The following is a 55,789-nucleotide window of genomic DNA, read 5'->3' as shown; positions in this document are numbered from 1 at the left end:
GGCCCCCCGCCCTTCCGTCTTCCTGATGCGTCGGTGTGACGGGGGGAAGGTAGGAAGACGACGGGTGCGGGGGCGTCACACCGGGGAGCCGCTTCGGGAGTGCTACCGGGGTAGGGGGTGGGTGACCGCGCTGGTGGGCGCCGGCGGGACGCGGAGGTTCAGCCCGGTCGGCGCGTGGATGAGGACGCGCCTTGGTCGTGTTGTCCGTACGGGGCGGAGTCGGATGGTGTCGTCCAGTGGGGCGTACGGGCGGATGAAGGCGCAGTCCTCGCCCCGGAGCGGGGTGTGGCGGTCGATGATGTGCTGCGGGGTGGGGGTGGTCCACGGCAGCGCCCAGGGATTGACCGGGAGCGGTACGGGCGGGAACCGGCCGCTGTGCCGCCCCTGAGCCGGAAACAGTGATTCGAGCACCCGTAACAGGGCGCGCTGGATAGCCTGTCGCATACGTTGCTCAGCTCCTGGCGGGGGCTGTGTCGGCGAGCCCCGGTGGCCCGTTGTGGCGGTCCACCGGGGCGCTCCTGTGTACGGGGTGTCAGAAACCGGGTGCGCGGCGGTGGAGGCCGGCGATGAGTGCGTCGCTGAGGGGGTCGGCGAAGGCGTAGCTGCATTTGCCGGGGTGCCCGTGGAAGAGGGTGCACGCCTCGTCGCCGTAGCCGCTCATACCGCCCTGGCCGGGGCAGTCGGGCCGGATGAAGACGGCGTCTGCGTCGTGGCCGTCGATCCATATGGCCCACATTTCGCCGTGCCGGGCGTCGTCGAGCTGCCAGACGAGGTCGAAGTGAAAGCCGGGCGGGTGCGCTTCGAGCCTGCACCGGAGATGGCTCACGGCGTCGGCGAGGTCGCCGTTCCCGATGGCCCGCATGTCTCCGTGCAGGCCGGACGGGACCTGCGCGAAGGCCCCGCAGATCCGGGGCCCGTTCATGCCTCGGATTCCCGGGCGGCGACGGGCCGGTCGTCGTGCGCGGGATGTCGACGCAGCAGTACGCGACAGTCGACGGCGGTCGTCTCGTCGTTGACGCGAGTGGCCGCGTCCAGCTTGTCGTGGAGCCGTCGGCACGGCAGGCACTCGGCCTGTCCGGTGGGGGTGGGGTGGTCGGTCATCGGTCGCCGTCCCTCTTTGCGGGTCGATCCGTTGCGTTCGGTGACCAGATGAACACAAGGGTGGTTAGTCTCGGGCTACTTGAACGAGGTCATTCGCGTTCATGTGCCAACTATTGGCAAGCCTGCTGGACCAGAGCGGGAGGTCAGAAGAGTGGATGACAACACAGCGTCGGATGTCATGAGTCCGCTTGAGGCGTTCGGGGTTGACGTTCGGGAGCTTCGTCAGGGTCGCAACATGACGATGAAGGGCCTGGGCGCCGCGATCGGCTACTCGGAGAGCTACGTAAGCAAGGTCGAAACAGCGGTCGTGGTGCCGAGCGCCCGGTTCGCAGAGGGGTGTGATCGGGCCTTTGGAACGGGGACTCTGATCGCCCGCCAATACCGGCTAGCCGTGAACGGCGAGCATCCGTCGTGGTTCGTGCCGTACATCCAGCTGGAGCGCTGCGCGAACAAGATTCTCGACTACTCCACGCTGTTCGTCATGGGGATGCTCCAGACGAAGGAGTACGCTCGCGCCGTCTTCCGATCCGGAACGCGCAAAGAAACGGCCGAAGTCGTCGAAGCCAAGGTTTTGGCTCGCATACGGCGTCACGAATTGCTGGAGCGGGACACCCCTGCGCCACCGCTGCTGTGGGTCGTGCTCCATGAGGCATGCCTTCGCGTGAATGTGGGAGGGCCTGACGTCATGAGGCGGCAGCTTGAACACCTCGTACGCGAGGCCGAGTCACCGCAGGTCACCATCCAACTCTTGCCCTTCGGCGTCGGACCTCCGGCTACGGGCAACGCATTCACTTTACTGTTCACCGAGGGCCGACCTACGGTGCTGCATACGGAAGGGCCGCAGGGTGGACGGCCGTATGAGGCCGAAAAGATCGTTGCCAACGGCATTGCTGCCTACGATCGACTGAGGGCTGACGCCTTGGGCTTGGAAGCTTCGATTGCCCGTATCAAGGACATCTCCAAGGAGTACACATCGTGAGCGAAGGCTTTGACCCGAGGTCTGCCGACTGGATCAAATCCTCCTACAGCGGACCTGAGGGCGGGCAGTGCATAGAGTGGTCGCCGGCTGTCGCGGCGACTACTGGGGTTGTGCCCGTCCGGGACAGCAAGAACCCGGGCGGACCGCTGCTGACGCTCTCCTCCGCCGCTTTCGCGGGCCTGGTGGAGTTCGCTAAGGAAACGGACGCCTAGCAGTAGCAAGTCCCCTTGCAGAGGAGCGTGCGGTATGAGCAGCAACTGGCCGAGCACCATCTCCGACGACTGGGGCAAGAGCACGTACAGCGGACCGAGCGGAGGCCAGTGCGTCGAGTGGGCCCCCGCGTACGCGTCAGCGCACGGTGTCGTCCCCGTCCGGGACAGTAAGAACCCGGCCGGACCGATACTGACGCTTACCCCCACCGCCTTCGCGGGCCTCGTTGACTTCGCCAGGCGCGCGGACATCTAGCGGCGGCGGACACCCACATCGCGCGAAGCCACAACGCGCGAAGCTCCGCCCGGTATCGCGGGCGGAGCTCTTCGCGTTGGTACCGGGGTGGAGGCTCCCCCAGGGGTTCTCCCCCGCCCTCTACCCCGGCCGCTTGCGGTGCTCCCCCTACGGGTGGGGAGCCGAGAACGATCCTGCCCGGGAGCGGTGGCCGAAGGTATCCCATCTTTCTGGGAGGCCGGCGATTCTGGCCGTATGGTATGCGGATGGCTTCGTTCCGTGACGGCGAGCGGAAGCTCGTGGCGGCCATCGGCGATCTCGGCCTGGCCGATCTTCCGCTGGACAAGTTCTTCGAGCAACTCAACGGCTTGGTGAAGCCGGTGCTCGGATTCGACGCCGGATGCTGGCACGGCGCCGACCCGGTCACGGGCTTTCTGACCTCCACCGTCGCGGAAGGGCTGCATCCTTCCGGTTTCGAGCACGCCGCCCGGCTTGAGATGTGGTCCGACGACTCGACCCGGCTCGCCACCATCCGGCAGTCGGGGCGGCTCGCGGACACCGTCCACCACGCCACTCAGGGCCGTCCCGAACGCAGCGTCCGCTACCGGGAACTGCTCACGCAGTACGACTTCTCGGACGAACTGCGGATGAACTTCGATGTGAACGGCGGACGTTGGGGCGCGGCGGCGTTTATGCGCGGGGACGATCGAGGGCCCTACAACGCGCGCGAGCTGCGGCTCGCCGAACGGGTCGCGCGGGCCGTCGCCGTGGCTCTCTGCCGCTACAGCCTGCCCGCGCCCATCGATCCGGCGGAGGCGACGGTGATTCCCGCGGTCGTCGTGCTCGGGCCGTCCGGTCGGCTGGCCGCCGCCGACTTCGGGGCGCAGGCGCTGCTGGCGGAGTTCGCCGGGGACATCCGGCGCCCGGAGGGGGTGCCGACGGCCGTGGTCGTCGTCTCGCAGCGGGCCCGCGCCAACGCCGCGTCCGGCCACCCGGAGGCGCCCGCGTCCGCGAGGCTGCGCCGCCCCAACGGCCAGTGGCTGGCGCTGCACGCCTCACTGCTCGACGGCCGGGCGGACGGCAGCGTCGCCGTGGTCGCCCAGCCCGCCTCGCCCACCGAGGTCATCCCCCTGACACTGCTGGCGCACCGGCTCTCACCGAGGGAGCAGGAAGTGGCCCTCCAGGCGGTGCGGGGACTGAGCACCCGGGAGATCGCGCAGGCGCTCTTCCTGACCCCGGCGACCGTGCAGGACCATCTGAAATCGGTCTTCGACAAGACGGGAGTCCGCAGCCGCCGCGAACTCGTCGCCCTCCTGATGGCACCCCACGCGGCGACCGCCGCCCACGCACCGGGCTGACCCGCGCGTCACTCGGGGGAGTGGCCGGGTACGGGGGCGACCTGCGACAACGGTGCCCGGTTCGGCGCGGGTCCCTTGTGCCCGTACCGCCCGACTCCTACCGTCCGCGCCATGGAACTTCTCGACCAGCTCTCAGAGATGACGAACACGCCCGTGGCCGACGCGGCCGGGTCCCTCGACGGCATCCTCACGCGGGTGCGGGGGACCGGGATTCCCGCTGCGTTCACCGAAGGGGACAAGCCCGTCGCCGTCGTCATGTCGTGGGACGTCTTCGAACAGCTTGAGGCTGCCGCCGCAGGGTTGCGCCGGGCCGAACACCGCTTCCAGGGGTGCCGTTTCGGCCCGGTCAAACCGCCCGAGGGCGTCGACTGCGGCTGCCGCACGGCGGAGGAGATGGACGCAAAGCCGGTTCAGAGAGGGACTAAGCCCCGGGTCTCGCCGACAGTTGAGGGAGGGCTGACCGGGTGTCCATCAGCAATCAACCTTCGATAGATGTGGCCACCTCATTCTGGAGTTTCGTGAACCGCCGCGACTTCCTGACCGGATCCGGCTTCGCCACATCCGCGTTCACCACCCCCGTGCCCCGCTGGCTGGTCGCCCCCGCCGACGAGGTCGCCGACCATCCGGGCGGCGTCCAGGTCGGCCGGGCCGACCTGGACGAGCTGCGGGACGCGGCCGACGACGCCCGCCGCTGGGACTCCAAGTACGGCGGCGGGAGCTGGAAGGCCGACTCCGTCACTGTCTGCCGCCAGGAGAGGGCCGCTCCGTTGCTGCGAGGCTCCTTCACCGATGCGGTCGGCCGTGACCTGTTCTCCGTGACCTCCGAGCTGTCCCGGCTGGCGGGGTGGACCGCGTTCGACGTCGGCCGGCACGACGTCGCCCAACGGCACTTCATCCAGGCGCTCCGTCTCGCCCGGGCCGGCGGGTGCCCTCCGGGGTGTTCACCCGATCCGTAGGGATGCGGCTGGCGATCGTGGGGACCGCCCATCTCCAGGCCCGAGACCTCGATCACGGGCTCGACTTCGGCAACCGGTCCGTCGACATCCTCGCCCGCGTCCAGTCCTCCCGGGCCAAGGACTACGTCCGTGAGTTCAACGCAGCCCTGACCCCCTGGCGGCGAGAACCGGCCGTCCGTGACTTCATCCACCGCACCCGCACCGAACTGGGCGTCTGACGAAGACCTGGAGACCCGACGAGCAGGTCACTGACCCGGCCGCACGACCCCCGACTCGTACGCGAAGATCACCGCCTGGGCCCGGTCCCGCAGACCCAGCTTCGCCAGCACGCGTCCGATGTGGGTCTTCACCGTCTGTTCGGCAAGGACCAGATGGGCGGCGATCTCCTGGTTGGAGAGGCCCTTCGCGACCAGCTCCAGGACCTCAGTCTCCCGTGGGGTCAGGCCCTTGAGCCGGAGGGAGGGGTCCTTGCGGGGGGCCGGGCGCTGGGCGGCGAAGTCGGCGATCAGGCGGCGGGTGACGGAGGGGGCGAGGAGGGCCTCGCCGGCCGCGACGACTCGTACCGCCCCGATCAGGTCGGCGGGTGGCGCGTCCTTCAGCAGGAAGCCCGAGGCGCCCGCGCGGAGCGCCTCGTACACATAGTCGTCCACGTCGAAGGTGGTCAGCATCAGGACCTTCGGGACGTGGATCACGCCCACCGGGGGGTGCAGGATCTCCCGCGCCGCCGCCAGGCCGTCCATCTCGGGCATCCGGACGTCCATCAGGACCACGTCCGGGTGGGTGGAGCGGGCGACGGCCACGCCCGCGCGGCCGTCCGGTGCCTCGCCCACCACGTCGATGTCCGCCTGCGCCGACAGCAGCGCGGCGAAACCGGCCCGCACCATGGCCTGGTCATCGACGATGATCACGCGGGTGGTCACTGGGCGTCCTCCGAGGTCACGGGCGTCACCAGCGGCAGACGCGCGGCCACCCGGAAACCGCCGTCCGGCAGCGGACCGGTGTCCAGCGTGCCTCCGGTCAACCGTACGCGCTCCCGCATGCCGATCAGGCCGTGGCCGGTGCCACCGTGCTCCAGCGGCGAATCCGGGGCGTCGGCCGGGCCGTTGACGATCAGTACCGTCAGATCCGTACCGTCCGAGTTCACGGCGACCCGGGTGACGGCCCCCGGCGCGTGCCGGACCACGTTCGACAGCGCCTCCTGGACGATCCGGTACGCGGAGAGGTCCACCGCGGACGGTACCGAATCCGGTGCCACCGACAGGGCCAGCTCGGCCGGCACTCCGGCCCGTACGGTCGCCTCGACCAGTTGTTGCAGCCGGGAGAGTCCGGGCTGTGGGGCGAGTTCGCCCTCCGTGTTCTCGCTCCGCAGGACCGTCAGCAGCCGTCGCATCTCGGTCAGCGACTCGCGCGCGCCGGAGGCGATGGCGGCGAACTCCTCGCGGGCGGCGTCCGTGAGGCCCTCGATCCGGTAGGGCGCCGAGTCGGCCTGGACGGTGATCACCGACATGTGGTGGGCGACGACGTCGTGCAGCTCGCGGGCGATACGCGCGCGCTCCTCCAGCAGGGTGCGCTGGGCCCGTTCCGCTTCGCTGATGGTCTCCTGCGCCGCCAGCCTCCGCTGGGCGTCGCCCCGCTCCCGCAGCGCACCGGTTACCACCAGCATCACACCGCTCAGCACGAACAGGAGTACCCCGGTGCCGTCGCTGTGCTCCTGCGAGACCAGCTCGAAGGCGAACCCCGCCGCGCCCGTCGCCAGCCAGACGGCCACCAGTGTGCGGCGCGGTTCGCGCAGGCCGAGGCAGCCCATCAGGGCGAGATACCCGACGATGACCGGCGGGGTCCACGGCCAGGGCCGGCCATCGACGCCGTCCGCGCCCAGCAGGGCGAAGGCGCCCAGGACGTCGGCGGCGGCCACGATCCACCACGCCTGGAGCGGCCGGGTCACGGCGAGCAGCAGCGGCGCGGTCTGCGCGGTGCCCAGGGCGCCGGCGAGCGCGCCGTTCAGCCGGTAGTCCCCGACGAGCAGGGTGATGGTCGTCGGCAGCAGGGCGAGTGTGCAGGCCAGGACGACGACGTACGGCAGCCGTCGCACCCAGGGTTTCTCGGCCGTGGCGAGGAGGGGGGTGGTGGAGTCCGACGGGGTACGGAGGTCGTCCGCGAGGAGGCGCAGATGCTTCCGGGCGGTGCGCAGCAGGCGGACCGGTGTGCCGGACGGGGGCGGGGGGTGCGGTGACGTAGACATGGCGTGGTCAGGGTAGGCAGGGCGAGGGCGTACGGGCGTCATACTCCGGGGCCGGGCGCGAAGTGATACCCCGGTATGACGTCCCGGTGGAGAAGGGGCGGGGGCTTCTTCGGCGGCTGACCTCAGGTCCAGTCCGGACGGGCTCCGTGGGCCGACAAGATCGCCCGGACGGGGCCTGGGTGAGCGTTGACCCAGGTCAGATGCGGTGAGCCGAGTGAGCGCAGAGGTACGGTCGGCTGGCACCGCACGGCAGCGAGGGGTTTCGCACGATGACCAGCCAGACCGACGACACCGACCGAGAGCTTGTCGAAGCCGCGGCGGAGGTGGCCCGTACCCGGACCGATGGTGAGGACCAAACGGTGGCCGCCGCGGCCAGGGCCCGGGACGGCCGGATCGTCACCGGCGTGAATGTCTACCACTTCACGGGAGGCCCCTGCGCCGAACTTGTGGTCCTCGGCGCGGCAGCCGCCCAGGGGGTCCGTGACCTGGAAACGATCGTCGCGGTGGGCGATCGGGACCGGGGCGTCATCCCTCCGTGTGGCCGGTGCCGTCAGGTCCTGCTGGACCACTACCCCTCGCTCAGGGTCATCGTCGGCCAAGGTGACCGGACCCGGGTCGTAGCCGTCGCCGACCTGCTGCCGGAGAGCTACATCTGGGCCGACCAGCAGACCGACACCGGCTGACCTTCACCGCCGTTGCCTCCGGCGCGCGTGAGTCACTGATCGAGACGCGACGGGTGGTGCTCCTGGTCGTTGGGGGCCGTCGTTCACCGGACCGGGGCCGGTGAACGACGACCCCTGGGCCGGACGACAGCCCCGGACCCCGGACCCGCTCACAGCTCCGCCAGCAGCTCCGCCTTCTTGGAGCTGAACTCGTCGTCGGTGACCAGCCCCGCCTGGTGCAGGTCCCCGAGGTGGCGTATCCGCTCCGCGATGTCGGCCGGGTCGCGCCGGGCCGTCCGCAGCGCCATCGCCGGGGCCGACCGTGATTTCTGGACCGACTCCAGCACCGCCGCCGCGAACGGCAGTGACTCGTGCACCGGGCCGTTCCGGGCCCCGAAGACCACCGTCGCCGGGTCCTTGTCGACCGGTGTGAGGAGGGCCGGATCCGGGTCGAGCTGGGGTATGCCCACCAGCGGGTCGCGCAGTTCGTCGGTCCGCCGCAGCAGCCGTAGATAGCCTTCGGGGCCGTCCGGCGTCCGCCATTCGACCCCGGTCAGCTCGTCCACGGCGAAGCTCTGGTCGCCCGCCTTCCACTTCGCGGACGACGCGCCCGTCCAGGACCAGCGGAAGTCGACGTGCTTACCGTCGAAGGACGCTTTTCCGTCATACGCCTTGAACGCCATCGGAGCGCTGGGCGCCGCCACGGTGTACCGCTCGGCGGGCTCGTCGTCCGTGGGCAGCAGCGCGCGCAACTTGTCGGCGCAGCCCTCGGCGAGCGCGCCCTTGTCGGCCGGGAGCACCAGCCGGTACGGATCGTTGCTCTCTTTCAACTGTCCAGCCGCGGCCTCGATCAATGGATCCGCGCCTGGTCGAGGTGCCGCACGCAGCACCACCGTCCCCCGCTTGCCCGGGGAGACCGTCACCGATACGAACGCCGAGTGGGGGATGCGGCGTTCGCTGAGCGCCTGAAAGAGCTTCGGTGCGCGGTGTCCCCGTTGAAAGCGGATGAGCACGGAGTCGGACTCGAACTCCCAGGAAGCGTGAATTCCGGCCAGTACATCACCCATACGCATCATCGTAGGGGGCGGGCGCCCGCGCGTCGCCCCCTCCGTGAGAACCGCTCTCAACGAAGTTCTACGCGCGTCAGGCCGCGGCTTCGCCGGAAATATCACGGTGGCACGTGTCGTCGCGATCCGCGCAGCGGATCCGGTCGTACGCCCCGACGCCTATCGCGGCGAAGTTGCCGACCGTTTCGGTGCCTGGCTCGAAATAGCCGCTGTGGCCGATAGCGCCCGCCGTGGACATCACCCGCGCCCCGAACGCGGGTGCCACCGGGTCCTCGCCGTGGCCCAGCCCGCCGACCTCCAGATGCGGTACGCCACCGATCCAGTCGTCTCCGTCCCGTACCGCCCATACCCGGGCACGGGCCCCCAGTTCGGTCACATGTCCGGCGCGCATCCCGGGGCTCCCGGCGACCGCGATATCGATCACCCGGTCCGGGAGCCGACGTGCGGCGACTCCACACACCACCGACCCGTAACTGTGGCAGAACAGGGCGATCCTCGACTTCCCGGGCAGCGCCTCGGTGAGCGCGGCCAGCCGCACCGACCCGCCCACGGCGCGCCGCCCCGTCGCCGAGTCCATCCCGACGCCGATGGGCGCGGTGTAGTCGGCCCAGGCGATGACGGCGGTACGGGTACGGGGGGACGCGGCCCGCTCGGCGGCGTACAGCGACTGGGCCATGCCGACCGGTGCCGTGTACTTGCGGGCGGTCCGCTGGAAGGTGAGCAGATGGGTGTCGACGCCGGGGACGATGACCGAGACGCGCTCGGCGCGGTCGAGATCGCCGAAGACCTCGGCGACCCGGCCCGCGCCGGCCGGGTTGAAGGCCAGCACTTGGCGCTCCGGGCTCATCAGCGCCTCGTACCGGTGTATCCGGCGGACGGCCTGGCGCCTGCCGTCCGCGCTGAGTCGCGCGGTGGCGACCCGGCGCAGCTCCATCCTCAGCGAACGGGCGATGGCCAGCCGGTTGGCGCGGTAGCGCAGGCGGGCGGGGGCGCCGTTGAGGTTCCCGACCACCAGCGGGAACCTTTCCGCGAGCCGGATGCGCTGGTGCGCGCCGAGCGAGGCGAAGAAGGCGGTCAGCCGCTGGGGCGGGGTGTCGACCCCGGGGAGCGGGCGACCGCCGATGCGGGTCTGCCGCCAGTTCGACACCTCGGCGTCGAAGAGGTCGCGCGCACCGGAGTGCTGGCGGACGGCCGTCCAGCCCGTGGTGGCCAGCAGGAGGAACACGACCACGAGCGCGAGCAGGGCGCGCCGGACGGTGACGGTGGGGGAGGGGTCGAAGGAAGTCACTGCGGGACACAGTAGAAGACCTGCGCGGGGGCTCGGGGGAGCCGTGAGGCAGATCACGTGTTCAGGGGCGTCGTGCGGGGCAAGGGCGCCGCGAAGTCCAGCCCCCTGGGCTAAAGCCGAGCCGTTCAATTCCGCAGCAGGAGATCATCGGACAAGCCGAGACGGCGGCCGAGTTCCTGTCGGCCGACGGCGGTGACGGTCACGGCGCGCGTGGTGCCGATGGGAGTGATCCAGCCCGCGTCGAAGGCGTGGCGGCAGAGGGCGGCCCCGACGGCGCCGGCCAGGTGCGGGCGGCGTTCGGTCCAGTCCAGGCACGACCGCACCGACGGTCGGCGCGTGCCGGTGGGGACGGTGACGCCCAGCTCTTCGAGCCAGGTCGCCCCGGCGCTGGTGAGGCTGAGGCCACGTTCGAGGTCCAGCAGCCGTCGCTCGGTCATCGCGTCGGTGATGGCGACCCCGACGCTCCCGGCGAGGTGGTCGTAGCAGGTGCGGGCGTGGGCGAGGGCCTGTCGGCGGCCGGCCGCCGACAGGGAACGGGGTGCCGGGGCGCGGTCGGGTGCCATCGCGGCGAGGTTCTCGATCAACTCGGCGATATGCGGACCGGCCAGGCGTACGTAGCGGTGGCGGCCCTGCCGTTCTTCGGCGAGCAGGTTTCCGCGCACCAGCGCGTGCAGGTGCTCGGTTGCGGTCGAGCGCGCCACCCCCGCATGGCGCGCCAGCTCCGTTGCCGTCCAGGCCCGGCCGTCAAGCAGGGCCAGGCAGAAGCCCGCCCGGGTGCCATCGGCCAGCAGTCTTGCCACGGAGGCCAGATCGGGGCCGGTCTCATGCGCGCGCCGGGTGTCCATGCGGTCCATTGTCACGTGGCCCATTGTCACGCGGGACACTTCGGCCCCCGCCGAAACGACCCGCTCCTAGGCTGCCCGCCATGCACACACCACCTCCCAGCACCTTGTCCGCGGAGTCCGTCGTCACGCACCTGGAGATCGCGACTCATCTGGAGGCCGAGACTCGTCGTGAGATCGAACCTCACGTCGAGATCGAGCCGAGCATCCTGTACTTCGGGACGCCGGTGGTCCTCCTGTCGACGGAGAACCAGGACGGCTCGTTCAACCTCGCCCCGATGTCGTCCGCATGGGCGCTCGGACGGACGGTCGTGCTCGGGCTGGGCCGCGATGGGCAGACGGCGCACAACCTCGGCAGCCGACCCGATCTGGTGATCAGCCTGCCGGCGCCCGACCAGTGGCCGGCGGTGGAGCGGCTGGCGCCACTGACCGGCCGGAATCCCGTGCCCGCGACCAAGGCCAGGGGCTGCCGCTTCGAGCCGGACAAGTTCGCCGCGGCCGGCCTGACCGGCGAACCGTCCCATCTGGTCCGGCCGCCTCGCGTCGCCGAATGCCCGATCCAGTTGGAGGCCCGCGCGGAGCAGGTGCGGCCGGACGCCTCCGGAGGGTTCGTGATCGTCGAGGCCGTCGTACGCAAGGTCCACGCCGACTCCTCCATCGTGGTTCCCGGCACCGACCACATCGACCCGGCAGCCTGGAGCCCTCTGATTTACAACTTCCGCCACTACTTCGGGCTCGGCCCGGAGCGCGGCCATTCCTACCGCACTCAGACACCCCGGGGCTCCGGGGCCCCTGTCGCGGAGCACCGGGCCCAACGGGATCCGAAGCGAGGGCCCTAACTGTTCAGCAGGCCGAGCCCGGGCCGGGGCTCGCTGTCCAGCAGGCCGAGTAGATAGCTCCCGTAGCCGCTCTTGAGCAGGGGACGGCCGAGTTCGCGCAGCCGGTCGTCATCGATGTACCCGCACCGCCAGGCGACCTCCTCCACGCAGCCGACCTTCAGCCCCTGCCGCTCCTCGATCACCCGTACGTATTCCGACGCCTGCACCAGGGCGGCGAAGGTCCCGGTGTCCAGCCAGGCGGTACCCCGGTCGAGCACGGTCACCGCCAGCTCGCCCCGGCGCAGGTACTCCTCGTTGACCGCCGTGATCTCCAATTCGCCGCGTTCGCTCGGGCGCAGCCGGGCAGCTATGTCCACGACCCGGTTGTCATAGAAATACAGACCGGCCGCCGCATAGCGGGATTTTGGCTTCTCCGGTTTCTCCTCGATGGAGAGCACCGAGCCGTGCTCGTCCAGTTCGACGACTCCGTAGGCCGTGGGGTCGGCCACCGGATAGGCGAATATCCGGCCCCCGGCCGGGGAGTTGTGCGCACGCAGTCTGATTCCCAGAGCGCCGCCGTGGAAGATGTTGTCCCCGAGGATCAGGGCCACCGGTCCTTCGTCGATGAATTCGGCGCCGAGCAGGAATGCCTGGGCGATCCCGTCGGGCCGCTCCTGGACTTCGTACTCCAATCGGATGCCGAGCTGGGAACCATCGCCCAGTAACTGTTGGAAATGTCGCTGGTCGTCTCGGGTGGTGATGACCAGGATTTCCCGTATCCCCGCCATCATCAGTGTGGACAACGGGTAATAGATCATGGGTTTGTCGAAGACCGGGATGAGTTGTTTGGAGACCGCCTGGGTGACCGGCCACAGCCGGGAACCGGTCCCGCCGGCCAGAATGATTCCTCGCATGGATCACCGGGGACCGATGGGTGTGCGGACCGTCGGATCGGATCCCCGCCTCCTTTCCCTTCGACTCGCTGGTCGTGCTCTGCTCGCTCGTCTCTCTCCGCTCGCTCGGCCTTCGCGACGCGGCGGCGGCTCGTGGTGCGATGGCGGCAAGCGACGCGGCGGCGGCTCGTGATGCGGGCGCCCCCGGCCGGTTCGCACCGCCGCGGGCGCCCCCGGCTGGTTCACGGTGACATCGAGGTGTGCCGGGTCGGTTCACGGTGACATCGAGGTGTGCCGGGTCGCGGCCAGGGTGCCCGCCAGCCCCTCCGCCAGGCCGATCGCCGGGGACCAGCCGAGCGCGGCCCCGGCCGCGGACACGTCCAGCCAGGTGTCCGTACGGTCGAAGCTGCGGGCCGGCTCGCGCCGTACCTCGACGGGTCCGCCGACGGCCCGTTCGAGATGGCGGTGCAGCTCGTCCAGCGAGGTCGGCGCGCCAGAGCCGATGTTCAGGGTGGTCGGCCCCGGCGTGGCGCGCAGCCGGTCGGCGTGGGCGCGCACCGCCAGCAGGGCCGCCGTGGCGTCGTCTATGTGCACATAGTCGCGGCGGGACGCGCCGATCATGGTGAGCGTCTCCCGCGCGTGCACGGCCCGGATCCAGTGCGGGATCACCCCGTACCCCGCGCTCGCGGTCTGACCGGGACCGTAGACGTTCGCGAACCGCAGGATCACCGGCGTCGTCCAGTCGGCGGCGGCCAGCGCGTGCTCCTGGGCGAGCTTCGCCGCTCCGTACGCGGCGACCGGCCGGGTCGGGGAGTCCTCCCGATAGGGCGGCGCCGCGTCCGGGTCGTAGACGGTGCCGCCCGAACTCGCGAGCACGACCAGCGGCCGGTGCCCGGTCTCCCGCAGCCCCCACAGCAGCAGGTTGAGGTTCCAGTGGTCCTCCTCGACCAGCTCCGGATTCCGCTCAGCCAGCGCCGGTGTGACACTCCCCGCCACATAGAAGATCGTGTCCGATTTGGCGACTGCCGGATGAACCCTGCCCGCGTGCGCGAAGGGCTTCCGCCGGGTGAAGACATGGGGCCGGGCGCCGACCGACCGCAGTGCTCTGTGCAGATTGCGCCCGATGAATCCCGAGCCTCCGATAACGGTGACGGTCGAGGCCGCGCGACGGAAGGTGGCACCGGATAATTTCATGTCCATGGAGTGGGGATCTCCGTTCTCTGGCGGCGTGTTCGGGTCCTCACCGCCCTGTCCGGGGAATGCATTTCGGCATGGCGGTGCCGTGACTCCGAGAATTCAATTTCGGGGCCTGGGTGATTCCTTTACTTCTTCTGCGGCGGGTTGACAGTAACTCGGCCGCGCACTATGAATTGTGTAATCCCCCCTTCCTCTGTTACCGCCGTACGGGCGGGACTTGTCTTTTTTGAAGGAGAGTTGCCATGAGGGGCGCCATTATCGGTTTCGGTACCATCGCCGCGGGGCACATGGTCGGCTACTCGCGGATCGAGGACTTAACGATCGCGGCAGTGGTCGATGTGTCCAAAGAACGACGGCAGTTCGTGGCGGACACCTACGGATTGCCCACGTACAGCGACTTCGCCAAGCTGGTCGCCAACGAGGACCTCGACTTCATCGACATCTGCACCCCGCCGAGCAGCCACGAGGAGTACTCCGCGCTGGGCCTCGGACACGATCTGCACGTCCTGTGCGAGAAGCCGGTGTTCCTGCCGGCCGAGGACGGCTACGAGCGCCAGCTCGCCACCATCCGGGAGGCGGACCGGGTCTACTACCCGTGCCACGTCTACAAGTTCGCGCCGGTGTTGGCGTCGATGAAGGAGCGCATCCAGGCGCCGGACTTCGGCAAGGTGCTCGGCGCGAACTTCCGTACGCTCCGCACCGGACACGCCAAGGGCGTCCCGGAGTGGCGGCCGCACTGGCGGCGCGAGCCCGAGCTGTCCCGGGGTGGCATCCTGCGCGACCACGGACCGCACAGCGTCTATCTGGCCATGAACCTGACGGGCTGTGTGCCCGAGTCGGTGTCGTGTCTGACGGGGCGGTTGCGGGGCGGCGGCGAGTACGCCGACAGTGAGGACACCGCCCTGGTCCGGATGCGCTGCGCCGATGACGTGGAGATAGCGATGACCCTGTCGTGGTCCTCCGGTCATCGCAGCACCGGGTATTCGATCATGGGGGGCTCCGGTTCCGTGGTCGTGAACGGCGACGACCTCACCTACATGGCGGGCGGCGCCGTGGTCCGTACCTCCATCGAGTCCGGCTTCGACGATCCGTCCCACCAGGAGTGGTTCCACCGGATGCTGCTCGACTTCATGGGGGTCGTCGCCGAGCCGGCGCGGCAGACGGAGCTGATCCGGGAGGCGCTGATCACCTCCTTCGTGATCGACGGGGCGTACGCCTCGGCCGCCGACGACGGGCGCTGGGTCGACTGCCGGGTCCCCGAGTCCCTGCTGGCTCCGGGGGCCTGACGGCCGAGCCGATGGGGACCCGGTGAGCGGGAGCCCCCGGCCCGCGGCCGTGTACGCGGTCGCGGGCCGGGCGCCCGGCCGGTCCACACCCACGCGGCCCGGCCGGTCCACACCCACGTGGCCCGGCTGCGCCGAGACACCCGCTCACCGGCTGCGAGCGTCGGGTTCCCTACCGGTCGGGCTCCCCACCAGTCAGGCCCCCCACCGTTCAGGCTCAGGCGGCGCCGCCCGCGCACCGGCCGCACGCACCGGCCGTCCGTGCGCGTCAGGCCGTCCGTGCCGACGCCCGCGCACCGGCCGCACGCATCGGCGTCCGGGCGGCGCCGGTGTCAGCCCCCGGCCGCCGCCCCCGCCCCCTTACCCGCGAACATCGCGCGTACATGGTGCTCCAGCTCCCGGTTCAGCTCGATGCCGAGCCACCTCCGCCCCAGCCGCTCGGCGGCGAAGCAGGTCGCCCCCGTACCGGCGAACGGATCGAGGACCAGCCCGCCCGGACGCGTCAGGAGATCCACGAACAGCTCCGGGACGGCGGTGGGCCAGCGGTCGGCATAGGGGTGCAGTGACGTTTCGGCGATGGCCTTCTCGTACGCCTGGTCATAGACGCCCGAGGTGTCGAACTCCAGCAGATTGCCCCGTACGAAGTCACGCCGTGCCGGATGACGCAACGCCTCCACGTCGTAGTGCACCTGGTGGGACTTGCCCATCACCCAGATCGGCGTGATCGAGTCCGCCGCCCGCGCCGGCCCCCCGGGCTCCGGGACCAGCAACTGCGGGTTGAAGTAGTAGTAGTCCTGGATGAGCCGCCAGCCCGAGGCCGCCAGCGCGCGCACCGCGGCGGCGTGCTGCACCGCCTTCCCCGGCGCGTCCGACAGCCAGATGCCGCCGAGTTCGAAGGCGACGACGCCGTTCGGCACCAGCACCCGGTGGAACTGCTCGAAGAAGGGCTGTATCCAGCCCAGGAACGCCTCACCCACCCGGTCGTCGTCGGCGATCAGTCCGCCGCCCTCGAACGGCGGCGAGCAGACCACCGCGTCCACACTGCCGTCCGGGATCCTCGCCATCAGTTCCAGACTGTTGCCCCAGTGGAAGGAGCCGTGCTCCGCCGCCAGCGCGCACTGGTTCTCCGCCGTCGTCAACCCGGTCACCGGGCCCACCTCTTTTCTGTCGTCGTGGCAGTCGTGGCAGTCGTGGTGGTTGTGGTGGTACGGCTCCGGATCACTCCGAGGCCCAGGTGATCGCCGTGCGCTCCGCCGGGTCGACGGTCTCCAGACTGTTCGAGTAGCCGCCCAGGTAGTAACGGAGCGTCGCCCGGCCGGTGCAGGCCAGCCGCTCCTTCCGCTCCAGCAGCCGGTAGTACAGCTTGTCGTCCTCGCTCACCAGGTCCTCCGCGTCGCTCGCCGAGAACCGTTCCTCGAACGGCACGTCGAGGAGCAGCTCCCGGGAGAGCAGCCACGCGCTGGTGTCGACCGGCACGTCGAAGACGTCCGGCCGGTCGTGGATGACGTTGGAACCGGGCACGACGATCCCCTTGGCCGCGTACTCCTCGTACGCCCGCTCCGCCTCGGCGGTGCTGTTCGCCCACGGCCAGCGGGGTTCCAGGTACGGGGTGCCGTCCGTGTTCAGCAGGCCGACCTCGCTGTAGGCGGCCCGTACGCCCTGTTCGCGAGCGCACCGCAGCAGACTGGCGAGGTGGTCCACCGCCCACTCGTTGTCGTCGTCCAGGTAGGCGATCCAGGAGCCGGTGGCGTGCCGCACACCGAGATTCCGCAGCCGCGACGACCGTCCCGGGCCCGATGTCTCGTGCGGCTCGCGCGGCACGTACCGCACCTCGCAGTCGGGGAAGTCGTCGGCGACCTCCGCCAGCGCGGACCGGGTCGTCGGGCTGTCGTCGATGAGCACCAGATGGTTGACCGGGACCCCGGCCTCCTGCGCGCGCACGCTGCGCATGGCCCGCTGGACCAGCACCGGCCGGTAGCGGGTGAGGGTGACGACGGTGACGCTCTCGGGTGGTTGTTCCGGCCGTGCTGCCATCAGGCACCTCCCAGAGGCACGGAGACCGACCGTTCGACACAGCCGTCGTCCGTGGTGATGTCGTCCTTGCAGATCTCCAGGTACTCGAAGTCGACCAGCTCCTCGGTGGGTTCCGTCGGCCGCCAGTCCGCGCGCGGCAACTCCTCGTGCGGATGGAGCTTGCCGACGCTGCCCAGGCAGTTCTGGCAGGCGCGCAGGGGCGTCGTACTGGTGAGGAACCCGTACAGCCGGTCCAGGAACTCCGGCCCCGCCTCGACCTCCAGCCCGTCGACCCGGTGGTCCCAGCCGCCGTTCTGGAGCTTCTGCGGCATGAACAGACTCTGCGGGCAGCGGTAGAGCAGCCCGTCGAAGACGGTGTGTGAGTTCCAGTAGTGGGCGAGTTTGCAGGTGTCGAAGACCTCCTGCGTCAGCGGCGCCGAATCGGTGCCCACCTCCGAGTAGACCGAGCGGAAGTGACCGTAGAAGTTGACCAGCAGCGAGACGCCGTGCTCGGCGGCGAGATCGCGGTAGTGGTCGACCTGTTCCGGTGTGAGCATCCGGCTCGGATAGATCGACAGCTCCAGTGAGTCCACCGACTCCCAGAAGCGCTCGGTCATCCGGTCGAGGAGGGTGCCGTTGGTGGCGACGAGGATGGTGTCGGCGACCCCGCTCGTCCGTACCGCGTCGATCAGACCGACCACATCGGGGTGGAGCAGCGGTTCGCCGCCCATGATCTTGGCGTAGGACGCGTGGTAGTTCTCGGCCAGTACGGTCAGGATGTCGTGCATCTCGGCCGGGTCGGCGTTCTCGCGGCGGAAGAGCGGCGAGAGGTGCGCACAGGACTTGCAGCGCATATTGCACTGGAGACTGGCGTTGACCTCGATGCCCTCCGGATTGTGCACCTTGCCGTCCACCAGGCTGACACTCATCGCGGGTCACCCTCCGCACTCCTGAGGTGGTCCAGATGGGCCACCACCTTGTCGACGGCCTCGGCGATCGCCGCCACGTCGTCCCCGGTGCCGAGCAGCGCGTGGTGCAGGAACGCGAAGCAGGTGTGGAAGGCGGCCGTCGCCTCCGGCAGCTCGAACCGGGTCGGATCGAAGGACTGCCGGTCGGGGGCGGACCGGGGGAGCCGGGGCGACTTCAGCGGGGTGTAGAGCGGATTGGCGTTCAGCGGGGTGTCCAGCGTCTCGAAGAAGACGTTCAGCTCGGCGGTCATGGCGTCCACCACCCGCTGGATCGGCAGCCCGCCGAGCAGCTCCCGGTCCAGCCGGATGATGTAGTCGTAGTAGGTGCGCCGGGTGAGCCCGGCCGGGGCGGGCACCGTCGAGACGCCGGGGATCGCGGCGAGCAGCGCGGTCAGGGCGGAGGCGTTGCGCTCCCGTACCTCGCTCTGCTGGTCCAGGAACTCCAACTGGCTGAGGGCCACCGCCGCGTGGAACTCGGACATCGAGTGGTTGTGGCCCTCGACCGTGCCGACGTCCTCCAGCTCCAACTGACCGGCGACCGGGCGGTCGGTGTAGCGCCTGCCGTTGGCGCGGTACTGCTGGAGCTGGTCGTACAGCTCCGCGGAGGAGGTGATCGCGATCCCGCCCTCCCCGCAGGTGAGGACCTTGGTCTGCTGGAGGCTGAAGACACCGATGGTGCCGAAGGTGCCGACCTTGCGGCCGTTCCACTCGGCGCCGTGGGCCTGCGAGCAGTCCTCGATGATGGGGATGCCGGTGCTCTCCGAGAGCTGGACGAACGCGTCGACGTCCGCGCTGGAGCAGTAGGCGTGCACGACGAGGATCGCCTTGGTCCGCTCGGTCACGGCGGCCTTCGCCGCGTCGGCGGAGATGCTTAGGGTCTCGGGGTCGACGTCCACCAGGATCGGAGTGGCACCGAGCCCGGCCGCGGCCGAGGCACAGGCCACCCAGGTCAGGCCGGGGACGATCACTTCCGTGCCCGGCCCGACACCGAGTGCCTCCATGGCGACGGTGAGCGCGGCCGAGCCGTTGGTGACGGGCACCCCGTAGGGCACCGAGTGGTAGGCGGCGAAGGCGTCGGAGAACCGGCGCTCGAAACTCGCCGTACCGGTGTACGCGCCGCTGACCGCCCAGCGGCCCGAGGTGGCTGCCTGGCGGAGCATGGTCAGGGTGGACTCGGGGGCCTGGGGCCAGAGGGGCCACTCGGCGTCGTGGACCGGCGAGCCGCCGAGAAGCGCGAGGGGGGAACGCGGTACCGCTGTCATGGCTGTCCCTTGGTGGTCGGATGATCGGTGCGGAGTGGTGCGTGTGCTGCGGTGCGGAGTGGTGCGGTGTCGTGCGTATGGTCGGGTGTCGGGTGTCGGGTGCCGGGTGCGTGCGGACATGCCGGGGCCGGGTGTGCGGCGGTACGGGGGGTACGGGTGTTGCCCACGGTCATGCAGGGGTACGGGGGGCTTACGGAGGCGCGGGGCTAAAGAGGCACGCGGCCGCCGGGCGACCCGGGCGCGCGATCGGGTCGGCGACCCGGGCGCGCGGTCCGGCTGCTCAGTCCGGGTCCGCCGCCGGGGTCGCCGCGAGCTGCTCCCGTCGTACGGCTTCGATCTCGCGCAGCAGTTCATCGGCGCGGGACGGGTCCCGGAGGAAGGACACGAACGCCGTCATCCCGACGTTCGACAGCTCCCACGACGTGTCGAGGTCGTAGAACTGCTCCAGCCGGTCGGCGCCCCGCAGGATCTCCATCCCCTTCGCCACGTGCCGGCCGCCCCGGTCCACATCCACATCGGTCCGGGTGGGCAGGGTGGCCAGATGCTCGATCGTCAACTGCTGGACCTCGTGCGAGCCGAGATACGCGAGGAAGGCGGTGGCGTCCTCCGGCGACGCGCTGTTCCCGGCGACGAAGTAGCCGTCGACCGGAGTGTCCTCGCCGATGGGCAGCGACGGGTCGATGATCGGGAAGCGGAAGAAGTCGATGTCCGGCTCGCCCGGCGGGGTGTACTCGTCGGTGGCGTAGGCGCCGACGAGCGTCATGCCCGCCTCGCCGCGCAGGACCGCCGCGACCGCCTCCTCCTCGTCGTACTCGGCGGGCTCACCGAGGAAGTAACCCCCTTCCACCAGCGGGCGCCAGAAGTCGAAGACCCGGCGCACGCGCTCGTCCGTGTACGGGACGCGCAGCTCCATCAGTTCGCGGTGGAAGTCCGGGCCGTTGATGCGCATGTTCAGATAGTCGAACCAGGCGGCGGCGGCACAGCGGAAGCGGGCGCCGAGCGAGAACGGCGCGATCCCCGCGTTCCGGAGCGTCCCGCACGCGGCCATCAGCTCGTCCCACGTCCCGATCGGCGTGGTGATGCCCAGGGATTCGAAGACCGAGGGGCGGTAGTACACGCCCCACCAGTAGTGCGAGGTCGGCAGGAAACAGGAGGGGCCCATCCCACCCTCCATGCTCCGGAACCTCGGTAGAAACGTTTCGCCGAAACGTTCCGCCTTCCACATCGCGGAGATGTCCAGCATCAGTCCCTGGTCGACCAGGGAACGCATCCGGTTCCCGGCGAACCAGGTCATCACGTCCGGGGGGCTGGGGTCGGTGTGGCAGGTCCCCAACCGGTCCCGTAACTCCTCATGGTCGAGGACCGACAGGGTGACCGGGGTCCCGGGGTGCCGCTCGTTCCAGCCGGCGACGATGCGGTCCGCGAGGTCCCGCATCAGGGGTGAGGTGTGATCGGTCAGAAAGGTCAGCGCCATGCTGGACTCCTTCGCGTCTTCACTGTCTTCGCGCGTCTTTGCGTCAGGGCGGGGGCGTAACGGGACTCGGTTCCTTCGGCGGCTCCGGTAACCCGGCAGCTCCGGTGGCCCGGTCCCTCCGGTGGCTCCGGGGTCAGGACGGGACCGGGGCGGCGGCGAGCACCCGCCGGAAGACATCGACCGCCGCGGCGGCCTCCACCTCGAAGTCGGCGAACTCGTCCTCGATGGTCAGCCCTCCGGCGTGCCCGGCCGCGAGCAGACCCGCCACGAACTCCGTCTGGTCCGCCACCCGGAAATCACCGCTGCCCCGGGGGGCCGACGATGTGTGGGCGTGTCCGACGACCGCCCCGGCCGCCGCCACCTCGGCGGCGATGGACAGGCCCTCGCTCATGATGTGGAAACAGTCCGCGGCGATCCGGACGTCCACCGTGTCGACGACCCCGTCGATCACCCCCCGCGCCTCGGCGCAGGAGTTGACGAAGTTCGTCTCCGTGGCGTTCAGCGGTTCGAGCGCGAGCACCATGCCCCGCTCCGCGCAGACGGTGCCCGCCGCCACGAGGAAGGCACGGAACTGCCGGAGCGCCTCGTCGCGGGAGAAGCCCGGTGGGATGTGCCGGGCCTGGCCACTGCCGAGGACGACGGTGCGCACCCCGACCGCGCCGCCGCGGTCGCACATGTCCCGGAACACCTCCAGCGCCGCGGTCTGATCCGCGTCAGGGCCCACCACCCGCTGCTTGTACCGCCTCGGCAGCGGAGACGTCATGGCCTTGATCGGCAGCCCCGCAGCGCGCAACCTGGCCTGGAGCGCGGGGAGTTCGGCCGGTTCGACGCAGAGCAGATCCCCCTTCAGCTCCAGATAGTCCAGCGGCAGTCCGCTGGCGCGCTCGGCCTCGGGGGCACTGCGCACCACACACCCCAGTTCCATGCTCGGTCCTCCTCGATGGTCCGGTGTTATACGGGACGGTCCGGCCGGTTCGGATCTCGTACGGGACGGTCCGGCCTTCATGGCCGGGTGATGGAGTCGGACATCGCCCGGAAGGTCGCCTCGAAGGCGTCAAGGCCCTCTTCGAGGTGGTGTTCGGGGATGCTCAGCGGGGGGTAGATCCGTATCCGGCTGTCGTACGCCATCGCCAGGACGCCCCGGGCCATCAGCTCCCGGAAGATCCCCCGGGTGACGTCCTTGGGCAGCGGGCGCTTCGAGCCCGGCTCCACCAGTTCCACGCCGACCATCAGGCCGACGTTCCCCGCGTTGCCCACGAAGGGGAACTCCTCGACCCAGGAGGCCAGTCGACGGGAGACCGACTCGCCGAGCCGACGCGACCGCTCGGGTAGCTCCTCGTCCAACAGGATGCGCAGTGTCGACAGTGCGGCGGCACTGGCCAGTGGATTGCCGCCGAAGGTCGACGCGGCGGCGCTGGGGGCGCCGAAGGGGGTGCCCTCCACCAGGTCCGCCCTGCTCACGATCGCGCTGGCGGGTAGGCCCGAGGCCATGGCCTTGCCGAGCACGACGACATCAGGCGCCGTTTCGGGGTCCTGTTCGAAGGCGAAGAGGGAGCCGGTCCGGCCGAAGCCGGTGATCACCTCGTCCAGGATCAGCAAGGCGCCGTGCCGGTCGGCGAGTTGGCGCAGGGCCCGCAGATAGCCCCGGGGCGGGATGATGTTGCCGTTGGTGCCCTGGACCGGTTCCACGATGATCGCGGCGATATCGCCGACCGACCCGTTCTCGATGGACTGCTCGGCGAAGCCGACACAGTGGTGGTCGCAGGTGGGATGCTCCAGTTGGAGCGGGCACCGGTAGCAGTAGGCGTACGGCACCTGGTGCGATCCCGGGGGGAACGGACCGGAACGATGCTTCCGCGGCCCGCCGTGGAGGCTCAGCGCTCCCTGTGTCTTGCCGTGGAACCCACCCCAGAAGCTGACGATCTCATGCTTCCCGGTGGCGGCGCGGGCGAGCTTCACCGCTGCCTCGACGGCCTCGCTGCCGGTGGAGAACATATGGATCCTGCCGAGCCGCTCGGGCAGCCGGGACGACAGCAGCTCGTAGTACCGGGACCGTACGTCGGTGTAGAAGGTCCCGACGGCGAACGATCCCAACTGATCGTTGACGTCCGCCAGGAATCTGGGGTGGGAGTGGCCGATGTTGCAGACACCCACGCCCGTGAAGAAGTCGAGGTACCGCTTGCCGTCCTTGTCCCAGACCTCCGCGTTCAGCGCGCGGTCCACGACGATACCCGCCAGATCTGTCATGGACTGGCCGCCGGGTAACCGGTGCTGTTTCTCCCGTTCGACAATGTGCGCTGTGGATGTGGGCATGACTGTGAGACTCACGATGTCTTTGGCCTTTCTGCCGCGATTGCGTCCGCTTTGATGTAGATCCGGTTCATGCTGGATTCATGTATGAGTCATTCCGGAGTCAGGTCTGAACCACGTCTGAACTCACGCCTGAGCCCATGCCTGAATCCACGCCTGAGCCCATGCCTGAATCCACGCATGAGCCCATGCCTGAACCAGGTCCGATCCATCGCGAACGTCAGTCGGCGCCGTCGCGCCCTCGGCCCAACCGGTTACCCGGGATTCAATGGAATTCTCTGGGGATTTCCCTGGAAGTCCCTCAGCGGTGCTTCCCCGCCTCCCCACCGAGCGCGGTGGGATCGAAGGCCGCCAGAATCCGCTGGAGTACGGCGATGTCGGTACGCGCGTCACGAACATCGGTCAGCGGCTCGGTACCGTTGATGACGCAGTCGTGGAAGGCGCACAGCTCCTCGCGGAATGCCTCGTCGTACGAGACCTGGACCCGCTTGTCCACCAATGCACCGTTCTCCATGCTCTGTACGACGATCGGTGTCGGCCAGTGCTTGAGGAAAGGGGAGGGGAACTGGATGCGCACCCGATCGGTCGGGGACAGTACCGCGATCTCCTCGAAGTAGTCGCGGACATCGGCGAGGTAGGTCCAGGTGTAGGTGGTGCGCAGGTTCCCCGGATGCCGAAGAACAGTCGTCACCGACGGAAACTTCGAGTCAGGCGGCCAGATGTCGGTGAACAGCACGTCCTCCGGCTCGCCCACCAGGGCCCGCAGGGCGTTGATGTCGTGGACCATGCTGCCGAGGAAGACATCGAAGTAGACGAAGCGCAGGGCGTCCGAGATACCGCCGACCGCCTCGTCCAGCAACTCCTCCTGGGCGCGGTGGAGCCGTCGCGCCACGTCCTCGGGCACGTCGTCGAAGCGCCGCACCCCGTGGAAGTCGATGTACTGGTCCTCGCTGGGGTGCAGGGTGTTGATCTGGATGTAGCGGGCGTCACGCATGGCGCCGACGAGGCCCTGGCCGTAGCGGTAGCCGGGGTCGAAGCGCTTCATGTACGCGACCATCAGGCGCACGCCGGCCGCCCGCACGGCGGCCTCGATCTCGTCCGCCTCCCGGAGCGTGAAGCAGAGCGGCTTCTCCACCAGGATGTGCTTGCCCGCCTGCGCCGCTGCGATGACCTGCGGCGCATGACTGCCGCCACTGAGGACGAGCACGGCGTCCACATCGGTTTCGAGCAGGGCCCGATAGTCGGTGAAACGGCGCTCGGGCGGGACGCCGTACTGCTCGCCGAGGTGCTCCAGCAGTCCCGGTGAGAGATCGCTCAGCGCGGTCAGCTCGAACCGGTCGGGCAGGCTTCGGACGTACGGCAGATGCATGATCTGGGCGACGGTGCCACAGCCGATGACACCCAGGCGGAGGCGTTCTGTCTGTAAGGAGCGTTCTGAATCCGACACGGCACCAACTTCGAGTCTGGGGGGAGTGGGGGGAGTGGAGAGGAGCGGGGCCGGTCCCATCGGGCGGCACCACTCCACGGCAGGCGTCAGGGCGGCACCACACCACGGCACGACCTGACCGGACATGCCCGGACTACGACACGACCGTGGGGCTCCGTAAGCGGCACGACGTCATGACGCACCAGGCCCATGACGCACCAGGCCATGACTCACCGGGCCATGACTCACGGCTCACGGCTCACGGCGTGACGGCTCACCGCGTCACGGCTCACCGCGTCATGGGTTCCGCGCGCGCCGAACCGAACCGGCGTTCCGTGATTCCCGGGTGGGACCTCCGAGAAATGCGCCCAGCACGAAATCGACCACCGTGCTGGGCAGCGCAATTGTCCGGTGGGCGTTCCGTGATTGCGTCCGGGTCGGGCGAGAGGTTCTAACGCCTGACGTTTCCGCTTCGGGGCGCCGTAGCCGTGATGGGGAGAGCTGATCCATGCCCCGGTGCTACGGTGTGGACGCCGGCATGACGAAGATGGATATCGTGAGGATAGACATCTTGAAGAAAGGCGCCATGGGGTTGGGCACCATGAAGGAAATGGTCCTGATGGTGATCATGGCAGTCAGTTCTCAAGAGTTCTCGTTTGCGATGCAAGAGGTCTCCTTCAAGCGCGGTAGCCATCCGACTTGTTGAATCCTGCTGCTCATTGGCCCGGACGCGAACCTCAATGGGTCGGGCGCGCACCGAACGGGTACCCCGGTTACCAAGAAACACTCGGTCCAACTCGCGTACCGGGGACCACTCGGTGATACCTTCGCAGAGGTGGGTGTACACCGCAAGAGGGGGTGCAATGACCTTGGCACATGCCGAAGCGGCCAGTGAAGCGGGTAGCGCCGAATTGCTCGAACTCGCCATCAGGGCGGCCCGTATGGCCGGTGACCTGCTGTTGCGCGGGCTGACCGAAGGGCCGCTGTCGGTGCAGACCAAGTCCGCTCCCACGGATCTGGTGACCGATCTTGACCGGAGGAGCGAGGCCCTGATTGTCGAGTTATTGACGGACCGTCGGCCGGACGACGGCGTGCTGGGCGAGGAGGGCGGTGAACGGCCCGGCACCTCCGGGGTGCGGTGGGTGATCGACCCGCTCGACGGCACCGGCAACTACGTCAGCGGGAACCCGGGGTTCGTCGTCTCCATCGCCGCCGAGGTGGACGGCGCCGCCACCGTGGGCGTGGTGCACGACCCCTCGCGCCAGGAGACGTTCAGCGCCGTACGCGGCCGGGGAGCCCGCCGGGACGGCCGTACCCTGGCGCCGGACCGCGCCGCCACACTCCAACAGGCCCTGGTTTCCACGGGCTTCAGCAGTGACCTCGACCTGCGGAGCCGACAGGCCGACCTGGCGACACGGGTCGTGGGCCGGGTCCGGGACCTCCGCAACAGCGGTTCCGCCGCGCTCGACCTCTGTTGGGTGGCGGCCGGCCGGCTGGACGCGTACTACGAGGCCGGCCTCTATCGCTGGGACCATGCGGCCGGAGCGCTGATCGCGGCCGAGGCGGGCGCCTGGGTCGGCGGGCTCGACGACGGACCGGCCGATATCGGCACGGCAGCCGGCCGGGACGATGGCGGGACGATCGTCGCGTGTCCCCCCGCACTGGCGGCGGAGCTGCGCGAGCTCCTCACCGAGGGCGGGGCGTGACCGCGCTGCCGGACGGCCCGCCCGCATCCGGTCCCGAGGCGGCCCGGCGCCGTGGCTTCCGGCTGCTCCTCGGCTCGCATCTGCTCAATGAGACCGGAGCGGCGGCCACCCTGGTCGTCCTCCCGCTCACCGCCGTGCTCACCCTGGACGCGTCGGCCTGGCAGACCGCCCTCGTCCAGACCTTCCACTTCGCCGCCTATCTGGTGCTGGGTCTGCCGGCCGGAGCGCTGGTCGAGCGGATGCGACCGCGCCGGGTCATGATCGGCGCGGATCTGGTCCGCTGCGTCGCGCTGGCCTCGCTGCCGATCGCCTGGTCGGCCGATCTGCTGTCGCTGCCACTGATCTACGCGGTGGCGCTGCTGCTCGGCTGCGCCCAGTTGTTCGGTGACATCGCCGACCACAGCTACCTTCCGCATCTGATGAGCGACGACCGACTGGTCCGGGGCAACAGCAGTCTGCAAATGATCCGTTCGGGCGCCGAGCTGGGCGGACCCGGCCTCGGCGGGCTCTGCGTGCAGTGGCTGGGCGCCCAACTCGCCCTGGCGGGGAACGCCGTGGCCTCGGCGGCCTCCGCGCTGCTGCTGTGGCGGATCACGGTGCCCGAGCCCCGCCCGCCCGCGCCCACCGGCAATCTGGCCGGTCAGATCTGGCAGGGCGTCCGCTTTCTGCGCGGCCACCCGGTGCTCCGGATGCTCGCGCTCTCGGCGAGCCTGAACAACCTGGTCTTCTCGGCCATCTTCGCGCTCGACGTCATCTTCCTGAGCCGAGTCGTCGGGGTGGACGCGGGCCTGGTGGGACTCCTACTGGCGTCGGGTGCGGTCGGGGCGCTGATCGGCGCCTGGTCGGCGCCCCGGCTGAGCAGACGGTTCGGCGAGGCCCGTACCGCCATGCTCGCCGTGCCGGTGGCGGCCCCCTGCATGGTGCTGATCCCGCTCACGTACGACGGCTGGCGGCTGGCGCTCTTCGCGCTGGCCCACATCACCATCAGCATCGGGGTCACCGTCTTCAACATCATGCAGGTCAGCTACCGGCAGCGGGCCTGCCCACCCGGTCTGCTCAGCAGGATGTCGGCGATGTTCCGCTTCGCGGTGTGGGGTGCCGCGCCGCTCGGCGCGCTGCTGGGCGGTGGACTGGCCGCGTACGCCGGTGTCCGGACCGCGCTGTGGATCCTCGCCGGTGTCCTGCTGCTGATCGCCCCCCTGCTGGTCTTCTCCCCGCTGCGGCGGATGCGGGACTTCGACGCCAGGTTCCGTACCAGCACGGTCAGTTGCTAGCGTGGCGCCATGAAAGCACTTCCTGAAAACTTGGGACATGACTCGCTATTGCAGGGTTTAAGCGAGTTTGGTATTACGCCCGCCACGGTGGCCTACGCGCCCGTCGGGTTCGGTGACTACCACTGGAAGGTCACCGGCGAGGACGGCCGGCAGTGGTTCGCCACCGTCTCCGACCTCGAACACAAGGAGTTCTGCGGCCAGGGTGCCGTGGCGGCCCTCCAGGGCCTGCGGCAGGCCATGGACACCGCGGTGAGCCTGCGCGGACGCGGTGGACTGCGCTTCGTCGTCGCGCCGGAGGTCGCCATCGACGGCCGATCGGTCGTCCCTCTGGACGCACGGTACGCGCTCACCGTCTTTCCCCAGGTCGTGGGCGTGCCGGGCGAGTTCGCCCAGAAGCTCACGGAGGACGAGCGGGACCAGGTGCTCGACCGGCTCGCCGAGCTGCACAGCCAGGAGCCGCCGAGCACCACGCCGACCACCTCCTTGGAGCCCGCCGGGCTGGGCGACATCCCCACGGCTCTCGCCGAGACCGACGGCGCATGGCCGGACGGCGGTCCCTACTCGGAGCCCGCCCGGAAGCTGCTCGCCGAGCACGCCGACACGGTCCGCGCCCGGCTGGCCGATTTCGAGACCCTCGTGGACCGGGTACGACGGCGGGGGGCGCCGCTCGTCGTCACCCACGGCGAACCGCACCCCGGCAATCTCATCCTCGGTGACGACGGCTATCTGGTGGTGGACTGGGACACGGTGGGGCTCGCCGTGGCCGAGCGCGATCTGTCCCTGATCTCCACCGACCCCGCCGTTCTGGCCCGGTACACGGAGCGGACCGGACGGACGCCCGACCGGGACGCGCTGGCGCTCTACCGGCTGCGGTGGAGCCTGCTCGACGTGGCGGAGTTCGTCGAGTGGTTCCGGGGGCCGCACCAGCGCGACGAGGACACCGAGTCCGCCTGGAAGGGCTTCACCGAGACCCTGGGCGATCTGTCCGGTGACGCGACCGGCTGAACACCGGCCCGGGGCCGGTCGCCCCCGTCGACCGGGGCCGGGCCGGTTCACCCCGTACCGTCGGCGGGCGGTACGGGGTGAACCACCCGCCACCCCCTCCGGGGCCCCGCCGCGTACGTCGGATCCGGCCCCCGGCCGCCACCTGTCCGGCCGCTCCGGTCGTCCGCCCTGGTCGTCCGCTCCGTGCGTCGGCGCGGTCCGTCGGGTCGCGCGGCACGTCGGCTCGGTACGTCCGGGCAAGTGAAGTCCGGTCACGTCAGGCGCGGTTCGCGTCGGCTCAGGCGCGGTCCGTCGGCTCCGCGCGTTGGATCCGCCAGTTCCGCGCCAGCGCCGGGACCAGTTCGTCCAGGTACGAGGCGGTCAGATCGCGCAGGGTCCGCGTCGTCCAGTCGTCGCCCTGGCCCCACTGCCTGCCGGCCACCCGCATCACCCCGCTGAACGCCGCGACCGCGGCTCGGGGGCGCGGGTCCGTCTCCACGTCCAGCCCCTCCCGTTCGGCGATGAGCCGCGCGATCTTCTCCTCCAGCTCGGTTGAGCGGCGCAGATGCACGGCGAGCAGCGAGGGAGTGCTCTCGATCATCAGATAGGTGCGCATGTGCAGCTCGACCGGGACGATCTCGCCGATCGCATCGCCGATGGTGTCCCAGCCGAGGAGTACCGCGTTGCGCATCGCGTCGAACGGGCCCTCGTGCGCGGGCCGTTCGCGAATGGAGTCGGCGAAGTGTGACTCGACCAGCTCCTGAATGGCGAAGGCGACCTCCTCCTTGCTGGCGAAGTAGCGGAAGAAGGTGCGCTGGGAGACCTCGACGGCGTCCGTGATCTCGTCCACGGTCGTCTGTTCGTACCCCTGGTCGATGAACAGCTCCAGTGCGGCCCGGACCAGTGCGTCACGAGTGCGCTGCTTCTTCCGCTCGCGCAGCCCGGCCGTCACCCCGCCGACCGTCACCCCACGGGCGGCTGCGCCACCCGCCCCGGACCCCGAGCCCTCGCCACCAGCCGCCGCGCCGGTCCCGGCCGACGGAGCGCCGGTCTCGGCCGACTCGCGGGTTCTGGTCCCGGGAGCGCCATGGGCCCCTGCCGGTACAGCCGTCACATGCGCCGCCTCAGTGAAGGATTCTCTTCCGTGAATCTCTGGGTTCCGTGGGGTCACCGGGGAAGCCGGGAGAGCTGTGACTCCGGTGACCACGCGGGGACGCTCGGACGAATATCCCCTGTTTCTCCCTGCTCAGGATACCTGTGAGTCAATTGACAGTTACCGACTACTGAATCCGTTTGTCAACTGTCAGTGGCTGTCACTAGCCTGCTTCCATGACTAGTCAGACCACCGTCGAGAAGGCATCTGAAGGCCCTTCCGGCCCCAGCGACGCAGCACCGCCCCCGGCCCAGGGGCTTCGCGGCCACCCCTGGCTGACGCTCTTCGCCGTGGCCATCGGTGTGATGATGGTCGCCCTGGACGGCACCATCGTCGCCATCGCCAACCCGGTGATCGCGAGCGATCTCAATGCCACCTTCGCCGACGTCCAGTGGATCACCAATGGGTACTTCCTCGCCCTCGCCGTCAGCCTGATCACCGCGGGCAAGCTCGGTGACCGGTTCGGCCACCGCCAGACCTTCCTCATAGGCGTCGTCGGATTCGCGGCGGCCTCCGCGGCCATCGGCCTCTCCGACGGCATCGCCATGGTGATCACCTTCCGGGTGGCTCAGGGCCTCTTCGGCGCCCTGCTGATGCCCGCCGCGCTCGGTCTGCTGCGCGCCACCTTCCCCGCCGAGAAGCTCAATATGGCGATCGGCATCTGGGGCATGGTCATCGGCGCCTCCACCGCGGGCGGCCCGATCGTCGGCGGTCTGCTGGTCGAGCACGTCAGTTGGCAGTCCGTGTTCTTCATCAACATCCCGGTCGGCGTGATCGCGCTCGTCCTCGGTGTGCTGATCCTCAAGGACCACCGCGCGGAGAACGCCCCCAGGTCGTTCGACATCCCCGGCATCGTGCTGCTGTCCGGCGCGATGTTCTGTTTGGTCTGGGCGCTCATCAAGGCACCGGAGTGGGGCTGGGGCTCCGCCACGACCTGGGGCTTCATCGCCATCTCGCTCGTCAGCTTCGCGCTCTTCGCCTTCTGGGAGAACCGGGTCGCCGAGCCGCTCATCCCGCTGAAGCTGTTCCGCTCCGTCCCGCTCTCGGCGGGTGTGGTGCTGATGGTGCTGATGGCCATCGCCTTCATGGGCGGCCTGTTCTTCGTGACCTTCTATCTACAGAACGTCCACGGCATGAGCCCGGTCGACAGCGGACTGCATCTGCTGCCGCTCACCGCCATGATGATCGTCGGTTCTCCGCTGGCCGGTCTGGTGATCACCAAGGTCGGGCCGCGCATCCCGCTGGCGGCCGGTATGGCGATGACCGCGCTGGCCATGTTCGGTATGTCCACGCTCTCCACCGACACCAGCAGCCCGGTGATGTCCATCTGGTTCGCCCTGCTCGGACTCGGGCTCGCGCCCGTCATGGTCGGTGCCACCGAGGTCATCGTGGGCAACGCCCCGATGGAGCTGTCCGGTGTCGCCGGCGGTCTCCAGCAGGCCGCCATGCAGATCGGCGGTGCCCTCGGCACTGCGGTGCTCGGCGCGGTCATGGCCTCCAAGGTCGACAGCGACCTCGCGGGCAATTGGGCGGCGGCCGGGCTGCCGCCGCTGAGCCCGGAGCAGTTGGAGAAGTCGGCCGAGCTGGTCCAGGTCGGCGTACCCCCGGTGCCGCCGGGCGCCACGGAGTCCCTCGCCGCGAAGATAGGCGAGGTCGCCCACGACACCTTTATGTCGGGCATGGGCCTGGCCTGCCTGGTCGCCGCGGGCGTCGGTGTGGTGGCGATCTTCGTCGCCCTGCTGACCAAGCGCGGCGCCAACGCGGACGCGGCGGCGGGAGCGGCCCACATCTGACCCTCCCGGGGCGCCCTCCCGGCCCCCACTCCGCGCCCCGGCGCCACCGTCTCGCAGCCGAGCCGAGCCGAGCCGAGCCGAGCCGAGCCGAGCCGAGCCGAGCCCGAGCCCGAGCCGTCATGCGGTCATGGGGGCGGTCATGAGACGCGCAGCCGGGAGGTCGCCTAACCGCCCGCAGTCGTGTGGTCATGCCGTGCGCCACAGCCCCACCGGGTCCCCCCGCCGGTGGGGCTCGTCGCTCATCAGGGTGATCGGTCCCGAAACCCCTCCCGCCCCGGCCGCCCGGGGATCAAGGTGCGGTCATATCAAATCCGTACGAGACACGGGGGTCGATCCACCATGCGCAAGGACACGTACCGGGACACGTGCAGGGACACGGACACGTACCGGGACACCTGCAACGCCGCGTACAGGGAGACGCGCAAAGGCAGGCGCGGGACCGCCCGCAGGGCCGTCACCGTGGCGGTCTCGGCGGCCCTCCTGGCACTGCTGACCCAGCCGACGGCCACCAGTGCGCCCCGGCTCGCCGACTGCCCCACGGGGGCGCTCTGCCTCTGGGAGCGGGGGAGCTTCCAAGGGCCCAGGCAGACCCATGAGCTGTACGAGACCGGGATGGAGGAGTGCGTACCGCTGCCACCGGGCACCGCCGCCGAGTCCCTCGCCAATCGCACCGGCCGGCCGGTCACCACGTACCAGTCCGGCGAATGCGCGGAGACGGGCGAGTTCGAGACCTACCCGGGCTCAGGGACCTGGCTCCCGCAATCCCCGTACCGGGTGCGGGCGTTCAAGCTCTGGCAGAGCTGAGAGGCGGCCGGGGGGGGCGCACCCGACCGGCGGGGGCGGCGGAACCGATCAGGCTCCGCCGCCCCCGCCCCGTACGACATGCGTTCCGTACGACATGCGTTCCGTGCGCCGTGGCGGACGGGAGCAATCGCTAGGCGTCGCCACCCTCCGGGCCCGGGTCCGCCGCCGCCACATCGAGCAGTTGGTACCGGTCCACGGCCTGCTTCAGCGCCGAGCGGTCCACCTTGCCGTCCCGCGCCAGCTCGGTCAGCACCGCCAGCACGATCGACGGGGCGTCGATGTGGAACCAGCGGCGAGCCGCGCCCCGGGTGTCCGCGAAGCCGAAGCCGTCCGCGCCCAGCGAGGTGTACTGGCCCGGCACCCAGCGCGAGATCTGGTCCGGCACCGACCGCATCCAGTCCGAGACGGCCACGAACGGCCCCTCGGCGCCACTCAGCTTGCTGGTGACGTACGGGACGCGCTGCTCCTCCTCCGGGTGGAGAAGGTTGTGCTTCTCCACCTCGACGGCCTCCCGGCGCAGTTCGTTCCAGGAGGTCGCCGACCACACGTCGGCCCGGACGTTCCACTCCTCGGCGAGGATCCGCTGCGCCTCAACCGCCCACGGCACGGCGACACCGGACGCCATGATCTGCGCCGGGATCTCGCCCCGCTCACCCGTCTTGTAGCGGTAGACGCCCTGGAGGATGCCCTCTACATCGACGTCCTCCGGCTCGGCCGGGTGCTGGATGGGCTCGTTGTAGACGGTCAGGTAGTAGAAGACGTCCTCAGGCTGCTCGCCGTACATCCGCCGCAGACCGTCCTTGACGATATGCGCGATCTCGAAGCCGAAGGCCGGGTCGTAGGCGACACACCCCGGGTTCGTCGAGGCCAGTAGCTGGGAGTGGCCGTCGGCGTGCTGAAGACCCTCACCGGTCAGTGTCGTACGCCCAGCGGTCGCACCCAGCACAAAACCGCGCGCGAGCTGGTCCGCCATCTGCCAGAACTGGTCACCGGTCCGCTGGAAACCGAACATCGAGTAGAAGACGTAGACCGGGATCAGCGGCTCGCCATGGGTGGCGTACGCGCTGCCCGCGGCGATCAGCGACGCCGTGCACCCCGCCTCGGAGATGCCGTCGTGCAGCATCTGACCGGTGGGGGACTCCTTGTAGGCGAGCAGGAGTTCCCGGTCCACCGACTCGTACTGCTGGCCCAGCGGGTTGTAGATCTTCGCGCTCGGGAAGAACGAGTCCATCCCGAAGGTGCGGTACTCGTCCGGCGCGATCAGTACGAACCGCCGGCCGATCTCCTTGTCCCGCATCAGATCCTTGAGCAGCCGGACGAACGCCATGGTGGTGGCGATCGACTGCTGGCCGGAGCCCTTGCGCACCGCCGCGTACGTCTTGTCGTCCGGCAGTGCCAGCGGTGCCGCGCGCACGACCCGGGTCGGCACGAAGCCGTCCAGCGCCCTGCGGCGGTCGCGCATGTACTGGATCTCCTCCGAGTCCCGGCCCGGGTGGTAGTACGGTGGCAGGCCGCTCTCCAGCCGGGCGTCGGTGATCGGGATGTGCAGCCGGTCGCGGAAGCCCTTGAGGTCGGCGACGGTCAGCTTCTTCATCTGGTGGGTGGCGTTGCGGCCCTCGAAGTTCGGTCCGAGGGTCCAGCCCTTCACGGTCTGCGCCAGCACCACCGTCGGCTGCCCCTTGTGCGCCTTGGCCGCCGCGAACGCCGCGTACACCTTCCGGTGGTCGTGACCGCCGCGCCCCAGATGCAGGATCTGCTCGTCGGTCATGCCCTCGACCATGGCGCGCAGCCGCTGGTCACCGCCGAAGAAGTGCTCACGGATGTACGAGCCGGTCTCGGTGGCGTACGTCTGGAACTGGCCGTCCGGGGTGGTGTTCAACCGGTTGACCAGCAGGCCGTCCCGGTCCTGCGCCAGCAGCGGGTCCCAGGAACGGTCCCAGACCAGCTTGATCACATTCCAGCCGGCACCCCGGAACTGCGACTCCAGCTCCTGAATGATCTTTCCGTTGCCGCGCACCGGACCGTCGAGCCGCTGGAGGTTGCAGTTCACCACGAAGGTGAGGTTGTCCAGGCCCTCGCGGGAGGCGATGGAGAGCTGGCCGAGCGATTCGGGCTCGTCCATCTCGCCGTCACCGAGGAACGCCCAGACGTGCGAGCCGGAGGTGTCCGCGATGCCCCGCGCCTCCATGTAGCGGTTCATCCGGGCCTGGTAGATCGCGCCGAGCGGGCCGAGGCCCATCGAGACGGTCGGGAACTCCCAGAAGTCGGGCATCAGCCGGGGGTGCGGATAGCTGGAGAGGCCGTTCGGCGCCTTCGACTTCTCCTGTCGGAAGCCGTCGAGCTGCGCCTCGCTCAGCCGGTCCAGCAGGAAGGCGCGGGCGTAGATACCGGGCGATGCATGGCCCTGGAAGAAGATCTGGTCACCGCCGTCGCCCCCGTCCTTTCCGCGGAAGAAGTGGTTGAAGCCCACGTCGTAGAGGGAGGCGGAGGAGGCGAAGGTGGCGATGTGGCCGCCGACACCGATACCGGGGCGCTGGGCGCGGGAGACCATCACCGCGGCGTTCCAGCGGGTCGCGTTGAGGACCTTCCGTTCGACCTCCTCGTTTCCGGGGAAGAAGGGCTCGTCCTTGGTGGCGATGGTGTTCACGTAGTCCGTGCTGCGCATCTCCGGCACGGCGACGCGCTTCTCACGGGCCCGCTCGATGAGCCGGAGCATCAGGTACCGGGCCCTCTCCCGGCCCCGCGCGTCGACGGCGGCGTCGAGTGAGTCCAGCCACTCCTTGGTCTCCTCGGGATCGAAGTCCGGGACCTGGCTGGGAAGGCCGCCAATGATGATCGGATTGCGATCTGCTCCGGAAGCCACGCTATTCCTTCGCTGTTCGGAGAGCTGCGCCGGCATCTGTCGACCGGGTCGACCATGCCGCCGGGGGAGCTCTGTCGGGCGAGTACGGGTCGGGCGGTTCGGACCTCTGCGAGGGCCGCCTCCATCGTGTACCTCGGGGAGAGAAACGTCATCTCTACCGAGCGGTAACCCGTGGTTGCACCGATGATCTGCGCCTCTCCGGGCCACGAGAACATGTGTCTACGGGTGACGGGTGCGGGCAAATCGCAACTTTACCCCCGGCCCGGGAATGTGTTCCGTTCGGGTGTTCGGTTCCAATCCAGGTGGCCACTGGACGTAAAGTGGCAAACAAGGCCGAATGGTGTGGCGCCTCGATCAGGTCCTGATCGACCGCGTCTGGAGTTGCGTCGAGACGGACGCAAACGTCACCGTTTAGGCGGTCCGGACGGCCGGGTACTTGCGCGATCCGCCCCGCCCGTGTGGACTACGGCCAACGCCACGCGTACGCGCGAGGCCACAGCATCTACCGAACATGATCAGGAGGCAAGCCGTGAGCGCGACCGCGGACCACGCGGAGGAGCGGACCAACCCGGCCACAAGGCTGGGGTTCGAGCCCGGACAGGTGGTCCAGGAGATCGGCTTCGACGAGGACGCCGACCAGGATCTCCGTGAAGGAATCGAGTCCGTGATCGGCCAGGACCTCGTGGACGAGGAGTACGACGACGTCGCAGACGTCGTCCTCCTCTGGTTCCGCGACGAGGACGGTGATCTGACGGACGCACTGGTGGACGCCATCGGACTGCTTGAGGACGGCGGTGTGATCTGGCTGCTGACGCCGAAGACCGGCCGTGACGGGTACGTCGAGCCGAGCGACATCAGTGAAGCCGCCCAGACCGCCGGTCTCTCCCAGACCAAGAGCATCAGCGCCGCCAAGGACTGGTCGGGCAGCAGGATGGTGGCCCCCAAGCGCTGAGCAGCCGAGGGAAGTGACCCTCTGAGCCCCAGGGCCCGCCCTCCGGATCGCGGACGATCCGCTTGAGCGGCCCCAGACCCCCTCCGGCCCATGCCGGAGGGGGTCCCTGCGTAAGGGCCGTCCCCATAATCCGTGGCGTGGGGCAGCCCTTAGGGTGGACCCATTCACCCGAACGGGACCGGCGAAGGGATCCACACGTCATGGCGATCGAGGTCGGCACCAAGGCCCCCGCATTCCAGCTCAACGACAACCACGGACGCACGGTGTCCCTCGCCGACTTCCACGGTGAGAAGAACGTGGTGCTCCTCTTCTATCCGTTCGCCTTCACCGGTGTGTGCACGGGCGAGCTGTGCGCACTCCGCGACGAGCTGCCGGCTTTCGTCAACGACGACACCCAGCTCCTGGCCGTCTCCAACGACTCGATCCACACCCTGCGCGTCTTCGCCGAGCAGGAGGGGCTTGAGTATCCGCTGCTCTCCGACTTCTGGCCGCACGGCGAGACCTCGCGGGCGTACGGCGTCTTCGACGAGGAGAAGGGCTGCGCCGTGCGCGGCACCTTCATCATCGACAAGGAGGGCGTGGTCCGCTGGAGCGTCATCAACGCCCTGCCGGACGCCCGTGACCTCAACGAGTACGTCAAAGCCTTGGAAACACTCTGACGCATCCAGGAAACAACCCGGACACATCGGACCCTCCTTTCGTACCAAAGCCTGTTTCGCGCGGGAGCGGGTCACTAGGATCCAGTCGTTGATCCGACACCGAAGCACGACGGGGGCGCTGCCCCTGGGAAACCAATGGAGGGACTCGTGGGAGTCAGCCTCAGCAAGGGCGGCAACGTCTCGCTGACCAAGGTCGCACCCGGCTTGACGGCGGTTGTCGTGGGCCTGGGCTGGGACGTCCGTAGCACCACCGGCACGGACTTCGACCTGGACGCCAGCGCCCTGCTGACCAACGCCGAGGGCAAGGTCACCGGTGACGGAAACTTTGTCTTCTTCAACAACCTCAAGAGCCCCGACGGCTCCGTCGAGCACACCGGTGACAACCTCACCGGTGAGGGCGAGGGGGACGACGAGCAGATCAAGGTCAACCTCGCGGGCGTGCCCGCCGATGTCGACAAGATCGTGTTCCCGGTCTCGATCTACGAGGCGGAGGGCCGTCAGCAGTCCTTCGGTCAAGTGCGCAACGCGTTCATCCGCGTCGTCAACCAGGCTGACAACAACGAGCTGGCGCGCTACGACCTGAGCGAGGACGCCTCCACCGAGACTGCGATGGTCTTCGGTGAGCTGTACCGCAATGGCGCGGAGTGGAAGTTCCGTGCCATCGGCCAGGGCTACGCCTCGGGCCTGCGCGGCATCGCGCAGGACTTCGGCGTGAACGTCTGAGACCCGACCGCTACTCCGTCCGGCGCCGCACTCGCGAGTGCGGCGCCGGATGTGCCTGGAGTCAGTGCACCACCCGTACGCGTCCCGGCCGGGGCCCGATCCGGACCCCGGCCGCGCGTGCGGGGCCATGAATGTCTGTAGTAGCTGGGGAGGACCAGATCATGGGCGTCACACTCGCCAAGGGAGGCAATGTCTCCCTCTCCAAGGCCGCACCGAACCTCACACAGGTGTTGATCGGACTCGGCTGGGACGCGCGCTCCACCACCGGAGCGGACTTCGACCTCGACGCGAGCGGGCTGCTCTGCAGCAGCGGGCGCGTGCTGGGCGACGCGTACTTCGTCTTCTACAACAACCTGAAGAGCCCCGAGGGCTCCGTCGAGCACACCGGTGACAACCTCACCGGTGAGGGCGACGGCGACGACGAGTCGTTGATCGTCGACCTGCCCCTGGTGCCGGCCAACGTCGACAAGATCGTCTTCCCCGTCTCCATTCATGACGCCGACAACCGCGGTCAGACCTTCGGCCAGGTCAGCAACGCCTTCATCCGCGTGGTCAATCGGGCCGACGGTCAGGAACTGGCACGCTACGACCTGAGCGAGGACGCCTCCACCGAGACCGCGATGATCTTCGGTGAGCTGTACCGCTACGGGAACGAGTGGAAGTTCCGCGCGGTGGGCCAGGGGTACGCGTCGGGTCTGCGGGGCATCGCTCTAGACTTCGGGGTCAACGTTTCGTAGAGCCGCGCATCGAGCGGGGAAACCTGCCCTTGTTGCGTGGGAGACCTCCCCCCAGGGCTAGCCCTGGGGGGACCCCCATTAACACGATTGGGTACCAGTGGTTCTGAAAACCTTCGGCTGGTCGTTCGCGGTTACCGCGCTCGGCCTGGTCGCAGCGGTGCTCTACGGCGGGTGGGCAGCGTTCGGGATCGTAGCGATCCTGTCCATCCTGGAGATCTCGCTGTCGTTCGACAACGCGGTGGTCAACGCCGGAATCCTGAAGAAGATGAATGCCTTCTGGCAGCGCATCTTCCTCACCATCGGCATTCTCATCGCTGTCTTCGGCATGCGGCTGGTCTTCCCCGTCGTCATCGTCGCGGTAAGCGCCCAGGTCGGCCCCATCGAGGCCGTCGACCTGGCTCTCAGTGACAAGGACAGGTATCAGGAACTGGTGACCGACGCGCATCCGTCGATCGCCGCGTTCGGTGGCATGTTCCTGCTCATGATCTTCCTGGACTTCATCTTCACCGACCGGGAGATCAAGTGGCTCACGTGGCTGGAACGCCCGTTGGCCAAGCTCGGCAAGGTCGACATGCTGTCGGTCTGCGTCGCGCTGATCATACTGCTCATCAGTGCGATGACGTTTGCCACCAATGCCCACCAGCATGGCGGCGGACACGCCAACAAGGCCGAGACCGTACTGCTCTCGGGTGTGGCCGGTCTGATCACGTACCTCATCGTCGGCGGGCTCTCCGGCTACTTCGAGAACAAACTCGAAGAGGGTGAGGAGCGCGAACACGAGGCGGAGGAAGCCGCCAAGAAGAGTGGCAAGAAGGTCTCGGTCGTCGCCGTCGGTGGCAAGGCCGCGTTCTTCATGTTCCTCTACCTTGAGGTTCTGGACGCTTCGTTCTCCTTCGACGGTGTCATCGGCGCCTTCGCCGTCACCAACGACATCGTGCTGATGGCGCTCGGCCTCGGTATCGGTGCGATGTACGTCCGTTCGCTCACCGTCTATCTGGTCCGCCAGGGCACGCTCGACGACTACGTGTACCTGGAGCACGGCGCGCACTACGCGATCGGCGCGCTCGCGCTCATCCTGCTGGTCACCATCCAGTACGAGATCCCCGAGATGATCACCGGTCTCGTCGGTGTCGCGCTGATCGGCTGGTCGTTCGTCTCCTCCGTCAGGCGGAACCGGGCCATCGCGGCCCAAGAAGCGCTCAGCGAAAAGGCTTAGCCACACTCCGGGGTCCTGGTGTGACAGGGCTCGAAATGAGGAACGCTTCTCAGCGGGGCGGCTTCGGGGCACTGCCTCGGCGCCGCCCCGCGGAGTTCACCGACCGGGGTCCAACGATACGACTGGGGGTGGCACATGGCCTTCTGGGACAATCTGCGACCGGGCAGGGCCGCGCAGTTCGACTCCGGCAGCGCGGCGACGAACTCCATCTCGCTGACCAAACGGCGCCCGTCGGTGTCGCTCAGCAAGCAGGGCGCGGCCACCGGCCATCTGCGCGTCAACCTCTCCTGGCGGATGCGGACCTCCGATATCAACGGCTCCCGGGGCGCCGGTCTGCTGCGGCATCCGTTCAAACTCTTCAAACCCGAGGTCGTCCAGGCCCACACCCAAGGCATGGTCAATGTCGACCTCGACCTCGGCTGCCTCTACGAACTCACCGACGGCAGCAAGGGCGTGGTGCAGCCGCTGGGGGACTTCCTCGGCTCGACCAACGAACCGCCGTACATCAAACTCAGCGGCGACGACCGGTTCGGCTCCGGCACGGGTGAGACGATCTACGCCAATCTGGACCACCACGAAGAGATCAAGCGACTGCTGTTCTTCGTCTACATCTACGACCAGACGCCGGCGTTCGACCGTACGCACGCACTGGTGACGCTCTACCCGAGCGTCGGTCCCCGGGTGGAGATCGAACTCGACGAGCGCGCCCCTCAGGCCCGCTCGTGCGCCGTCTTCTCCCTGGAGAACGTCAAGGGCGATCTGATCGTGCGGCGCGAGGTCAAATTCGTCTACGGCTTCCAGGCGGAGCTGGACCGGCTCTACGGCTGGGGCCTCCAGTGGGGCCGCGGTTACAAGACGCGCGTCTGATCCGTCGCCGGCCCCCGGCACCCGGATCCTCTCGGGGTGTCGACGGTGTCCGTCCGCCCCGCCGCCCGTGCCGAGTCGGCGGTCGGTGTGCTGCCGGAGACCTGGGCGGGCACGCGGGGGCGTACGGACGCGCCCACTCAGGGGCGGACGAACTGGGGGCCCATCGGCGGCAGCCGGAATTCCGGATCGGGCGCGAAGGCCAGGGCCGGCGGTGGGTAGCCGTACCCCGCCTGGGCGTGGCCGGAGGCCGGCTGCGGATAGCCGTACGCCGGCTGCGCGGGCCCGGTGTGCGGATAGCCGTACGCGGGCTGGGCCGGGGGCTGGGCCGGCGGGTGCGCCGGGGGATCGGGGATGACGACCGGCCCTCTGACCGCTGCGTGCCCGGCACCTCCCTGGGCCGACGCTGCGGGCCCGGCCTGCGCGTGGGCCGTCTGCGGATGCCTTGCCTGCGGATGCCCCGCTTGGGGATGTCCCGCCTGTGCGGGGGCCGCCTGCGCGTGGGCCGCCGCCCGGCGCCCTGCTGGTCCGGGGGCGGCCGTCTGTCCTGCCGGTCCGGGGACCGCCGCCGCGGACGCGTCGGCCCCGACCCCGCTGGTGCCGTCCGTACCGGGGTCCGTCTCGTCCACCGAGATGCCGAATTCCGTGGCGAGACCGACAAGACCCGTCGGATAGCCCTGCCCCACCGCGCGGAACTTCCAGCCGTCGCCGCGCCGGTACAGCTCACCGCAGATGATCGCGGTCTCCGCACCCGTGTCCGGCTTCACGTCGAACACCGCCAGCGGCTCCCCGTCCGCCAGCGCGGCGTCGTAGAGCAGGATCCGCAGATCACGTACATGCTGGAAGGTGTCACCGTCCGAGGAGGCGGCCAGCACCACCTGGTCGACCGAGACATCGAGCGAGGAGAGATCCGCCTCGACGGTGTCCGTCAGATGCTCCGCCACCCGCTTCTTGGACAGCCGTCGCACCAGTCCCGACGGATGGCGCGGCTGGTTGTAGAAGACGAAGTCCTCGTCGGAGCGCACACGGGCGTCGGCGCCGAGCAGCAGGGCGGAGGCGTCCACATCGGGGACGCCGGGACCCGGCGTCCAGCGCAGTACGGCGCGTACCGCCGTGGCGTCGAGGGGGACGTTCGAGCCCTTCAGCATCGCGTGCGTCATGTCCGTCATCCTGCCTTCTCGGGGGCCGCCCGGACAACGCGGCCACGGGATCCCGGCCCCGGGAACCGCACCGGTCCGGGCCAGGGGCCATCAGCCGTGGATCATGGGGTACACCCTGAGTTCATGATCCCGAGGAACTGCGGACACACTTCCGTACGTACTATTACCGGCCACGCCAATCGGGCAGGCCGCCCAGCAGCACGGGGGAGTCACATGCGTCATTTCGGGCAGCTTTCGCCTGCCGTCCGTGAGCGGCTCTTCCACCAGGAGCCCGCCGAGTTCAGCGCGGAGTCCACCGCCCGCACCCTGGCCGCGGCCCTGGGAGCCACGCTCTACAGCCCCGCCAACCGGCCGAACCTCGCCGACGACGTCCTCAAGCAGGTCGGTCGCGGAGTCGTCTCCATGGTGCTCTGCCTGGAGGATTCCATCGACGACTCCGAGGTCGTGGGGGCCGAGGAGAATCTGATCGAGCACTTCGCGGATCTCGACACACGCGGCGCTGAGCTGCCCCTTCTCTTTATCCGGGTCCGGGAGCCGGAGCAGATCCCCGATCTGGTGCACCGCCTCGGCCCCACCGTCCGCAGACTGTCCGGATTCGTACTTCCCAAATTCACGGAAGAGCGGGGTGTCCCCTTTCTGGAGGCGCTCACCGCCGCCGAGGCGGCCAGCGGACAGCGGCTCTTCGCGATGCCCGTGCTGGAATCACCGGAGCTGCTCCACCTGGAAACCCGGCGCGAGACACTCGCCGGAATCGCCCGCACCGTCGACAAGTACCGGGACCGGGTCCTGGCGCTCCGGCTCGGCGTCACCGACTTCTGTTCCGCCTACGGGCTGCGCCGCTCGCCCGATATGACGGCGTACGACGTCAAGATCGTGGCGGCCGTCATCGCCGACGTGGTCAACGTCCTGGGCCGGGCGGACGGTACCGGCTTCACCGTCACCGGACCGGTGTGGGAGTACTTCCGACTCCAGGAGCGCATGTTCAAGCCCCAGCTCCGACGCAGCCCCTTCCTGGAGGGCCGCGCCGAGGACCTGCGCACCACCCTCATCGAGCACGATATGGACGGACTCCTCCGCGAGATCGACCTCGACCGGGCCAACGGCCTCCAGGGCAAGACCTGCATCCACCCGTCGCACGTCCTGCCCGTGCACGCGCTGTCCGTCGTCAGCCACGAGGAGTTCAGCGACGCGCGGGACATCCTGCGCCCGGAGCGCGGCGGCGGGGGAGTGCTGCGCTCGTCGTACACCAACAAGATGAACGAAGTGAAGCCGCACCGGGCCTGGGCCGAGCGCACTCTGCTGCGCGCCGAGGTCTTCGGCGTCGCCAAGGAGGACATCGGCTTCGTGGAGCTGCTCACCGCCGGGCATATCGGCTGACATGGCCACCGAAATACCGAGGGAAAGAGGGACGGACGACGTGGTGTGGTCGGGAACGTGGGTCGCGGAGCGGCTGGGCATCGCGCTCGAAGGGGACGCGCGGCTGCCCGCCCTGCTGGGGCTCGCCCTCCGCCGCAACCCCAAACGCGCCCATCTGCTGGTCTCCCAGGTGCTGGGCAAGCATGTGCCCCGGTCGCCCGCCGTGGTGTACGGGGCCGGGCGCGACCTGGGCGTCCGGGTGCGGGCACTCCTGGGCGACGCGGACACGGCCCGCGCGGTCGTCGTCGGCTACGCGGAGACGGCGACGGGCCTCGGCCACTCGGTGGCGGACGGGGTGGCCCTCGCTCCCTATCTGCACTCCACGCGCCGTCCGGTCGAGGGGGTGGCGGCCGCGGGCGGTTTCGAGGAGTCCCACTCCCATGCGACCTCGCACCTGCTGCTGCCGGAGGATCCGGCGCTGCTGGCCGGTCCCGGCCCGCTGATCCTGGTGGACGACGAGTTCTCCACCGGAAACACCGTGCTCAACACCATCCGTGCCCTGCACGAGCGCTACCCGCGCGACCGGTATGTGATCGTGGCACTCGTGGACATGCGCTCGGCGGCCGACCAGGGCCGGCTGGAGTCCTTCGCGGCGGAGATCGGCGCCCGGGTGGACCTGCTGGCGCTCGCCTCGGGCACGGTCAGCCTGCCGGACGGTGTCCTGGAGAAGGGCCGCGCGCTGGTCGCGGAGTACGAGGCGGAGTACGCGAAGGCCGATACCGCCACTGCCACCCCCGGGGGCACCGGCCGGAGCGCCGTGCGCCGTGTGGAGCTGGAGTGGCCCGAGGCACTCCCGGACGGTGGCCGGCACGGCTTCCTCCCCCACCACCGCGAACGCCTGGAGGCGGCGCTCCCCGCCCTGGCGACCCGCCTCGCCACCGCCCTCACCCCGGCCGTCCCGGCTGTCTCCGCGCCCTCCGCTTCTTCCGCGCCCTCCGGGGGATCCGGACTTCCTGGACTCCCCGGGCTTCCCGGGGCGGGGGTCGCCGGAGGGCCGCGCCGGGTGCTCGTCCTCGGCTTCGAGGAGTTGATGTACGCGCCACTCCGCCTCGGCACCGCGCTGGAGGAGCTGGTCGACGCCGAGGTCCGGTACTCCACCACCACCCGCTCACCCGTCCTCGCCGTGGACGATCCCGGGTACGCCATCCGTACCCGGCTGGCCTTCCCCGCCCACGACGATCCGGCTGACGGCCCCGGCGAGCGCTACGCCTACAACGTCGCCGGCGCCGGGTTCGACGCGATCGTGATGGTCGTCGACTCCACCGCGGACACCCCCGCCCTGCACGCCCCCGGCGGCCTCCTCGCCCAGCTCGCCAGCCACACCCCCCACCTGCTGCTGGCGGTCGTCCCCAGCCATATACCGGACCTGGCGGAGACGCTCCCGTCACCCGTGACCGCTCCGGAGCCGGAGTCGGCAGTGGTGTCCGCACCGTCCGCACCGTCTCTGCCACCAGCACCCGAAGCACGGGAAAAGGACTCCATGCTGCCCGAGCCCCTCCGCGGCCCCGCCTTCTCCTCCTACGCCGCCGACGAGGTCGGCTGGCTGCTCCAGGACCTCTCCGACGTGGAGCTGGAGGCGCCCACCGAGGAGCGTGAAGAGGCGATCCAGCACGGTGGCGCGCACTACGCCGAGTCCCTGCCCGTGGAGTACCAGCCGAGCGCCGAGTACGAGCTGCTGTTCCGGAACGCGCTGGACACCTCCGCCGCCCGCATCGCCCGCGCCGTCGGCACCGTCACCGAGACGATCCTCGCGGAACGGTCCCCCCGCCCGGTACTGGTCTCCCTGGCCCGAGCCGGCACCCCCGTCGGCATTCTGATGCGCCGCTGGGCCCAGCGGCGGCACGGTCTCGACCTGCCGCACTACGCCGTCTCCATCGTCCGTGGCCGGGGCATCGACGCCAACGCGCTGCGCTGGCTCCAGCAGAACCACGACCCGGCCGACGTGGTCTTCGTCGACGGCTGGACCGGCAAGGGCGCGATCACCCGCGAACTGACCGCCGCCCTCGCCGAATTCGACGGCTTCCACCCGGAGATCGCCGTACTCGCCGACCCCGGCGGCTGTGTGCGCACCTACGGCACCCGCGAAGACTTCCTCATCCCCTCCGCCTGTCTCAACTCCACCGTCTCCGGACTGATATCCCGCACGGTCCTCCGTTCCGACCTCGTCGGCCCGGGCGACTATCACGGCGCGAAGTTCTACCGTGAACTCGCCGAAGCCGATGTCTCCGCGCACTTCCTGGACACCGTCACCGCCCGCTTCGACGAGGTGTCGACCGCCGTCGACGCCGAGGTCAAGACCTTGCTGGCGGCGGACCGGGCACCCACCTGGGAGGGCTGGGCCGCCGTCGAACGGATCAGCGAGGAGTACGGCATCCACGATATGAACCTGGTGAAACCCGGCGTCGGCGAGACCACCCGGGTACTGCTGCGCCGGGTCCCCTGGAAGATCCTCGCCCGCAGTGGCGCCGGAGCCGATCTCGACCACGTCCGGCTGCTGGCCGAACAGCGCGGTGTCCCCGTCGAGGAGGTCGGTGAGCTCCCCTACAGCTGTGTCGGGCTCATCCACCCCCGCTACACCCGGGGCGCGACCGGCGCCGACGGCACGGCGGTGACCGCGCTGTGAGCACCCTCGTCGCCAGTGATCTGGACCGTACGCTCATCTACTCCGCCGGAGCCCTCCACCTCACCATGCCCGACGCGGACGCCCCACGGCTGCTCTGCGTCGAGGTGTACGACCGCAAGCCGCTGTCGTACATCACCGAGACCGCGGCAGGGCTGCTGCCCCGACTCGCCGCCGACACCGTCTTCGTACCCGCCACCACCCGCACCCGTGAGCAGTACGGACGCATCCACCTCCCCGGCCCCCCGCCCGCCTACGCGATCTGCGCCAATGGTGGGCACATCCTGGTCGACGGCGTCTCCGACGAGGACTGGCGCCGGCTGGTGACCCGCCGACTGGCCGACGACTGCGCCGGGCTCGCCGAGATCCGCGCCCATCTGGTCGCCGCCGCCGACCCCGCGTGGCTGCTCAAGGAACGCGTCGCCGAGGATCTCTTCGCCTACCTCGTCGTGGAGCGCGCCCTGCTGCCCGAGGACTGGGTCAAGGAACTCGCCGAGTGGGCCGACGGCCGGGGCTGGGCCGTCTCGCTCCAGGGGCGCAAGATCTACGCCGTACCGAAGCCGCTGACCAAGAGCGCGGCGGTACACGAGGTGGCCCGCCGCACCGGCGCGGAGAAGATCCTCGCGGCCGGCGACTCGCTGCTCGACGCCGATCTGCTGCTGGCGGCCGACCGGGGCTGGCGCCCCGGCCATGGCGAGCTGGCGGACAGCGGCTGGCACGCCCCCCATGTGGAGGCCCTGGCGGAGAAGGGCGTCGCAGCCGGGGAGGAGATCCTGCGGAGGCTCCTGGCCGGCTGAATGCCTGAACGCCCGGAAGGCCGTACGTGCTGAACCGGTGCCGGGCGGCGTAGCCACGGGTCACGCCGCCCCTCGGCCCACCGGTTACGCCTCCGCACCGGGAACGCTTCCCGGGGACGCCTCCGCCGGTGGAAGCCGCTCCCGCGGCCGGGAGCGGCTTCCGCGCCGGGAGCTACTTCCGGCGCGCCCCCGCCCCGGGCTTGAACAGGCGGACCAGTACGAAGGCCACTACGCCGAGGGCCGCCGCCACCAGCACCACCTTGGAGTAGGTGGAGACATAGCCCGTCACGTCCTCCCAGTTCTCCCCCAGCAGATAGCCGGCGAGCACGAAGATCGTGTTCCATATCGCGCTGCCCAGGGTGGTCAACCCCAGGAAGAGCGGCACCGACATCCGCTCAACCCCGGCCGGCACGGATATCAGTGAGCGGAAGATCGGAATCATCCGCCCGAAGAACACCGCCTTAGCGCCGTGCTTCGCGAACCACGCCTCCGTGCGCTCGATGTCCGCGACCTTCAGCAGCGGCAGCTTGGCGGCGATGGCGACCGTGCGGTCCCGCCCCAGCATGGCCCCCACCCCGTACAGCGCGAGCGCGCCGATCACCGAGCCGGCGGTCGTCCAGATCAGGACGGCTATCAGATTCATCTGCCCCGAGCTGGCGGCGAAGCCCGCCAGCGGCAGGATGACCTCACTGGGCAGGGGAGGGAAGAGATTCTCCAGGGCGATGGCTATACCCGCCCCCGGTGCGCCGAGGGTGTCCATCAGGCTGTTGATCCAGCCCGGAGCACTGCTCTCGACGCCGGCCGCACTGCTCACGATCACGGATTCCATGCCTCCACATTAGAAAACCGCAGCTGAAGAGAGACTGAAGCCGTCCACAGCGCTTCTTGCGGTTTACCTCAGTGTGCCGGTTCAAACCGACGGTCCAGCGTGATCGGCCGGCCCTGACGCGGGCGGGATCGCCCGGGCCGCCGTGTCATACGTCACTCCCGCCGCGAGATTCGCGGCGGGAGTGCGGGATGCGTGATCGGGAAGCGTCGGCCTCAGCCGCAGCAGCCACCACCGCAGCAGCCGCCACCGCCACCACCGGCACTCGGGGCGGGCCCGGCCGGCGCGGCCTTCGTCCCACCGACGGCGACCGTCGACAGCAGTTTGACCGTGTCCTCGTGGCCCGAGGGGCAGTTCGCGGGTTCGGAGGATTGGGCCATCGGCCGATTCACTTCGAATGTGTCGCCGCAGCTACGGCAGCGGAAGTCATAACGAGGCATGGCCCCAGGCTACGCGCTCTCCGGCGGATTCCTCCGGGCGTCGTGCGACGGAGCGGGCCCGGCCGGTTCCTCGTGGTGTCGGGTGTGCTGTTGGGTGGCGGCGGCCTGCTCGGGATGGCGGGCCTTCCAGTACGGATTGTCGTGCGGCAGCGTCGAACTGACCCTCCCGTACATCCCGAAGAACATCAGCAGCACCCCCACCACAAAGCTGAACAGCACATTCTGGATCTGGAAGGCGAGCGGATTGAAGTCGGTGTCCAGCAGGGCGAGATTGATGAAGCCGCTGCCGATGAACGCGATGCCGAGCACCATGTTGAGCGTCGAGGCGAAGTTGCCGCCGACGGCCATGCCGACGAGAAGGAGCGCGCCCACACAGAGAGACAGGACACTGAGTGCGCCATTGGTGTTGAGACCGATGACGGTGTCACCCGCCGTGTCGAAGAAGCCGATCTTGTCGATCAGCCCCAGGATGCCGAAGGCGATCAGGAAGAGGCCCATCAGCCCGGCGCCGACACGGTAGAAGCGGCTGAGCCGATGATCGACGGGAAGGTGCTCGTCGAACCGGATACGGCTCCGCTGGGAGCGGGGGCGCTTGTGCGGCAGTACATGTGCGGCCATGTCCGGCCTCCTCGGGTACGTACGCGTACCTCCAGCATCCGCCCGCACCGCCGCGCCTTCAAATCAGACTCCGGCCCGCTCCCGCCAGCAGGCACCGCCACCGCGCGGAGCTGCCGGCCCGCGTCGTCCCTGTCACCGCGGCCCCCGGCAGGCGGCACCCGTACCAGGAGCCGCCCGCCCCGGTGGGGCTGCGGTGCCGGGTGCTCAGCCCCGGGTGGGGCCGCCGCGCTCTTCCCGTATCTGCTCGACGACGCGTGCGGCGGTGCGCCGTACGGCGTCGGTCTCGGTGAGGAAGTGCCAGTAGTCGGGGTGGCGGCTCTCCAGCCCGGCGATGGCCCGCTCCAGCCGGGCGACGGCGTCGTCCAGGGGCCGGGCGTGCTGCGGGTCGGGGGTGTGGCGGCCGGTCATGGCCAGCCGCTGGGCGTCCCGGACGGCGAAACGCGTGCGGTCGATCTCCTGCTGGGGATCCTTGGCGACGGCGTCGAGCTGCCGCAGCCGGTCACCGGCGGCCGAGACGGCCTCGTCGGTCGTGTTCAGCAGCGCACGCACGGTGCTGAGCAGGGCGGTCGCATCCGGCCACCGCTGTTCGTCGCGCGCCTTGGCGGCCTCGCGGAGCTTGTCCTCGGCCTGCCGGACACCGACGGCGGCCTGCTCGGGCACGGGCTGGAGGTCCTGCCAGCAGGCGGCCGAGAACCTGCGCCGCAGCTCACTGAGGATGGGCTCGACCGACTCCGCACGGGTGGTGAGGGCCTGCGCCCGGGTCCGGAGGGAGACCAGACGCTTGTCGATCTCGGCGGCGCGCTCGGGCAGACGCTCGGCCTCGGCCCGTACGGTCTCGGCATCGCGCAGGACATGATCGGCGCGGTGCAGGGTCTCGCTGACACCATGGCGGCCGGCGCCCTGGTTGAGCAGGGTCAGCTCGGGCGCCAGGGCGGCGAGCCGCTCCGCCAGATGATCCGCCCGGAAACCAGATCCCCGCACCGCATCGAGAGCGTTGCTCGCGGACAGGAGTGCGGCCCTCGCCCGCTCCACGGCCGGCACCAGCCGTGCGAGCTGGGTCTCCGCCGTGTCCAGCAGCGGCCCGAGCCCTTCGGCGAACCGGTCCAGGTCCGCCTTGACCCGCACCAGCTCGTCCTTGGCCCGGGTCAGCTCACCGCGCGCCCGGGAGGCGACCGACGCGTCCAGATCGTCCCGGTCGAGATCGTGTGCGTCGACGGCCGTGATGTAGCCCTGGCTCACCTCGTCGATGCGCCGTCCGAGCGTCGCGAACCCGTCCGCCGCCCGCAGCGCTCCCGCCGAGCGGTCCACCGCGGTGATCGTCTCGATGGAGATCCGCAGATCGCGCTGGGCGGTGTCCAGTTCGTAGAAGGCGGCTGCCGCGGCGTCCTTGGCGGCCTGCGCATCGGCCCGCTGACTCTCGCCGCGCCCACCGAACCAGCGCCGGTTCCCCCCACTGGTGAAGGCACCGGAGAGTGCGGCGGCGACCACCGGCACCGGGAGCAGCATCAGCGCGAGGACGTCACGGACGGCACTCGCTTTCGCGCTTGCGTGCGGCCGCGTGTGTGGTGCCGTCACATGCCTCTCCCGTGCCGTGTCCCCGTACCCGGTACATTCTCCCACCAGGTAAGACGAACACACGGGTCAAATAGTTCGCCGTTCTCCCATTTCCCGTCCCGGTCCGCTGTCCCATGGCGGTCCGCCGTCCCGTGCCGGTCAGCCGCGGGCGTGGCTCCCCCAGAGAGCCCAGCCGGGGGTCAGTCGGGGGGTCAGTCGGCCCTTCGGATCGTGACGGAGCCGCTGCCGCTGCGGGCCTTCACGACATGGGTGCTGCGTTTGTCGGTCGGCACGTCCACCGTGACCGAGCCGTGCGTGCTGTCGGCGGTGACGGCGTACGCGCGTCCGGAGCCGGGCAGCTCGATGAGGACCTTGCCGTTGTCGCTGGAGCCCTCTATCCGCTCCGGCGCGGCCCCGGCCTTCACCCCGAGCCGGATGCTCCCGTTCTCCGACCGGGCGCCGAGGGCCCTGGCGGAGACACCCTCGGTGGCGATGCTGCCGTTGTCGCTCGCCAGCTCCAGGGGCCCGGTGGTGTCGCGGACGGTCACATCGCCGTTCAGGGACTCGATCCGCAGCGGTGTGCTGAAGCCGGAGGCCGTCACCCCTCCGTTGTCGTCGTTCACCTGGACGGTCACGCCACGCGGCACCCGCACCGTGTGCCGCGCCTCGCAGTCGCTGGCGACGGCGTTGCACCGCACCCGCAGAGTCAGCGTGTCGCCCGCCATCCGCCAGGACGTTTCGGGCCCGCTGCCGATGAACACCCACCCGTCGACGCGCCGGGTCACCTCGACGTTCGGGACGTCGGCGGCGACGAGTTCGACGGCGGAGTCGTCGGAGTCGATGGTCAGGACCTTCCCGGCCAGGGGGAAGGAGGTGTTCTCCGCGGGCGCGCTGTCGGCATTGGCCGACCCGCACCCGGTGAGTGCGAAGGTCAGCAGACCACCGCCCCCGAGGTACACGAGCGCGCGGGTCGCGCGGGAGCGGATGCCGGCAGGCCGGACCGTGGCTTTCATGAAGATCGTTCCCCCTGGTCGAGCCGGTCGGTTCGGTCGGTTCGGTTGAGCTGTTCGGGCCGCCGGCGCTCCTCACGCTAGAAGCCCGGGGCGCCGGGGACGATCCGGTCGCCCACCGTCTCGCGGTGGGGATAGCCCCCGTATCGCGGGTCCTGGGAAGGGGTTTGCGAGGTCAGCCCCCAGGGCATGTAGGCTGTTCACTCATCCACGGGTGCGTAGCTCAGGGGTAGAGCGCTGCCCTTACAAGGCAGATGTCGGCGGTTCGAAACCGTCCGCGCCCACCGAGGATTGAGTGGCAGGTGAGAGCCTGCCCCAGGGCCCTTCAGTCGATCACGACTGGAGGGCCCTTCCTCGTGCTCCCCCCGGCGGGGAGCTGGATCAGGCGTCCTTCATATGGCCGCAGGCGGAGCAGACCCACAGGTCGCGTTGCAGCCACATCGTGCCGTGACAGCGTGGGCATCCGGAGGTGTGGATGCCCTGGGGGCCCATGAGGGGCGGGTCGGGGGTGCGGGCGGCGTAGTCGATGATCCTGGCCCGCACGCGGGCGTCGTCGGTGCCGGCCATCCGGAGAAGGTGCGCGGTGCGTGAACGGGCTTCGTCGGCAAAGTCGGTCATCTCGCGCGCAGAGTATCGGCGGGGGGCTCGGCGGCGACCTCGGTGCCGGAACGGCTTCACTCTGACGAGTCACGCCCCCCGGGCCCCTGGGCGGCGTCGGCACGGCGGCGGGATCGCGGTGCGGATGGGGAGAACACGCGTTCCAGGCACGGACGGCGGATCGAGAGGCACACTGGACACATGTGCCGCAGTATCAAGACCCTTCGCCCGCCCGCGCTCCCCGAAGAGGCGACCGACGACGACATTCGGGCCGCCGCTCTTCAGTACGTGCGGAAAGTGTCCGGTTTTCGCGCCCCCGCCGCCCATAACCGGGAAGTCTTCGAGGAGGCCGTGGAGCGGATCGCCGAGGCCACCCGCGTCCTTCTCGACGGCTTGGAGGTTCGGGGCCAGGCGAAGTGACGCCGCGGCGAGAGCACCGGGGGAGTGAGGCTGAGGGGCTGAGCCGGGTGGGGGCTCAGTCGCAGGACGCCGCCGCCAGTGTCGCCGGCTCCGGCGCCATGAGGCGCTGGGACGGCCGCCGCATCACATACGCGGCCAGTGCGCCCGCGCCGAACAGCGCCAGTATCGAGACCACCGCGCCCACCCAGCTCGCGCCGAGCCACTGGCCGCCGAAGTACCCCAGGCCGACGCTGTAGCCGGCCCAGGCCACGCCCGCCACGGCGGACCAGGGGAGGAATTCCTTCACCTTGCGGTGGGCCGCGCCCGCGCCGATGGAGACCACGGAACGGCCGGCCGGTGCGAACCGGGCGATCACCACGAGCGCGCCACCGCCCCGGGCCAGTGCCGTGCCCAGGCGTGCCTGAGCGGTGGTCAGTCTGCGGGATTTCGCGATGGCGCGGTCGAAGCGGTCGCCGCCGCGTCTCGCCAGCCGGTACGCGACCAGATCGCCCAGGACCGAGGCGGTCGCCGCGCACAACACCAGGACCAGCAGTGATGGCACTTCGCGGGGGACTTGCTCGGCCGCGCCGGCGACCGATGTGGCCGTGGTCGAACCCGCGGCGGCGGCCGCCGTCGCGGCCGTGACCACCAGGACGCCGCTCGGCAACACCGGAAGGAAGACGTCGAGCAGTACGGAGAGGGTCACCACCGCGTAGATCCAAGGGCTGCCGGTAAGCGACCCCAGACTCTCTAGCACCGTGACTCTCCCCGATTCATGAACGTGCCGCGACGTTGGAGACGGTCGATTGTGGCGGCGCTATCAGCTGTACAGCGTACGCCGGAGAACGGCCCCGGGATCACCAGGGGGGCGAGGATGTTGTGATGATCACTTTCCGTCTCCGTTTGATGCCGGATTGTGTACGGGGGTTGGGTGGGTCCGGAACGCGCGGCGCCCGGGGCCTCCGTGGGGAAGGCTCCGGGCGCCGTGGGTGTCGGACCGGCTGAGGTGCGGTGGTCCTAGGCGGCGACAGGGGTCGACTCGCGCTCCTTCGCGGTGGTGCGGCGCTCGCCGCCCCCAGGGAAGACCTTGTCCAGCGAGAGCGCGCCCGGACCGGTGAAGACCAGCAGCAGGAAGGCCCAGCAGAAGAAGGCGGACGCCTCGCCGCTGTTCTCCAGCGGGAACAGTCCTTCGGGCTGGTGGACCTTGAAGTAGGCGTACGCCATCGAGCCGGAGGACACGAAGGCCGCGCTGCGGGTGCCGACGCCCAGCATGACCAGCCCGCCGCCGACGAGCTGGATCACCGCCGCGTACCAGCCGGGCCAGGTGCCCGCGTCGACGGTGCCCCCGCCGTTGGCGCCGCCCAGCACCCCGAAGAGGGACGCGGCCCCGTGGCATGCGAAGAGCAGCCCGACGACGATGCGGAACAAACCGAGCGCATATGGCTGGGACTGATTCAGCTTGGCGGTCACTGAGCTTGGGTTGGCCATGGGGGGACTCCTGTGTCGTGGGGGACGGGACCCTATGGCGTCAAAGTTAGGCACCCCTAAAGAGTGCTTGCAAGTTCAACATTTGTTTTTCGGGTCTTTCTCATACAACTTTCAGCCTCGCCCATGGCTTCGACGGAACCGCGCCCCGGTCAACTCCCTCTCATTGACGGTCAGTAGTCGCGCCCGGCTGTCCGGCCCGCCGCTGGGGGCCTGTGCCTGTTCCAGCCGCATCCGGGCCGTACGGCCGTGCAGGGTCAGCGTCATGAGCTGATTGCCGAACCACGGGCCGCCCGACCGGTCCCAGTGCACTGGTGGCCGGCCCGTGCGGCCGTGCCGGGCCAGCAGGTGGCCCAGCCGCCGCCCCAGCCGGCTCCAGCCGAAGCGGAAGCCCAGCCGGATCAGGCGCGGAATGGAGTTGTGCACGGGGGAGCAAGTGAGCTGGAGCACCCGCGCGTCCGGTTCGGCCGCGCCGCGCCAGTCGGGCTCGGCGACGTAGGCGTGGTGCACATCGCCCGAGAGCACGCAGATGGTCGCGGGCGCGTCCGGGCCGCTGCCGGTCTCCGCGATCAGCCCGGCCAGCTCCGCGAAGGAGTCGGGGAAGGCCGCCCAGTGCTCCAGATCGGCACCCCGCCGCACCTTCTCCCCGAATCGCGCCCACCGGGCGCCGCGATCGCCCCGGCAGAGGGCCGCGTTCCAGCTCTCGGCGTCGTGGATGAGCGGGGGCAGCAGCCACGGCAGTGAGGTGCCGATGAGCAGGTGGTCGTACGAGTCGCGCCGCGCCAGCGCCTGGTCGCGGACCCAGCGGGCCTCCTCCGGGTCGAGCATCGCCCGGTGCCGCTCCTCCAGCACCCGGGCGGCGCGGGTGTCCACCATCAGCAGCCGGGTCCTGCCGAAGTCGCGGCGGTAACTCCAGCGGACGCCGGCCGGTTCGGCGTCGGCCCGCGCCGCGAAGTCCCGCAGCGGGGCGGTGCCGTCGGCGGCGGAGCGAATCTCCGCGTACAACGCGTCCGACTCCAGATCGGCCGGGGAGAGATTGCCCAGGTGCTGATAGACCCAGTACGATATCAGCCCGCTGAGCACCCGCTCCCGCCACCAGGGCGTCGCGCGCATCTCGGTCAGCCAGGCCGCGCTGGTGTTCCAGTCGTCGATCAGATCGTGGTCGTCGAAGATCATGCAACTGGGCACGGTGGAGAGCAGCCAGCGCACCTCGGGGTCGAGCCAGGACTCGTCGTAGAGCCGGGTGTACTCCTCGTAATCCGTCACCTCGGCGCCCGGGGGCACGCGCAGGTCGCGGCGCTCGGCCAGCCACTCCCGGGTCGCCGTCGAGGTCTCGTCCGCATACACCTGGTCGCCGAGGAGCAGCAGGACATCGGGCCGGGTGGCCGTCGGATCGGCGGCGAGGTGGGCGGCGAGGGTGTCGAGGGCGTCCGGGCCGACGGGGTCGTGCTCGCCGACCGGCGCGGCGGCCCAGCGGCATGAACCGAAGGAGACGGTGACCTCGTCCGACGGCACCGCGGGGGCGGTGATCGTGGAGGCGGGGAAGGGGGAGTCCGCCAGCGGCCAGACGCGGTCGCCGTCGAGCAGGACCTCGTACGCCGTGGTGGTGCCGGGGGTCAGCCCGGAGACGGTCACCAGCGCGTAGTGGTGGTCGGCGATCCGGAAGGTGGGGGTGGCGCCCGACGCCCCGTCCGCGCAGCGCACCTCGGCCACGCACGGCCGGTCCGTCTCGACCCAGACGGTCGCGCTGCCTCCGGTCTCCCAGTCGACGTACCGCAGCAGTGGTCCCAGGCGCAGCCCGGCCGTGGCGGTCATAGGTGCCTCCTCCGTCGCCCCGTACGGTACGGAACGACGGAGGGGTGGGAACAGGTTCCGGTGTGTCGTGGAGACGCCAGCGGGTTTCGGTGGCTCGGAACCCTCGGCCGGTGCCGAAGGGGTTCCGAGCCCGCCCGCGGGCGCTGCTGAATGGTTTCCGCGCGGTCGGTGCCGAAGGTGTTCCGCGTGGCTCCGGAGGTCAGCAGTTCCTGAGTACGGAGTGGATCGCGGTCTTCTCGGCCGCGTCCACGGTCATCCCGTAGTGATGCTTCACCTGCACCCACATCCGGGTGTAGACGCAGTGGTAGGAGGCGCGCGGCGGCAGCCATTCGGCCGGGTCCTTGTCGCCCTTGGCCTGGTTGACGTTGTCGGTGACCGCTATGAGCTGCGGGCGGGCGAGGTCATTGGCGAACCCCTGCCTGCGCGAGGTGGTCCAACTGTTGGCGCCGGAGCGCCACGCCTCCGCGAGCGGTACGACGTGGTCGATGTCCACGTCGGACGCGGCGGACCAGGTGGCGCCGTCGAATTCGGAGTACCAGGTTCCGCTGGTCGCCGCGCAGGCGGCGTTCTGGACCACGTTCCGGCCGTCGCGCTTGAGGACGACCTCCCGTGTGTTGCAGGTCCCCGACTGGGTGCTCCAGTGGGGGAACTTGTCGCGGCTGTAGCCGCTGGACGAGCCCTCGGCGCCGACCGTGAGCTGGTCGAGGTAGGTACGGGCGGTGGCGGCGCTGACCGGGGTCG

General features: G+C 69.7%; 57 protein-coding genes and 1 tRNA gene (1 of these 58 cut by a window edge). 27 read left to right on the top strand and 31 right to left on the bottom strand.

What is annotated here, in order from left to right; genetic code table 11:
• Positions 1-102: 102 nt before the first annotated feature.
• The 3 genes from ACH4S7_RS03815 to ACH4S7_RS03805 form a co-directional block, all read right to left on the bottom strand.
• Positions 103-444: a hypothetical protein gene (locus ACH4S7_RS03815; RefSeq protein ID WP_398519436.1), complete on the bottom strand. Its 342-nt coding sequence runs from the start codon at positions 442-444 to the stop codon at positions 103-105.
• 88 nt (positions 445-532) lie between these two features.
• The gene (locus tag ACH4S7_RS03810) at positions 533-922 is read right to left on the bottom strand and encodes a hypothetical protein (protein ID WP_398519435.1); all 390 of its coding nucleotides are present in this window, start codon (positions 920-922) and stop codon (positions 533-535) included.
• A complete protein-coding gene (locus ACH4S7_RS03805; protein ID WP_398519434.1) occupies positions 919-1,101 on the bottom strand; it encodes a hypothetical protein in 183 nt (60 codons plus the stop codon). Before ACH4S7_RS03805 ends, ACH4S7_RS03810 begins: the two co-directional genes overlap by 4 nt.
• 151 nt (positions 1,102-1,252) lie before the next feature.
• Between ACH4S7_RS03805 and ACH4S7_RS03800 the strand changes: the two genes are divergently transcribed.
• The 7 genes from ACH4S7_RS03800 to ACH4S7_RS03770 all read left to right on the top strand — a co-directional run bounded on the left by ACH4S7_RS03800 (position 1,253) and on the right by ACH4S7_RS03770 (position 5,056).
• Complete coding sequence (locus ACH4S7_RS03800) at positions 1,253-2,080, top strand: helix-turn-helix transcriptional regulator (protein WP_398519433.1); 828 nt, start codon at positions 1,253-1,255, stop codon at positions 2,078-2,080.
• Positions 2,077-2,292, top strand: a complete 216-nt coding sequence (locus ACH4S7_RS03795; RefSeq protein WP_398519432.1) for a DUF397 domain-containing protein — start codon at positions 2,077-2,079, stop codon at positions 2,290-2,292. Before ACH4S7_RS03800 ends, ACH4S7_RS03795 begins: the two co-directional genes overlap by 4 nt.
• A 34-nt stretch (positions 2,293-2,326) precedes the next feature.
• Positions 2,327-2,545 (top strand): DUF397 domain-containing protein, encoded by a 219-nt coding sequence (locus ACH4S7_RS03790; RefSeq protein ID WP_398519431.1) that lies wholly within the window; start codon positions 2,327-2,329, stop codon positions 2,543-2,545.
• Between the two features lie 245 nt (positions 2,546-2,790).
• Positions 2,791-3,882 (top strand): LuxR C-terminal-related transcriptional regulator, encoded by a 1,092-nt coding sequence (locus ACH4S7_RS03785; protein WP_398519430.1) that lies wholly within the window; start codon positions 2,791-2,793, stop codon positions 3,880-3,882.
• A 111-nt stretch (positions 3,883-3,993) separates the two neighbouring features.
• Positions 3,994-4,374, top strand: a complete 381-nt coding sequence (locus ACH4S7_RS03780) for a hypothetical protein (protein WP_398519429.1) — start codon at positions 3,994-3,996, stop codon at positions 4,372-4,374.
• Positions 4,375-4,400: 26 nt separating this feature from the next.
• On the top strand, positions 4,401-4,838 hold the full coding sequence (locus ACH4S7_RS03775; RefSeq protein WP_398519428.1) for a hypothetical protein: 438 nt from the start codon (positions 4,401-4,403) through the stop codon (positions 4,836-4,838).
• Between the two features lie 2 nt (positions 4,839-4,840).
• On the top strand, positions 4,841-5,056 hold the full coding sequence (locus ACH4S7_RS03770) for a hypothetical protein (protein WP_398519427.1): 216 nt from the start codon (positions 4,841-4,843) through the stop codon (positions 5,054-5,056).
• Positions 5,057-5,083: 27 nt separating this feature from the next.
• Here ACH4S7_RS03770 and ACH4S7_RS03765 read toward each other — a convergent pair whose 3' ends face one another.
• The gene (locus tag ACH4S7_RS03765) at positions 5,084-5,758 is read right to left on the bottom strand and encodes a response regulator (protein WP_398519426.1); all 675 of its coding nucleotides are present in this window, start codon (positions 5,756-5,758) and stop codon (positions 5,084-5,086) included.
• Complete coding sequence (locus tag ACH4S7_RS03760) at positions 5,755-7,080, bottom strand: sensor histidine kinase (protein WP_398519425.1); 1,326 nt, start codon at positions 7,078-7,080, stop codon at positions 5,755-5,757. Before ACH4S7_RS03760 ends, ACH4S7_RS03765 begins: the two co-directional genes overlap by 4 nt.
• Positions 7,081-7,349: 269 nt before the next feature.
• On the opposite strand from ACH4S7_RS03760, the gene ACH4S7_RS03755 reads away from it, so the two are divergent.
• A complete protein-coding gene (locus ACH4S7_RS03755; protein ID WP_398519424.1) occupies positions 7,350-7,763 on the top strand; it encodes a cytidine deaminase family protein in 414 nt (137 codons plus the stop codon).
• Between the two features lie 149 nt (positions 7,764-7,912).
• Here ACH4S7_RS03755 and ACH4S7_RS03750 read toward each other — a convergent pair whose 3' ends face one another.
• The 3 genes from ACH4S7_RS03750 to ACH4S7_RS03740 all read right to left on the bottom strand — a co-directional run bounded on the left by ACH4S7_RS03750 (position 7,913) and on the right by ACH4S7_RS03740 (position 10,951).
• A complete protein-coding gene (locus ACH4S7_RS03750) occupies positions 7,913-8,809 on the bottom strand; it encodes a DUF4429 domain-containing protein (protein WP_398519423.1) in 897 nt (298 codons plus the stop codon).
• Between the two features lie 76 nt (positions 8,810-8,885).
• The gene (locus ACH4S7_RS03745; RefSeq protein ID WP_398519422.1) at positions 8,886-10,097 is read right to left on the bottom strand and encodes an alpha/beta hydrolase; all 1,212 of its coding nucleotides are present in this window, start codon (positions 10,095-10,097) and stop codon (positions 8,886-8,888) included.
• A 125-nt stretch (positions 10,098-10,222) separates the two neighbouring features.
• Positions 10,223-10,951 (bottom strand): ArsR/SmtB family transcription factor, encoded by a 729-nt coding sequence (locus ACH4S7_RS03740; protein WP_398520015.1) that lies wholly within the window; start codon positions 10,949-10,951, stop codon positions 10,223-10,225.
• Positions 10,952-11,022: 71 nt separating this feature from the next.
• Between ACH4S7_RS03740 and ACH4S7_RS03735 the strand changes: the two genes are divergently transcribed.
• On the top strand, positions 11,023-11,778 hold the full coding sequence (locus tag ACH4S7_RS03735; protein ID WP_398519421.1) for a flavin reductase family protein: 756 nt from the start codon (positions 11,023-11,025) through the stop codon (positions 11,776-11,778).
• Here the strand turns inward: ACH4S7_RS03735 and rfbA are convergent.
• Together rfbA and ACH4S7_RS03725 are read right to left on the bottom strand one after the other, a co-directional pair.
• Positions 11,775-12,671, bottom strand: a complete 897-nt coding sequence (rfbA, locus tag ACH4S7_RS03730; protein WP_398519420.1) for a glucose-1-phosphate thymidylyltransferase RfbA — start codon at positions 12,669-12,671, stop codon at positions 11,775-11,777. The genes ACH4S7_RS03735 and rfbA overlap by 4 nt on opposite strands.
• A gap of 252 nt (positions 12,672-12,923) precedes the next feature.
• Positions 12,924-13,850, bottom strand: a complete 927-nt coding sequence (locus ACH4S7_RS03725) for an NAD-dependent epimerase/dehydratase family protein (protein WP_398519419.1) — start codon at positions 13,848-13,850, stop codon at positions 12,924-12,926.
• 239 nt (positions 13,851-14,089) lie between these two features.
• Between ACH4S7_RS03725 and ACH4S7_RS03720 the strand changes: the two genes are divergently transcribed.
• Positions 14,090-15,133, top strand: coding sequence for a Gfo/Idh/MocA family protein (locus ACH4S7_RS03720; protein ID WP_398519418.1), 1,044 nt, complete (start codon positions 14,090-14,092; stop codon positions 15,131-15,133).
• A gap of 329 nt (positions 15,134-15,462) precedes the next feature.
• On the opposite strand, the gene ACH4S7_RS03715 is transcribed toward ACH4S7_RS03720, so the two are convergent.
• The 8 genes from ACH4S7_RS03715 to ACH4S7_RS03680 form a co-directional block, all read right to left on the bottom strand.
• Entirely contained in the window at positions 15,463-16,278 is an 816-nt protein-coding gene (locus ACH4S7_RS03715; protein ID WP_398519417.1) for a DNA-methyltransferase, read from the bottom strand.
• Between the two features lie 70 nt (positions 16,279-16,348).
• On the bottom strand, positions 16,349-17,164 hold the full coding sequence (locus ACH4S7_RS03710) for a glycosyltransferase family 2 protein (RefSeq protein ID WP_398519416.1): 816 nt from the start codon (positions 17,162-17,164) through the stop codon (positions 16,349-16,351).
• Positions 17,164-18,072 (bottom strand): radical SAM protein, encoded by a 909-nt coding sequence (locus ACH4S7_RS03705; RefSeq protein ID WP_398519415.1) that lies wholly within the window; start codon positions 18,070-18,072, stop codon positions 17,164-17,166. Before ACH4S7_RS03705 ends, ACH4S7_RS03710 begins: the two co-directional genes overlap by 1 nt.
• A complete protein-coding gene (locus tag ACH4S7_RS03700) occupies positions 18,069-19,373 on the bottom strand; it encodes a DegT/DnrJ/EryC1/StrS family aminotransferase (protein WP_398519414.1) in 1,305 nt (434 codons plus the stop codon). Before ACH4S7_RS03700 ends, ACH4S7_RS03705 begins: the two co-directional genes overlap by 4 nt.
• 280 nt (positions 19,374-19,653) lie before the next feature.
• On the bottom strand, positions 19,654-20,847 hold the full coding sequence (locus ACH4S7_RS03695; protein ID WP_398519413.1) for an ABC transporter substrate-binding protein: 1,194 nt from the start codon (positions 20,845-20,847) through the stop codon (positions 19,654-19,656).
• A 133-nt stretch (positions 20,848-20,980) separates the two neighbouring features.
• Entirely contained in the window at positions 20,981-21,772 is a 792-nt protein-coding gene (locus ACH4S7_RS03690; protein ID WP_398519412.1) for a sugar phosphate isomerase/epimerase family protein, read from the bottom strand.
• A 77-nt stretch (positions 21,773-21,849) separates the two neighbouring features.
• Positions 21,850-23,160 (bottom strand): aspartate aminotransferase family protein, encoded by a 1,311-nt coding sequence (locus tag ACH4S7_RS03685; protein ID WP_398519411.1) that lies wholly within the window; start codon positions 23,158-23,160, stop codon positions 21,850-21,852.
• Positions 23,161-23,458: 298 nt separating this feature from the next.
• The gene (locus ACH4S7_RS03680) at positions 23,459-24,604 is read right to left on the bottom strand and encodes a Gfo/Idh/MocA family protein (protein ID WP_398519410.1); all 1,146 of its coding nucleotides are present in this window, start codon (positions 24,602-24,604) and stop codon (positions 23,459-23,461) included.
• A 517-nt stretch (positions 24,605-25,121) separates the two neighbouring features.
• Here ACH4S7_RS03680 and ACH4S7_RS03675 point away from each other — a divergent pair.
• The 4 genes from ACH4S7_RS03675 (at position 25,122) to ACH4S7_RS03660 (ending at position 28,568) form a co-directional block, all read left to right on the top strand.
• Entirely contained in the window at positions 25,122-25,289 is a 168-nt protein-coding gene (locus ACH4S7_RS03675) for a hypothetical protein (RefSeq protein WP_398519409.1), read from the top strand.
• Positions 25,290-25,446: 157 nt separating this feature from the next.
• Positions 25,447-26,289: an inositol monophosphatase family protein gene (locus tag ACH4S7_RS03670; RefSeq protein WP_398519408.1), complete on the top strand. Its 843-nt coding sequence runs from the start codon at positions 25,447-25,449 to the stop codon at positions 26,287-26,289.
• Positions 26,286-27,563: an MFS transporter gene (locus tag ACH4S7_RS03665; RefSeq protein ID WP_398519407.1), complete on the top strand. Its 1,278-nt coding sequence runs from the start codon at positions 26,286-26,288 to the stop codon at positions 27,561-27,563. Before ACH4S7_RS03670 ends, ACH4S7_RS03665 begins: the two co-directional genes overlap by 4 nt.
• An 87-nt stretch (positions 27,564-27,650) precedes the next feature.
• On the top strand, positions 27,651-28,568 hold the full coding sequence (locus ACH4S7_RS03660; RefSeq protein ID WP_398519406.1) for a phosphotransferase family protein: 918 nt from the start codon (positions 27,651-27,653) through the stop codon (positions 28,566-28,568).
• A gap of 277 nt (positions 28,569-28,845) precedes the next feature.
• On the opposite strand, the gene ACH4S7_RS03655 is transcribed toward ACH4S7_RS03660, so the two are convergent.
• Positions 28,846-29,514 (bottom strand): TetR/AcrR family transcriptional regulator, encoded by a 669-nt coding sequence (locus tag ACH4S7_RS03655; protein ID WP_398520014.1) that lies wholly within the window; start codon positions 29,512-29,514, stop codon positions 28,846-28,848.
• A 362-nt stretch (positions 29,515-29,876) separates the two neighbouring features.
• On the opposite strand from ACH4S7_RS03655, the gene ACH4S7_RS03650 reads away from it, so the two are divergent.
• Entirely contained in the window at positions 29,877-31,493 is a 1,617-nt protein-coding gene (locus ACH4S7_RS03650) for an MFS transporter (RefSeq protein WP_398519405.1), read from the top strand.
• A gap of 339 nt (positions 31,494-31,832) precedes the next feature.
• On the top strand, positions 31,833-32,297 hold the full coding sequence (locus ACH4S7_RS03645; RefSeq protein ID WP_398519404.1) for a peptidase inhibitor family I36 protein: 465 nt from the start codon (positions 31,833-31,835) through the stop codon (positions 32,295-32,297).
• Between the two features lie 130 nt (positions 32,298-32,427).
• Here ACH4S7_RS03645 and aceE read toward each other — a convergent pair whose 3' ends face one another.
• A complete protein-coding gene (aceE, locus tag ACH4S7_RS03640; protein WP_398519403.1) occupies positions 32,428-35,160 on the bottom strand; it encodes a pyruvate dehydrogenase (acetyl-transferring), homodimeric type in 2,733 nt (910 codons plus the stop codon).
• A gap of 529 nt (positions 35,161-35,689) precedes the next feature.
• Here aceE and ACH4S7_RS03635 point away from each other — a divergent pair.
• The 6 genes from ACH4S7_RS03635 to ACH4S7_RS03610 all read left to right on the top strand — a co-directional run bounded on the left by ACH4S7_RS03635 (position 35,690) and on the right by ACH4S7_RS03610 (position 40,314).
• Entirely contained in the window at positions 35,690-36,112 is a 423-nt protein-coding gene (locus ACH4S7_RS03635) for a DUF3052 domain-containing protein (protein WP_398519402.1), read from the top strand.
• Between the two features lie 200 nt (positions 36,113-36,312).
• Positions 36,313-36,771 (top strand): peroxiredoxin, encoded by a 459-nt coding sequence (locus tag ACH4S7_RS03630; protein WP_398519401.1) that lies wholly within the window; start codon positions 36,313-36,315, stop codon positions 36,769-36,771.
• A 147-nt stretch (positions 36,772-36,918) separates the two neighbouring features.
• The gene (locus ACH4S7_RS03625) at positions 36,919-37,494 is read left to right on the top strand and encodes a TerD family protein (protein WP_398519400.1); all 576 of its coding nucleotides are present in this window, start codon (positions 36,919-36,921) and stop codon (positions 37,492-37,494) included.
• Between the two features lie 161 nt (positions 37,495-37,655).
• The gene (locus ACH4S7_RS03620; RefSeq protein ID WP_398519399.1) at positions 37,656-38,231 is read left to right on the top strand and encodes a TerD family protein; all 576 of its coding nucleotides are present in this window, start codon (positions 37,656-37,658) and stop codon (positions 38,229-38,231) included.
• A 97-nt stretch (positions 38,232-38,328) separates the two neighbouring features.
• Positions 38,329-39,447, top strand: coding sequence for a DUF475 domain-containing protein (locus tag ACH4S7_RS03615; RefSeq protein ID WP_398519398.1), 1,119 nt, complete (start codon positions 38,329-38,331; stop codon positions 39,445-39,447).
• 135 nt (positions 39,448-39,582) lie between these two features.
• Complete coding sequence (locus ACH4S7_RS03610) at positions 39,583-40,314, top strand: Tellurium resistance (protein ID WP_398519397.1); 732 nt, start codon at positions 39,583-39,585, stop codon at positions 40,312-40,314.
• Between the two features lie 137 nt (positions 40,315-40,451).
• Here the strand turns inward: ACH4S7_RS03610 and ACH4S7_RS03605 are convergent, their stop codons facing one another.
• Positions 40,452-41,471, bottom strand: coding sequence for a TerD family protein (locus tag ACH4S7_RS03605; protein WP_398520013.1), 1,020 nt, complete (start codon positions 41,469-41,471; stop codon positions 40,452-40,454).
• Between the two features lie 213 nt (positions 41,472-41,684).
• On the opposite strand from ACH4S7_RS03605, the gene ACH4S7_RS03600 reads away from it, so the two are divergent.
• Genes ACH4S7_RS03600 through ACH4S7_RS03590 form a run of 3 tightly spaced genes read left to right on the top strand, consistent with a single transcriptional unit; the run spans position 41,685 to position 46,304 of the window.
• Positions 41,685-42,848 carry an HpcH/HpaI aldolase/citrate lyase family protein gene (locus ACH4S7_RS03600; protein ID WP_398519396.1) on the top strand — a complete coding sequence of 388 codons (1,164 nt, stop codon included), beginning with the start codon at positions 41,685-41,687 and terminating at the stop codon, positions 42,846-42,848.
• A 1-nt stretch (position 42,849) separates the two neighbouring features.
• On the top strand, positions 42,850-45,510 hold the full coding sequence (locus ACH4S7_RS03595) for a phosphoribosyltransferase (protein WP_398519395.1): 2,661 nt from the start codon (positions 42,850-42,852) through the stop codon (positions 45,508-45,510).
• Positions 45,507-46,304, top strand: coding sequence for an HAD family hydrolase (locus tag ACH4S7_RS03590; RefSeq protein WP_398519394.1), 798 nt, complete (start codon positions 45,507-45,509; stop codon positions 46,302-46,304). The genes ACH4S7_RS03595 and ACH4S7_RS03590 overlap by 4 nt, the downstream gene beginning before the upstream one ends.
• 172 nt (positions 46,305-46,476) lie before the next feature.
• Here ACH4S7_RS03590 and ACH4S7_RS03585 read toward each other — a convergent pair whose 3' ends face one another.
• From ACH4S7_RS03585 to ACH4S7_RS03565, 5 genes are all read right to left on the bottom strand, one after another.
• Positions 46,477-47,133 (bottom strand): DedA family protein, encoded by a 657-nt coding sequence (locus ACH4S7_RS03585; RefSeq protein WP_398519393.1) that lies wholly within the window; start codon positions 47,131-47,133, stop codon positions 46,477-46,479.
• Between the two features lie 212 nt (positions 47,134-47,345).
• Complete coding sequence (locus ACH4S7_RS03580) at positions 47,346-47,570, bottom strand: zinc ribbon domain-containing protein (RefSeq protein WP_398519392.1); 225 nt, start codon at positions 47,568-47,570, stop codon at positions 47,346-47,348.
• Positions 47,571-47,579: 9 nt separating this feature from the next.
• Positions 47,580-48,188 carry a DUF4383 domain-containing protein gene (locus ACH4S7_RS03575; RefSeq protein ID WP_398519391.1) on the bottom strand — a complete coding sequence of 203 codons (609 nt, stop codon included), beginning with the start codon at positions 48,186-48,188 and terminating at the stop codon, positions 47,580-47,582.
• Positions 48,189-48,392: 204 nt separating this feature from the next.
• Complete coding sequence (locus ACH4S7_RS03570) at positions 48,393-49,763, bottom strand: hypothetical protein (protein ID WP_398519390.1); 1,371 nt, start codon at positions 49,761-49,763, stop codon at positions 48,393-48,395.
• Between the two features lie 191 nt (positions 49,764-49,954).
• Positions 49,955-50,755 (bottom strand): DUF4097 family beta strand repeat-containing protein, encoded by an 801-nt coding sequence (locus ACH4S7_RS03565; RefSeq protein WP_398519389.1) that lies wholly within the window; start codon positions 50,753-50,755, stop codon positions 49,955-49,957.
• A gap of 209 nt (positions 50,756-50,964) precedes the next feature.
• Here ACH4S7_RS03565 and ACH4S7_RS03560 point away from each other — a divergent pair.
• Positions 50,965-51,036 (top strand) — tRNA-Val (locus ACH4S7_RS03560).
• Between the two features lie 97 nt (positions 51,037-51,133).
• Here the strand turns inward: ACH4S7_RS03560 and ACH4S7_RS03555 are convergent.
• Positions 51,134-51,370 carry a hypothetical protein gene (locus ACH4S7_RS03555; RefSeq protein ID WP_398519388.1) on the bottom strand — a complete coding sequence of 79 codons (237 nt, stop codon included), beginning with the start codon at positions 51,368-51,370 and terminating at the stop codon, positions 51,134-51,136.
• A gap of 180 nt (positions 51,371-51,550) precedes the next feature.
• Here ACH4S7_RS03555 and ACH4S7_RS03550 point away from each other — a divergent pair, with 180 nt between their 5' ends.
• Positions 51,551-51,769 (top strand): DUF2277 domain-containing protein, encoded by a 219-nt coding sequence (locus tag ACH4S7_RS03550; protein ID WP_398519387.1) that lies wholly within the window; start codon positions 51,551-51,553, stop codon positions 51,767-51,769.
• A 55-nt stretch (positions 51,770-51,824) separates the two neighbouring features.
• Here ACH4S7_RS03550 and ACH4S7_RS03545 read toward each other — a convergent pair whose 3' ends face one another.
• From ACH4S7_RS03545 to ACH4S7_RS03530, 4 genes are all read right to left on the bottom strand, one after another.
• Complete coding sequence (locus ACH4S7_RS03545) at positions 51,825-52,505, bottom strand: DedA family protein (protein ID WP_398519386.1); 681 nt, start codon at positions 52,503-52,505, stop codon at positions 51,825-51,827.
• 260 nt (positions 52,506-52,765) lie between these two features.
• Positions 52,766-53,236, bottom strand: a complete 471-nt coding sequence (locus tag ACH4S7_RS03540; RefSeq protein WP_398519385.1) for a DoxX family protein — start codon at positions 53,234-53,236, stop codon at positions 52,766-52,768.
• A 111-nt stretch (positions 53,237-53,347) separates the two neighbouring features.
• Positions 53,348-55,048, bottom strand: a complete 1,701-nt coding sequence (locus ACH4S7_RS03535) for an alkaline phosphatase D family protein (protein ID WP_398519384.1) — start codon at positions 55,046-55,048, stop codon at positions 53,348-53,350.
• Positions 55,049-55,247: 199 nt separating this feature from the next.
• Positions 55,248-55,789 carry the 3' portion of an HNH endonuclease family protein gene (locus tag ACH4S7_RS03530; RefSeq protein WP_398519383.1) on the bottom strand. It continues 118 nt past the right edge of the window, so 542 of the gene's 660 nt are visible here — the last part of the coding sequence; its start codon lies beyond the right edge, outside the window; it ends in the stop codon at positions 55,248-55,250.

Source organism: Streptomyces sp. NPDC020965 (assembly GCF_044333555.1).
Taxonomy (GTDB): Bacteria; Actinomycetota; Actinomycetes; order Streptomycetales; family Streptomycetaceae; genus Streptomyces.
This window is presented reverse-complemented; position numbering and strand designations above follow the sequence as displayed.

Coding starts and splice junctions, on each gene's coding strand:
- ACH4S7_RS03815 (WP_398519436.1), bottom strand. CDS start 444: ATGCGACAGGCTATCCAGCGCGCCCTGTTACGGGTGCTCGAATCACTG.
- ACH4S7_RS03810 (WP_398519435.1), bottom strand. CDS start 922: ATGAACGGGCCCCGGATCTGCGGGGCCTTCGCGCAGGTCCCGTCCGGC.
- ACH4S7_RS03805 (WP_398519434.1), bottom strand. CDS start 1,101: ATGACCGACCACCCCACCCCCACCGGACAGGCCGAGTGCCTGCCGTGC.
- ACH4S7_RS03790 (WP_398519431.1), top strand. CDS start 2,327: ATGAGCAGCAACTGGCCGAGCACCATCTCCGACGACTGGGGCAAGAGC.
- ACH4S7_RS03785 (WP_398519430.1), top strand. CDS start 2,791: ATGGCTTCGTTCCGTGACGGCGAGCGGAAGCTCGTGGCGGCCATCGGC.
- ACH4S7_RS03780 (WP_398519429.1), top strand. CDS start 3,994: ATGGAACTTCTCGACCAGCTCTCAGAGATGACGAACACGCCCGTGGCC.
- ACH4S7_RS03770 (WP_398519427.1), top strand. CDS start 4,841: ATGCGGCTGGCGATCGTGGGGACCGCCCATCTCCAGGCCCGAGACCTC.
- ACH4S7_RS03760 (WP_398519425.1), bottom strand. CDS start 7,080: ATGTCTACGTCACCGCACCCCCCGCCCCCGTCCGGCACACCGGTCCGC.
- ACH4S7_RS03755 (WP_398519424.1), top strand. CDS start 7,350: ATGACCAGCCAGACCGACGACACCGACCGAGAGCTTGTCGAAGCCGCG.
- ACH4S7_RS03750 (WP_398519423.1), bottom strand. CDS start 8,809: ATGGGTGATGTACTGGCCGGAATTCACGCTTCCTGGGAGTTCGAGTCC.
- ACH4S7_RS03740 (WP_398520015.1), bottom strand. CDS start 10,951: ATGGACCGCATGGACACCCGGCGCGCGCATGAGACCGGCCCCGATCTG.
- ACH4S7_RS03735 (WP_398519421.1), top strand. CDS start 11,023: ATGCACACACCACCTCCCAGCACCTTGTCCGCGGAGTCCGTCGTCACG.
- rfbA (WP_398519420.1), bottom strand. CDS start 12,671: ATGCGAGGAATCATTCTGGCCGGCGGGACCGGTTCCCGGCTGTGGCCG.
- ACH4S7_RS03725 (WP_398519419.1), bottom strand. CDS start 13,850: ATGGACATGAAATTATCCGGTGCCACCTTCCGTCGCGCGGCCTCGACC.
- ACH4S7_RS03720 (WP_398519418.1), top strand. CDS start 14,090: ATGAGGGGCGCCATTATCGGTTTCGGTACCATCGCCGCGGGGCACATG.
- ACH4S7_RS03710 (WP_398519416.1), bottom strand. CDS start 17,164: ATGGCAGCACGGCCGGAACAACCACCCGAGAGCGTCACCGTCGTCACC.
- ACH4S7_RS03705 (WP_398519415.1), bottom strand. CDS start 18,072: ATGAGTGTCAGCCTGGTGGACGGCAAGGTGCACAATCCGGAGGGCATC.
- ACH4S7_RS03700 (WP_398519414.1), bottom strand. CDS start 19,373: ATGACAGCGGTACCGCGTTCCCCCCTCGCGCTTCTCGGCGGCTCGCCG.
- ACH4S7_RS03695 (WP_398519413.1), bottom strand. CDS start 20,847: ATGGCGCTGACCTTTCTGACCGATCACACCTCACCCCTGATGCGGGAC.
- ACH4S7_RS03690 (WP_398519412.1), bottom strand. CDS start 21,772: ATGGAACTGGGGTGTGTGGTGCGCAGTGCCCCCGAGGCCGAGCGCGCC.
- ACH4S7_RS03685 (WP_398519411.1), bottom strand. CDS start 23,160: ATGCCCACATCCACAGCGCACATTGTCGAACGGGAGAAACAGCACCGG.
- ACH4S7_RS03675 (WP_398519409.1), top strand. CDS start 25,122: ATGACGAAGATGGATATCGTGAGGATAGACATCTTGAAGAAAGGCGCC.
- ACH4S7_RS03670 (WP_398519408.1), top strand. CDS start 25,447: ATGACCTTGGCACATGCCGAAGCGGCCAGTGAAGCGGGTAGCGCCGAA.
- ACH4S7_RS03650 (WP_398519405.1), top strand. CDS start 29,877: ATGACTAGTCAGACCACCGTCGAGAAGGCATCTGAAGGCCCTTCCGGC.
- ACH4S7_RS03645 (WP_398519404.1), top strand. CDS start 31,833: ATGCGCAAGGACACGTACCGGGACACGTGCAGGGACACGGACACGTAC.
- ACH4S7_RS03630 (WP_398519401.1), top strand. CDS start 36,313: ATGGCGATCGAGGTCGGCACCAAGGCCCCCGCATTCCAGCTCAACGAC.
- ACH4S7_RS03620 (WP_398519399.1), top strand. CDS start 37,656: ATGGGCGTCACACTCGCCAAGGGAGGCAATGTCTCCCTCTCCAAGGCC.
- ACH4S7_RS03610 (WP_398519397.1), top strand. CDS start 39,583: ATGGCCTTCTGGGACAATCTGCGACCGGGCAGGGCCGCGCAGTTCGAC.
- ACH4S7_RS03605 (WP_398520013.1), bottom strand. CDS start 41,471: ATGACGCACGCGATGCTGAAGGGCTCGAACGTCCCCCTCGACGCCACG.
- ACH4S7_RS03600 (WP_398519396.1), top strand. CDS start 41,685: ATGCGTCATTTCGGGCAGCTTTCGCCTGCCGTCCGTGAGCGGCTCTTC.
- ACH4S7_RS03595 (WP_398519395.1), top strand. CDS start 42,850: ATGGCCACCGAAATACCGAGGGAAAGAGGGACGGACGACGTGGTGTGG.
- ACH4S7_RS03585 (WP_398519393.1), bottom strand. CDS start 47,133: ATGGAATCCGTGATCGTGAGCAGTGCGGCCGGCGTCGAGAGCAGTGCT.
- ACH4S7_RS03580 (WP_398519392.1), bottom strand. CDS start 47,570: ATGCCTCGTTATGACTTCCGCTGCCGTAGCTGCGGCGACACATTCGAA.
- ACH4S7_RS03575 (WP_398519391.1), bottom strand. CDS start 48,188: ATGGCCGCACATGTACTGCCGCACAAGCGCCCCCGCTCCCAGCGGAGC.
- ACH4S7_RS03565 (WP_398519389.1), bottom strand. CDS start 50,755: ATGAAAGCCACGGTCCGGCCTGCCGGCATCCGCTCCCGCGCGACCCGC.
- ACH4S7_RS03555 (WP_398519388.1), bottom strand. CDS start 51,370: ATGACCGACTTTGCCGACGAAGCCCGTTCACGCACCGCGCACCTTCTC.
- ACH4S7_RS03550 (WP_398519387.1), top strand. CDS start 51,551: ATGTGCCGCAGTATCAAGACCCTTCGCCCGCCCGCGCTCCCCGAAGAG.
- ACH4S7_RS03540 (WP_398519385.1), bottom strand. CDS start 53,236: ATGGCCAACCCAAGCTCAGTGACCGCCAAGCTGAATCAGTCCCAGCCA.
- ACH4S7_RS03535 (WP_398519384.1), bottom strand. CDS start 55,048: ATGACCGCCACGGCCGGGCTGCGCCTGGGACCACTGCTGCGGTACGTC.